This is a genomic window from Streptomyces sp. NPDC006458, from assembly GCF_040612135.1.
Taxonomy (GTDB): Bacteria; Actinomycetota; Actinomycetes; order Streptomycetales; family Streptomycetaceae; genus Streptomyces.
Map to the genome: position 1 here is coordinate 56136 of NZ_JBEXPR010000028.1, position 55350 is coordinate 111485.

The window sequence follows — 55350 nt, forward strand, 5'->3', positions numbered from 1 at the left end:
TGGTGCACGGCTTCGTGGAGAAGCCCGGCGAGAGCGAGCTGGACACGCTCTTCCCCTGGACCACGGGGGACGCCGAGGCCACGCTGCCCACCAACGCGGGGATGTATCTGATCGACTGCGGGCGGCTCAGGCTCGTCGCCAGGGAACCGGACCTGTTCCGGCGTACCCACCAACGCCTGGACTGGGGCAGCGATCTGCTGCCCTGGCTGGCCGGCCACGGCCACCCGGTGGCCGTGCACACCATCGGCCGGCTGGGCGACCTGGGGAACGTACCGGACTACCTGGACACCGTACGACTCGTGCTCAACGGCGCGTACGAGCAGATGAACCGGCTGATGGACAGCCCCGACGACGTCGAGGGGCGGCGCTGGATCCACGAGACCAGCCTGCGCACCAAGGACGACGTCACCGGCACCACCCTGGCCCAGAAGCTCGACGAGGGCTCGGTGGTGATCGGCCCCGGGGTGAGGATCGGCCAGGACGTGGAGATCGGAAGAGGAGTGCGCCTGGAGAACGCGGACGTCGGCGACGGGGCCGAGATCCGCGAGGGCAGCACCCTCGTCCGCTCCGCGGTGGGCGAGTCCGCGGTCGTCGGCCGCTACGCCCACATCGTCGACAGCTACATCGGCCCCATGGCCGAAGTGCGCTCCGAGCGCACCCGGCCCGTCCGTCTCGAACGCCACTCGGCCATCGGCGACGGCGCCGTGCTCTCACCGGGATCGCGGCTGTGCGGGGTGACCGTCTACCCGCGCCTGAGGGTGCCCGCGCTCACCGGTCTTCCCGCAAGCACCGATCTCAGGAGCGCCGAGGACATCCTGCGCTGGATCTGAGTCACGGATCCGAGAACCGGTTCCCCCGGTCCGGATCCCGCACCCGGACAAGACGGCTTTCGACCAAGGAGGCGACCCATGCACGACCGCATCGCCGTCGTGGGTGGTGCCGGCCGGCTCGGCACCCGCATCACACGCCGGCTCATGGAACAGGGCTACCGGGTACGCGTGGTCAGCCGCGAACCCCACCGCGGGCGACTGCCGCTCGGAGTCGAACTGCACCGCGGGGACGTGCGCTACGCGGACACACTGGCCTCGGCGCTGCGGGGATGCGCCGGTGTCGTGTTCACCGTGGAGCCCGGCACCGCGAACTCCGGTCCCGACAGCCCGGAGACGACCATGTACGACGGCGTGCGCAATGTGCTCGCCGCCGCCACCGGCGAGGGCGAGAGCCCGCACATGGTGCTGATCAGCCAGATCTTCGTCACCCGCCGGGAACACCCGATGAACGCCTACGGGCAGTTGCTCGACTGGCGGCTGCGCGGCGAGGACGCCGTACGCGCCTGTGGACTGCCCTATACGGTCATACGCCCGAGCTGGCTGACCGACGACACCTTCGCCGGGGCCCGGGTCCGCCTGGAACAGGGCGACCGCGGGGACGGCTGGGTGTCCCGGGACGCCGTGGCCGAGGCCGCGGTGAACGCGCTGGTCACCACGGAGGCCCGGGGAATGACCTTCGAGCTCTACAACGAGCCGGGCGAGGCCCCGGTCGACTGGGCGCCGCTGTTCCGCCGGCTCACCCACGACCGCGTGCCGAGCTGGACGGACCACTCCGGCTGACGGACCGGACCCGCCGGGACTCCACACCCCCCTGGGATCCCGCGGGTTTCCCAGGACCAGGGGCCGGACGAGCGCCCCTCGCGGCGCCCGGGCAGCCGCCCGGCCCCTGGTCCGAGCCCGGACCGTGTGCCCGTTCATCCGGCGCATTCCTCACAAGTGACGGACGTCCGCATATCGAAGAGCGGAATCCAACTGACCGACCTTTTTAAATAGTCGGTCGCTCAGCTCTTTTTCCGGAACGCGACGAGACGCACATCCAGACTTGCGAAGAAGGCCTTGCCATGCCTGCCACAGATCTACTCACACCTCCCGGAGAGGCGTACGAGAAGGTTTTCGAGGACGTTCTCGACCGCGCGCTCCACTCGATTCCACGCAGGGACCAGCGCTACTGGGGCGAGCTTTACGCACGTTCTCTTCTGACCGTGCGGGGCAAGAAGACGATCCGGGCGCTGGCCAACGGCGGCGGGAACGCCGTCGAGCAGAGCCTGTATCAGTTCATCACCAAGTCCCCCTGGACCTGTGGGCCGGTGCGCCGCGAAGTCGCCCGGATGCTGTCCGACCATCTCAACCCCCGCGCCTGGGTGGTGCAGCCGCTGGTCATCACCAAGATCGGGCAGCACTCGGTCGGCGTGGAGCGCCAGTGGGTGCCGCACCTGGGCCGGCTCGTCAACTGCCAGCAGGCGGTGGGCGTCTGGATGGTCTCCGAGCGCGGCAGCGCCCCGGTGGACTGGCGGCTCGCCCTGCCGGAGTGCTGGACCGACCATCCCGAGCAGCGGCGGCGCGCCTCCATCCCGGACCATGTCGGCGCCGCGCCGCCGCACCAGTGCGCGCTCGACTCCATCGAGCGGATGACCCGGGAGTGGCGGCTGCCGGACCGGCCGGTGGTGATGGACCTGACCGAGACGGACCCGTATCCCGTGTGCGCCGAACTCAACGCCAGGCGCGTGCCGTTCGTGGTGCGGATCAACCCCCGCTCACGGTGGATGAGCATGGAGACGCGCCGCCGGCCGGGCGACACCCAGCCCGGCGGGGCCCGCGCGGCGGTCGTCACGCTGGCCCACAACTGCATGCCGGTGGAGTGGTACGACGCGGCCTCCGACACCGTCCGCGCCACGTTCGTGGGCGCCAGCCCGGTGCTGGTGCGACGCCGGACCGAGCCCTCCACCCTGGTCGAGCGCCAGGAACTGGTGCTGATGGGCGCCTGGAACTCGCGCGACCGCACGACACCGGGCGAGTTCTGGCTCACCAATCTCCCCCGGGCCCAGTTCGGTACGGTCTACCGCACCGCGATGCTCGCCAAGAGCGTCGAGCGCGACATGGTCGAGGTCTCCGAGCCGCTCGGCGCCCGGGACTTCGCGGGCCGCTCCTTCCGGGGCTGGCACCACCACATGACGATGGTGTCGGTGGCGCACGCCGTGACGGCCCTGACGCGTGCGCTGTACGAACACGAGTCAGCGGGCCTGTCGCGTATCGCGGTTCCGGCCGCCTGAGGCGTTCACCGGTCGGCCAGGCGGTACAGCAGCGTCCGTTCGCCGGCGTCCAGGCACAGGGCGCCGGCGAGGGCGTCCAGCACCTCGGGCGAGGCGGTCAGGACGCGGCCCTGCTCCAGGCGGGCGTAGTAGTCGACGCTGATGCCGGTGAGCAGGGCCAGCTCCTCGCGGCGCAGCCCCGCGACGCGGCGCCGGGCGAGGCTCGGCTCCATCCCGACGTCGGCCGGACGCACGGCCGCTCTGTGTTGGCGAAGAAAGTCCCCTAACTCAGACATTGATCTCACCCCTTATCAGTGTCAGATATCTTATGATGGTAAAGGGTACGTCAACCGAACCGACTGAGAGGGGACCGCTGTGCGCACCGACCTGCTCGGCCGCACCGGCATCACGGTCAGCCGCCTGGCTCTGGGCACGATGATGCTGGGAGCCTGGGGGAACCGGGACCGTGAGGAGGCCGTCCGGCTCGTCCACACCGCTCTGGACGCGGGCATCAACCTGGTCGACACCGCCGACATGTATTCGGCCGGAGAGTCCGAGGCCATCCTCGGCGAGGCCCTCAAGGGCCGCCGGGACGAGGTGGTCCTCGCCACCAAGGTGCACTTCCCGATGGGGCAGGACCCCAACCGGCGCGGGAACTCCCGGCGTTGGATCCGCCAGGCCGTCGAGGAGAGCCTGCGCCGGCTCGACACCGACCGGATCGACCTCTACCAGATCCACCGCCCGGACCCGGCCACCGACCTCGACGAGACCCTCGGTGTGCTGTCCGACCTCGTGCGCGAGGGCAAGGTCCTGGCCATCGGCTCCTCCGACTTCCCGGCCGAGCACATGGTGGAGGCCCGCTGGACCGCCGAGCGCCGCGGCCATGTCCCCTTCCACACCGAGCAGCCGCCGTACTCGATCCTCATGCGGGGCGTGGAACGCTCGGTGCTGCCCACCGCGCAGCGTTACGGCATCGGCGTGCTGACCTGGAGCCCGCTGGCCAGCGGCTGGCTCACCGGCCGCTGGCGCCGGGGTGCGGAACCGGAGCTGAACGACTTCCGCCGCAACCTCATCCCGCACAAGTTCGACCCGTCGCTGCCGGGCAACGCCCGCAAGCACGACGTAGTCGAGGGGCTGACCGGCATCGCCGCCGAGGCCGGGCTCTCACTCACCCACCTGGCACTGGCCTTCGTGCTCAGCCACCCGGGGGTGACCAGCGCCATCATCGGACCGCGCACACCCGGGCAGCTCACCGACCTGCTCGCCGCGGCCGACGTCACGCTGGACGACGCGACCCTGGACCGGATCGACGCCCTCGTACCGCCGGGCACCGACCTCAATCCGGCCGACGCGGACTGGACACCACCCCATCTCGCCGACGCGTCGCTGCGCCGGCGAGCGCGGGGCTGAGCACTCCGCAGGACGCACACGGGGGCTTGGCCGCCGCCCGCCGGGCAGCAGGCATGCCGTTTACGGAGAGCAACAGCTCCCGTATACGGATAAGACATATGCAGGTAGCCTTACGCCATGGGGTCGACAGTGGATGAGCGCATGGGACACCGCATCAAGCGAGTCGAGCAGGAGCTGACCGCGGCGAAGCACGCGGCCCTCCGTCCTTTCAAGATCAACCTGCCGCAGTACACGGTCATGCTCGCCCTGTCACAGGAGCCCGGTCTGTCCGGCGCGGCCCTCGCGCGCCGCTGCATGGTCACACCGCAGACCATGTCCTCGGTCCTGTCCACGCTGGAGGGCCGGGGACTGGTGGAGCGCAAGCCGCACCCGATCCACAGTCACATCCTGGAGGCCCGGCTCACCCGCTCGGGCCTGTCACTGATCCGCCGCGCCGACGAGGCGGCCATGCAGGTGGAGACCCTGCTGTCCGGCTGCTTCACCGAGGTCGAGGCCAAGGAGTTCCTCGGCCGTCTCGACAAGTGCTCGCAGGCGTTGGCCGCTTTCAGGCCCGAGACGGTCAAGTAGCGCCCCACCGCTCCCCGTTCCGAGCCACCCCCCCTCGTACGACCGGATGTGCGCTCCCTGGGAGCCATCCATAAGATATCTTAGGGTTATCTGATCTCGATGGAGCATCAGAGATAGCAGCACTCTGCCCTGTGCACCCGGAGGAAGAGGTCCCATGTACACGATCGCCGTGTCCTTCACCGTCCCGCCCGAGCGTCGCCAGGACTTCATCGACTCGGCGCTGGAGGACGGCCGCCGCTCGACGGCCGACGAGCCGGGCACCCTGGCCTTCGACCTGATCGCGGACCCGGAGAACCCCGACCGCTTCTACCTGTACGAGGCGTACGCGGACGAGGCGGCCTTCCAGACGCACTGCGACGGCGAGCACTTCGCCACGTTCTTCAAGGCGATCAGCGAGTACGCCGACGGTCCCACCTGGCTGATGCGCGGCAGCCGCGTGGAGCAGCCGCCGGCCGCCGCCTGAGTCACCCCGCGCACACTCGCCGGAGGCGGGCACCCGACCCGGGTGCCCGCCTCTCGGTGTGCCGCGGACCGCTCACATCCACAGCAGCATCGCCGAACCCACCACCAGCCCGGGAACGGTGGTGATGACCGTGGTGAGCGCGGCGGCCCGGCCGTCCTGGGAGATCAGCGGCAGCAGCGCGTCCCCGTCCTGGCTGACGGCGTTGGCCATCAGCGTGGGCAGCGGCGCGACCCCGGACAGATACAGCGACGTGAACGCGATCTGCACGGCACAGCCCGGGATCAGACCCACCAGCGCGCCGGCCAGCACCCCGGGCAGGCCCTGCATCGGCAGCTGGCTGCCGTCGAAGCCGGTGGTCGTCTGGATGACGCTCCACAGCACATAGACCAGCGACACCCAGACCACGATCGTGGCGCACTCCCCCGCGCCCTCCCGCAGCGCCTGCGCGGTCCGGCGACCGGCCAGCACGTCCCGGTGGTGCGGTTTGCCGCGCTCGGCGAAGGCCAGGGCCGCGCAGGTCGCGGTGCCGAGGACACCGAGGGCCACATAGGGGTCGACGCCGCCCAGGAGCCGGGTCAGGGTGCCCGCCCGCACCATCTGGAAGGCGACCGGCACGGCGACGAGCGAGGCCAGCGCGGCGATCACCCACAGCGCGGGCACGAGCAGCCGTACGACCGGCTTCGGGGGCGCGTCGGGAACGTCCTTCGCCGGCGCCGGGTCCAGGACGTCCGCGGCGGGACGGCTCTTCACCGGTGCCGCGACCGAGGTGCCGCCGGCGCCCTCTCCCGCCCCGGTCACGGCGCCCGCCGCGGCCACGGTCACGGTGGCCGCGTGGACGCCCACGGACGCGCCGACGGCCGCCGGGACGCGTGCCGCCTCGCGGCGGCGGGCGCGGACCGCCGAGCCGAGCCGCTCGGGCGTGATGTGCAGGGCGTCGATGGCGTAGCCGCACGCCAGGCCGGTCAGGAACAGCAGGATGTGCACCTTCAGGGCCGTCACCGGCTCACCGGCCATGATCACCCAGGACGAGTCACCCATGGTGGCCGTGATCCCGGCGATGACCGTGCCGAAGCTGACGGTGCGCCGGGTGTACAGCGGCGTGAGCATCAGCGCCCCCGCGCAGCCCGGTGAGACGCCGAGCAGCGCGCCGACCAGGGGTCCGGCCTTGCGACGTGACTCCAGGGCCACCACGAGCCGGTCCCCGTAGCGGCTGCGGAGCACCGAGAACACCCCGACCAGCATCGCCACGAAGACCCCGACTTGCATGAATCCGTCCGCCAGCGGCACGAGTACGACGTCCATCCGCGTTTGACCCCCAGACATCGAGAATTTGCAAGAAGACTTACAGCCATCAGAGATCTTATGCTTACATGGGATCGTACCCCTCAACCCCCCACCAGCACAGCGTCACCGAAGAATCCCGACCCGTGAGAAGGAGACCCCCAGCGTGTGCGGAACCTGGGTAATGAAGGCCGTGTTCGGAGACAAGTACACGGAGGAGGACGACAAGATCCTGGCCCACAAGGCGGGCAACCCCGAGGAGAGCGTCCAGTCGGCCGGGGAGGTCCGCCGTGAGGCGGCCGCCTCCGGCACGAGCCGGCGCCGGATGCTCGGGCTGAGCGGCGCCCTGGGCGCCACCGTGGCCGGCATGGGCCTGCTGGACGCCACCCCCGCCGCGGCCGCCTCCACCAAGGTGGACACCCACAAGCTGCTCGGCCGCGGCCGGACGCTCGTCGACATGAGCCACACCTGGGGATCGGACTTCCCCGGCTTCACGCCGTTCGTCGCGCCCGCCACGTTCGACCAGGTGGCCACCCTCGACAAGGAGGGCTACAACACGTTCATGATCACCATGGACGAGCACAGCGGCACGCACATGGACTGCCCGAAGCACTTCGACAACGGTGCCTGGTCCAGCGATGAGATCCCGGCCGAGAACCTCATCGCGCCGCTCGTGGTCATCCGCATCGCCGAGCGCGCCGCGAAGGACCCCGACGCCCTGGTCACCTACCGCGACCTCGCCAAGTGGGAGAGCCGGCACGGCCGTATCCCCGACGGCGCGCTCGTCGCCATGGACAGCGGCTGGGCCGACCGCATCAACGACCCCGAGCGCATCTACAACCGCGACGCCGAGAACATCCCGCACTTCCCCGGCTTCGGCTGGGACGCGTCCGAGTTCCTGGAGTCCCGCCGCAACGTCGTCGGGATCTCGGTCGACAGCCCGAGCATGGACTCCGGTGAGAACAACTTCAAGGGCGCGCACACCCACAAGATCCTGCTGCCCACGAACCACTACGGCATCGAGTGGGCCGCCAACACCGGCCGGCTGCCCGAGGCGGGCGCCGTCGCGGTCGTCGGCCTGATGAAGCACCGCGGCGGGTTCGCCGGCCCGGTGCGGATGTTCGGCATCTACTGATCCGCGCGCCCACGCGAAGGGGCGGGGAACGCCGGCCGGCGTTCCCCGCCCCTTCCTCTTGCCCACGTCGCCCGATCCGCCTGGCTTCTCGCGCCCACCCGGCCCCAGAAAGAGCCGCGGCTCACCGCTCCGGCGGCTGGGGTTCGAGGCCGAGCAGCCGCAGCCGCAGCGAGCGCTCGGCGGCGCGGCGCAGATTGGCCCGCCGCCGCGCCGCCACGAACCGGCGGATCATCTCGTCGAGTTCCGGGTCCTCGGGGGCCTGCGGGTGCCGACGGGCGGAGGGGGCGTCCACCGCCGGTGGCGCCGCCTCCGCCCGTCCGCCCGTGGTCACGAGCCGACCGCCGCCAGCGCGGGCTCGGCGTAGCGACTGTAGGCCGTGGGCGCCCAGCGGGCCAGGACCGCGCCGACCGTCATGCCACCGCCGAAACCGGCCATCAGCACGGTGTCGCCGTCGGCGAACTCGCCCCGGCGGTGGGCGATGTCGAGGGTGACGGGCACCGAGGCGGAGCCGGTGTTGCCGTAACTCGACAGGGTCAGGTGCATCTTGGCCTCGGGCAGGCCGAGATCCGGCCAGACCTCGCCCAGCATCACGCCGTTGGCCTGGTGCGGGACGAAGTGCTTGACGTCCTCGTGGCGTACGCCGGCCCGCTGGAGCAGTTCGTCCAGGGCCTTGGGCAGGTTCTCCTGGACGAAGGAGCGCACGCCGCGGCCGTCCATCCGGAAGTACTGCGCCCCGGTCTCCAGCGCGGCCTCGGTGATCGGCATCCGGCTGCCGCCGGCGGGCACGCTGATCAGCCGGTACTGGTCGCCGCGGGTCAGCAGGCTGGTCTCCTGAATGCCGCAGCCCTCGGGGACCGCGCCCAGCAGGACCGCGCCGGCCCCGTCGCCGAACAGGATGGCCGTCTTGCGGTCGGAGTAGTCGAGGATGCGGGAGTAGATGTCCGCGCCGATGACCAGGGCGTAGCGCCCCTCGCCGCCCGCGTGCAGCAGCCGCTCGGCGACCGTGGTGGCGTAGACGAAGCCGCTGCACACGGCGTTGATGTCGAACGCGGCCGCGTTGTCCGCGCCGATCAGGTGCTGCACGATGCTCGCGGTCGCAGGCTGCGGGTGGTCCGGCGTCGAGGTGGCGAGCACGATGTAGGCGATGTCCTGCGGGCCGACCCCGGCCTGCTCCAGCGCGGCCTGGGCGGCGCGCGCGGCGAGGTCGGAGGTGGCGTCCTGGTCGTCCGCGCGGCGTCGTTCGCGTATGCCGGTCTTCCGGACGATCCACTCGTCCGTGACGCCCGCGCCCCGGGCGATCTCCTCGTTGGTCAGGACCGTGCTGGGCAGATATGAGCCGGTGGCCAGAATTCCGATACGGGTCATGTACGTGCCTCCACTTCCTGGGCGGACCGCACAGTGCGGCACGCCGGTCCTTGCGGATGGGCCGTCGGCCGCCGCCTCGGCGCGGCGGCCCCGCTGCGGGTGCGCGGCGGTCCGTTCAATGCGACCGTCCGCCGGTCAGCAGGCGGCCCCAGCCGTGCTGCCGGCCGTGGCCGACCAGTTCCTCGTCGTCGCCGACCACGACCGGGTGGCCGACGGCCTCCAGCATGGGGATGTCGCTGCCGTGGTCGCCGTAGGCGAAGCTGCCGGTCAGGTCGAAGCCGCGGACGGCCGAAGAGACGCGCACCGCGCGGCCCTTGGTGGCACCGATCATGGGGACGAGCACCTCACCGGTCAGCTCGCCGCGCCGGACCACCGGGCGGGTGCCGAGTGCCTGGTCGGCGCGGATGTCGGCGGCGATCGGGTCCAGACAGGCGAAGAACGAGCCGGAGAGCAGCACCAGCGGCAGACCGGCCTTGCGGTGCCGGGTCAGTTCCTGCTCGACCTCGGTGACGAACAGGCCGTTCGGGGTCCTCTCCCAGGCGTCGGCGAACCAGCGCCGGCCGGCCGCGGCCAGCCTCTCGGCGCCCTCGCCGCGGTAGAGGCGGTAGTAGCGGCGGTTGATCTCGTTGCGCGGCGCGCCCCGCAGGGCCTGTGCGCGCAGCTCGCCGGTCAGCCGGTCGTAGGTGCCGGCGGGCTCACCGCGTTCCGCCAGGTAGAACTCCAGGAACTTGAACATGCTCTTGACCCTGATCAGGGTCTCGTCGACGTCCGAGAACACGGCCGTAGTCATCGGCCTTCCCCCTTCCGAACCGGGCGGCGTCGCCCGGTCACACCGATATCCGGGCCAGGACCAGCGAGTACGTGCACAGCGCCTCGCCCTTCTGGGTGGCCTCCACCCGGACCGGCAGCCGCTGCGGCAGCGCCCAGGTGTCCTCCGCGGGCAGCGGGCCGCCCAGGGTGTAGCTGTCGCCGCGCGGGGTGTTGCCGAGGAACGGGTCGACCCAGGCGGTGAGCACGGTGTCGTCCTCCAGCTCGCCGAACCGGGAGAAGACCACGTCCATCTCGGTGACCAGCGTCTTGGAGGTGGACATGCCCTCGACGTCGAGCGCGGCGAACAGGGCGAGCTGCCGGGCGCCCTCGGTGATCACCATGCCGGGCAGGTGGTCCTGCGGGTGGTCGAACATCGAGGCGTGCGCGGCGGGGATGCGCAGCAACGCGTGCGCCGAGCCGTCGGCGACGGCGGCGTCCACCAGCACGACGTTCTCCGGGTTGTGCCGGCCCACCAGGTGCGGCGGGACCGGGTGGCCGGGGCTGCTGACCGGGTACGTCGACGAGGACGGCAGCGCGAGACCGTGGCGGTTGTTCAGCCGGAGCGTCAGATAGCCGGTCGGTGTCTTGAAGCGCAGCCCGATCGCGGCCTGTCCGATGACCACGTCGTGGCTGTCCACCAGGTCGATCTCGTAGTCGAGGCCGGTGGTGCGGCCGTCGCGCTCGCGGCGGTCGACGATCCGGATGCGCATCGCCAGCGCGAAGGGCGCCTCGCCGACCAGGAAGATCTGCGGGCGGTGCAGCCTCAGGCGCAGCTGGGTGAGGATGAACTTGCTGTCCGCCGGGACGCCGTAGAACCGGTGGGCTCCGGCCAGGGCGGCCTGCCGGCAGGACTCCAGGACCAGCAGCGGGTCGTAGGCGCTGGGCCGCAGCAGGTGGTCGCCGTAGTAGGCGTGCGACCTGGGCAGCTGGGCCGCCGCCGCGTAGTGGTCCTCGTCGATCTTCTGCAGGTCGGTCAGGAACACCTCGCCCAGCGCATCTCGGTGGACGAGCAGCCGATCCACGGTACGTGTGTAGTCCAGTGGCGGTAGCGTCGCGGACTCGACGCCGGGTGCAATGGTCATGGCGTGCCTGGCTTTCTGGTCGCGGTGGTGGTGATTCCTGCTCGTGCTCGTGCGGACGGGGAGCGCCCGGGCGGACGGGGAACGCCCGGAGGGACGATCCGTGCGTCGTCCCTCCGGGCGCACAGGGCTGGGGCTGCCGTGTGGATCTCGTCGGTGTCGCGGGGCCGGGGCCGGTCGAAAGGTGCTGTGCCTTTCATGGCCGACCTGATCCGAACGACAGCCCCTGGGCCCTCGGATCAGGCGGGGTAGACGTCGCCCGGGAGCTTGCGGTCGGCGCCGACGGTGCCGATGTGCCAGTAGGGGTACGGGGCCGTGGTCTCGCTGACCTTGTCGAGGCGGGCGAGCTCGTCCTCGGTCAGCGTCCACTCCATGGCCTTGAGGTTGTCCTCCAGCTGGTGCGGCTTGGTCGCGCCGATCACCGCGGAGGTGATGCCGGGCTTGGCGAGCACCCAGTTGATGGCGACCTGGGCGACGGTGGCGTCGTGCGCCTCGGCGACCTTCGCCATCTCGTCGACGATGTCGTACGCCTGGTCCTCGTCGGTCAGCGGCGCGGACTCGGCCGGGGTGCGCTCGGCGAGGCGGCTGCCCTCGGGGCGGCCCTCGCCGCGGCGGTACTTGCCGGTGAGGAATCCGCCGGCGAGCGGCGACCAGGCGGTGATGCCGACGTTCTGGTCGACGGAGAGCGGCACGATCTCCCGCTCCAGGTCGCGGCAGCCGATGTTGTAGTAGCCCTGGTAGCAGACGAAGCGGTTGAGGTTGCGGCGGTCGGAGACCGCGAGGGCCTTCATCAGCTGCCAGCCGGCGAAGTTGGAGACGCCGATGTAGCGGACCTTGCCCGACTTCACCAGGTCGTCCAGGACCCGCAGGGTCTCGTCGAGCGAGGTGCGCGGGTCGAAGCCGTGCAGGTGGTACAGGTCGATGTAGTCCGTGTTGAGGCGGCGCAGGCTGCCCTCGACCGCCGCGTACAGGTGGTGGCGGGTGGAGCCGATGTCGTTGGGGTCGTCGGTGATCCTCCAGCGGCCCTTGGTGCCGATGACGACCCGGTCGCGGACCTTCTGCAGGGTGCGGCCGAAGAACTCCTCGCCCATGCCGTTCTTGTAGACGTCGGCGGTGTCGAAGAAGTTGATGCCGGAGTCGAGGGCCTGGTCCATCATCCGCAGCACGTTGCTGTCCTCGACCGTGCCGAACTCGGACCAGTTGCGGTCCGCGGCGCCGAGGAAGGAGGCCCCGCCGCCGAAGGTCATCGCTCCGAAGCAGAGCTCGGAGACGGACAGGCCGGTGTCGCCCAGGTAGCGGTAACGCATGTTCTCCTGCTTTCGGGTTGGTGTGAGATGAGGAGGTGCCAGGGGGAGTTGCGCCGTGGACGCCGGGAGCCGGCGGGGCCGGGAGGCCCGAGGTGGAGCGCCCGGACCGGGGGAATGCCCGGGCGCTCCGGCTGGTGACGGCACCGGTCCGTGGGCCTGTGGGGCGCTTGCGCGCGCTGCCCGGTGGTGCCGTGGGCCGGCTTCCCGGCGCGCGGGGGCGGGCGGCCGCCGCACCGGCCGCCCGCCTGGTCGGTCAGCCCGCGGCTTCCGCGAGTTCCTTGTCCTTGACGACGTAGAACGTGACGACCGCGCCGAGGGCCGCGAGGACCGCGAGGAAGACGAACGCCACGTGCAGGCTCGCCGCGAGGCTCTCCGCGACGGCGTCCAGGGCGTTGGTGCGCTGCCCGGCGGGGATGCCGGCCAGGGCCTCCTGGACACGGCCCTGAGTGGCCTCGCCGGCCAGGCGCGGGGCCTGGTCGGCGAACTCCGGTGCCCGGTCGGCGAGTTCGCTTCGGGTGAAGGAGGCGAGGAAGCCGCCCGCGGCGGCCACGGCCACGGTCTCGCCCGCGATGCGCATGGTGTTGAAGATGCCCGAGGCCATGCCGGCCCGCTCCACGGGCACCACGCTGACGGCCGCGTTGTCCATCGCGCCGAAGGCCGATCCGACGCCGAGCCCGAAGATCAGCAGGGGCGCGACGGTCACGGCCCAGGACTGGCCGGGCGACAGGACGATCATCCAGATCGAGCCGATGGCGATCAGCGCCGAGCTCACCGACAGCAGGATGCGCGGGGAGACCCGGTCGGCCACCAGCTTGCCGATCAGCAGTGGCAGCACGAAGATCGGCGCCATCAGCGGCAGGAGGAGCAGACCGGCCTCGGTGGTGGAGTAGCCGCCGACCCCGTCGAAGTACGGCGGGAGGAAGTTCAGCATCACCACGAAGCCGAAGGTGATGGTGAACGGCTGGCACACCACCACCACGAAGGTGGGGTTGCGGAACAGCGAGAGGTCGAACATGGGCCGTTCGACGCGCTGTTCGACGATCACGAAGGCCGTCATGAACAGCAGGAAGCCGGCCAGCGAGCCGAGGGTCGCCGGGTGGGCCCAGCCGCGCTCGCCGCCCTCGACGAAGCCGAGCGCGAGCAGGAACAGGCTGCTGCTGAAGGTGAACAGGCCGGGCCAGTCCACCCGGTGGGCGTTGGGGTCCCTGGACTCCCGGATGCGCGGCATCAGCAGCAGCGCGACGGCGCCGACGACGACGTTCAGCCAGAACACCGCGCGCCAGCCGGCCAGTCCGGTCAGCGCGCCGCCCAGGATGGGCCCGAGCGCCAGACCGGCGCCGAAGGACGTGCCGAGGACGCCGAACGCCTGGGTGCGCCGGCGTCCGGTGAAGGAGGCGGCCAGGATGGCCGCGCCGCTGGTAAGCACGCCCGCGGCGCCGATGCCCTGCAGGGCGCGCGCGATGTCCAGCACCAGGATGTCGGTGGACAGCGCGGCGACGGCCGACATCAGGCTGAACACGACGGTGCCGATCGCCAGGATGCGGCGTCGGCCGAACCGGTCCGCGAGCGTGCCGGCGGCCAGCATGCACGCGGCGAAGGTGACGCCGTAGGCGTTCTGTACCCACTGGCCGCCCGCGACGTTGGAGTCGAGGTCGACGGTCAGGTCGGGCATGGCCACGGCTGGTGCGGTGATGGCCAGGGGCAACAGGACGCTGGCCAGCGCGACCGCGATCATCACGACGAGGGAGCCGGATCCCTCCTCGGGCGGTAAGGACTCCGCCTGCCGGAGCTCGGTCTGGGTGGTCATGACCCCTCTTTCCTCTGCTTCTCTCGCCTGCCGGGCTGCTTGACGTTGCGCCGCATGACCTAGAGCATAAGATTCCAGAGCACAGTAAGATATCTGATGGTCATCGTCAAGCAGACACCTGGAGGATCCGTGGCGAGCACCGAACGACCTGCGCAGACGCCCCCGGCCCCGTCCGCAGAGTCCTTCGACGTCCTGATCGTGGGCGCCGGGCCGACCGGCATGGTGGCCGCCTGTGAACTGCTGCGACGCGGCATACGCGTACGCATCGTGGACCGTGCGCCACAGCCCTCGCCGTTCCCCAAGGCGCTGCTGGTCTGGCCGCGCAGCATCGACCTCTTCGAGGACCTGGGTGTGCTGCCCGAACTGCGCGCCGCGGGCCTTCCGATCAACGCGTTCAGCTATTTCTCCGACCGGCGCAGGCTCGCGACCTTCGACTTTCCACAGCATCTGACCCCGCTGTGCCTGCCGCAGAACGAGACCGAGCGCATTCTGCGCGACCGCCTCGCCCAGCTCGGCGGCAAGGTGGAACGCGGTGTGCGGCTGCTCACCTTCGACTCCATGGACTTCTCCGGCCGCGTCGAGGCCTCCGACGGCGTCACAGCCGTGCTGGAGCACGCCGACGGCCGGCTGGAGCGCTGCCGGGCGCCGTTCGTCATCGGCACCGACGGGGCGGGCAGCGCGGTGCGCGCCCAGCTCGGCAGCGGCTTCACCGGGAGCACCTACGAGAGCGCCTTCGCCCTCGTCGACGCCCGCATCGAGGGCTTCCTGCCGCCCGACCAGGCGCTGTACTACCAGTCGCCGGCCGGGGCCCTGGTCGTGGTCGCCCTCCCGGACGGCGTCTTCCGGTTCTTCTCCAGCATGGCGCCCGGCGAGAAGGTGACCGTGGAGAAGATGCAGCGGATCGTGGACGAGCGCGGCCCGCGCGGGGTGAAGCTCGTCGACCCGGTGTGGGAGTCGGAGTTCCGGGTGCACGCCCGGCACGCCACGCAGTTCCAGCTCGGCCGGGTGTTCATCGCCGGGGACGCGGCGCACGTGCACAGCCCGGCCGGCGGGCAGGGCCTGAACACCGGTATGCAGGACGCCCACAACCTCGCCTGGAAGCTGGCCGCGGTCATCCAGGGCAAGGCCCCGTCGAGCCTGCTCGACACCTACGGCCCCGAGCGGTCGGCCGTCGCGCAGCGGGTGGTGCGCGACACCGACATCCAGACCCGCGGCTGGCTGGTGAAGGGGGCGATGGCCGTCCGCGCCCGCGACGCGGCCTTCCGGGTCGCCGAACGCAGCCGGCTGTTCCGGCTCTACGCCCCCGTGATGGCCGGGCGCAGGCTCTCCTACCCCGCTGTCCGCGACACCCAGCTGCCGGGCGGCCTGCCGGGCTGCAAGGTGCGCGGCCGGCTGCCCGGGGGCCTCACCGTCGGCATGGTCTTCCCGCGCGCCCTGGCCGCCCCGAACGGCATCGCCGGGCCGGGCCCGCGTCCGGCGAGCTGGACCGTGGTGACCGTGTGCCGCGGCGAGGCCGCCTCCTGGCGCGAGCAGGTGCGGGCCCTGTCCGCGCCCTGGCAGGAGGTCCGGGTGGTCGAGCTGGCCGGCGGCGCGACCCGCCCGGAGACCGGCTGCGGCACCCAGGGCTACTACCTGATCCGCCCCGACGGGCACATCGCCGCCCACGGCCACGAGGGCGAACTGGACCGTCTGCGCACCGAGTTGACCGAATGGCTGGGCGCCCGCAGCTACCCGGCCTGACCCCCGCGGCACACGAAGGGCGGCCCGGCATCAGCCGGACCGCCCTTCTCGCCGCCCACCCGCCCACCCGCCCACCCGACACGCAGCCGCGGGGCGGGGGGCGGCCGGGTGCCGGGTGCCGGGTGCGGAGTGGGGAGTGCGAGTGCCGGGTGCGGAGTGCGAGTGCCGGGTGCGGAGTGCCGGGTGCGGGTGGCACGTGGCTGATCGCGCAGTTCCCCGCGCCCCCAAGAAGCCCGCCGCAAGCCCCCAAGGGCGCGAGGAACAGCGCGCACAACACCCCAAAGAGGCGCGGGCTCCGGTGAACCCGCGGCTGCCGCCGCGTGGGCGCGAACGGCCACCCCACACCCGCACCCCGGCGACAAGCCGGCACCCACGACCGAAGAAGCACCGCACCGCGCGAGGAACAGCGCGCACAACACCCCAAAGGGCGCGGGCTCCGGTGAACCCGCGGCTGCCGCCGCGTGGGCGCGAACGGCCACCCCACACCCGCAGCCGCACCCGCACCCCGGCGACGAGGCCGCACCCGGGGCCGTGCGAACGCCCGTGCCCGGGGTGCCGGCATGCGTGACCGTCATGCCGGGCCCCGGGCACGGAAAAGGGGCGCGGGCGACCCTCGTCACGCCCGCGCCCCGACCGGTCAAGCCGTCACCACGGCCAACTCCGTCTGCTTGCCCAGAGACAGCTCACCGGTCGTCAACAGGTCGAGCAGCTGCGCCAGTTCACGGTCCGCCGGGGTCGCCACGCGGAGCACGAAGTGACGCAGCCCGGCCTCCTGCGGCCCGCCGAAGAAGCGGAAGAACCCGATGTCGGCCCCGTGCGCGGCGAAGCTCTCGTACAGGAAGGCCGTGCCGCCATCGGCGACCAGCCCGTGGCCCGCGGCGATCTGGTCGCCGTAGGCGGCCTCGTAGACCACGTCGTAGCCGGAGTCGATGCCCTCGAAGCCGGCGAAGACCTGGGTGGCGCCCAGCGCGCTGACCTCGTCGGCGCGGGAGCCGTCCTGCACCAGCGCGCTGACCTCGGCGCCCAGCGCGGCGGCCAGTTCGACCAGGAGTCGGCCGATGCCCTGGTCGGCGCCGGTGACCAGCACCCGGCGGTCGCTCAGCGTGCCCGCGCTGCGCACCAGCCGCAGGGCGGTCAGCACGGCCACCCGCAGCTCGGCGGCCTGCTCGAAGCTGACGTAGTCGGGCAGGACGACGGCGTAGTCGGACGGCACGGACATGGTGGAGGTCCACTCCAGGCCGGTGGCGACGCCCACGACCCGGTCGCCCGGCATCGGGCTGAACCCCTCGGGGGCCGCCTTGACCACCACACCGGCCACGTCCCAGCCGGGGAACCAGCCCTCGGGCAGCGGCTCCGCCCTGATGATCTCGTCGAGTTCGGGTGCCACCGCGCGCACCGCGACCAGGATCTCGTCGTCGGCCTGCGGCACCGCCTCCTGACGGTCGCCGGACTGCGAAGTGTGCTGTTCGGACATGGCAGTTCCTCTCGTAACCAAGGTTGGATCCACGGGTGTTCGCGGGCGGCTCCTGCGTCGGTCCTCCACGGCGCGGGACTCAGAACTCGTCGGAGACGAGGTCGGAGGTGCTGTTCAGTTCGTCCACGACCACCACGTCGAACAGTTCGGGCTGGTCCGCGAGACCCGCGGCGAGCGCGAGATGGCCGCGCAGCACCTGGAACCTGATCCACTCGCTGGTGTGGTGGTCGTCGGGCACTCCGGGCACCAGCCGGACCCTGAGCTGGATGCGCTGCTCGCCGTTGACTGCGACCTGGGCCGCGGCCACCTCCTCGGTGGAGATGGCCAGTTCGGCGATCTCGCGGGCGGAGAAGGTACGGCCGTGGAAACGGAAGTAGGGCGCGGTGGTGCCGAGCACCCGGATCGCGGGGGTGCGCAGCGCGCAGGTACAGGCCGTGAACTCGCCCCGGTCCCTGGTCTCGTAGCGGATCAGGGGCGGGGTCTTGCCCGTGTCGAGCGTCGTCACCAGCAGGTTGCCGTCCACGATCTCGACGTACTGGTGCGGCAGCGGATGGTAGATGTCGGGCAGACAGTGCGGGCCGCGCTGCCCCACCACCCAGGCGCCCGGCGCGCCGTACAGCCGCCAGACCTCGGTGTAGGGGAAGCACTCCGCGATCACGGCGTCGGAGGTCGTGTCGTGCGTGGTGCCGCCGAGCAGCAGGGTGCGCAGCCACGGCAGCGGGCGGCCGGAGGACGTGCTGCCGATCAGCCGGGCCAGGGTCTCCGGCGGCGCGGCCACGGCGGTGACGCCCTGCCGGCCGAAGAACTCCTGCCAGTCGTCCCAGGCCCCGGCCGGCGGGCGGCCGAAAGCGAAGGTGCTGGCGCCGGACTCGGCGGCGAAGCGGTTGAAGAGATAGTGGTCGGGCCGCAGGGTGCCCGGCGGGTGGAGGTTGAGCAGGACGTCCCGCGGGCCCAGCGGCTGCCAGGTCCAGCGGATCTGCGGAGCGAACAGGTGTTCGGGCGTGAGGGTGAGCCCCGGCTCGGCCAGGGTGCCGCCCTCGGCCCACAGCAGCGCCGGGCCCGCCCCCTCCGGGAGTCTGGTGGTCTCCTCGGTGGCGCGGACCAGCTCGGCCCGGGTCATGACGGGCAGCTCGGACAGGACCGGGGTCCTGCCGGGCTCCTGCCACTTCTCGTACTTGGCGGCGAGGGACGGAATCCGGGCGGCACTCGTGAGCAGCGCGGGCAGGGCCTGAACGAGCCGGTGCTCGCGCTCCTCGTCGCCGGACGCCCCGGGGGCGACCGGACCACCGTCCCGGAGACGCGTCCCGGGACCGTACGCAACCATTCAGAACTCCCCTCTCCGCTCGCTCGCTCCGCTCGGGGCGAGCACCGACGCACGGGCCGGGTGCCGCCGTCGGGACGAGCACCGCCGCGCGCGTCGGCCGCAGCCGCCCGCGCGGCTCACGCGGCCGACAGCACGCGGACCACGGCTTCCGCCGCGGCCGTGGCCGAGGCGGGGTTCTGCCCGGTGACCAGGCGCCCGTCCACCACCACATGGGTGGTGAACGCCTTCGCGCCCTCGTGCTTGGCGCCCAGTTCCTGGAGCGCGTCCTGCAGGGCGAACGGCACCACGTCGGTCAGCTCGACGGCGGCCTCCTCCTCGTTGGTGAACGCCGTCAGCCGCTTGCCCTCGACCAGTGCGGTGCCGTCGGACAGGCGGATGTCGAGCAGGGCGGCCGGGCCGTGGCACAGCGCGGAGACCACGCCGCCGGCCTCGTAGATGTCGGTGGCGAGCCGGGCGAGCGCGGGGGCGACGCCGGTGAAGTCCCACATCGTGCCGTGCCCGCCGGCGTAGTAGACGGCGTCGTAGTCGGCGGCGGACACCTGGTCGGGGCGCGGGGTGTGCGCCAGCTGGGCGCTCATCTCCGCGTCCGCCAGGAACGCCGTGTGGACGGGGTCGTCGGTGTCGTGCCCGATCATCGGCGGTTCGCCGCCGCGCACGGAGACCAGGTCGACCTCGTAGCCGTGGTCGGTGAACACCTTCCAGGGCTGGGCGACCTCGGGCAGGTAGAAGCCGGTGGGGCGGCCGGTGTCGCCCAGTTCGCCGTGGCTCGTCAGTGCGATGAGAATCTTCTTCGTCCGGGGCATTCGGGCTTCCTCCGTCCGGCCGCGGCCGGTGTGCCGTCCGCGCGGTGGCGCTTTCTGACCGTCCAAGACTGCGGTGGACGCGCCCGTTGGACCAAGAAGACCGTCGAGACTTTGTGACGTCCCCCCGCCCGAGAGCGGGGGGTTCCAGCGGTCGCCCACCGGGGTTCCCGCTTCGTCGACGACCGCCCCGTCCGGGAGGACTTCCGTCGAGGTCCTCCATCGTCTCCACAGGCGGCCGGCTGCCGGCCCGGCGGCCGGCCGATCACGACGAGACCGCGCCCGGACCAGGCGTGACGCCGGAGTACTGGTGGCGCATGACACCGGGAAGATCGCTGATCAGCTGAACGGCCGTGTCCACAGGGCGAGTTCAGAAAGTCGGCTTCGGCCGTTGGCTGGGCCCGACCAGGCATTGCTAGCGTCCTGTCGACGGTCGGTCACCTGTCGTATCGACCCACCTCTCGATCTCCCCCCACAGATCCCCTTACTTCGGCGGGCCGCCGCGCGTGGCCCGCTTCCGGCCGGCCGGCGAGAGCGGCGCGCCTGCGCCGGTGACCGCCGTGTACGCGGCCCGAGGCCCGCGCGCTCATGGCACGGCGTCGCACGACGACGCCTCAGGGCGAACTTCTGGAAGGAAGACGTTCCATGGCTTACGACCACATAGTTGTCGGTGCCGGTTCCTCCGGTGCCGTGCTGGCAAGCAGGCTCTCCGAGAACCCGGACCTTCGCGTGCTGCTCCTGGAGGCCGGCCCGGACTGGTCCGACAACGCCGACATCCCCGGCGACCTCACCAACGCGCGCACCGTGTCGGTGGTCGACCACGACTGGAACTACACCGCCGAGGCGGTGCCCGGCCGGTCCCTGACGTACGCACGCGGCAAGGTGGCGGGCGGCTGCTCGGCGGTCAACGGGGCGATCGCGCTGCGCGGTATCCCGGCCGACTACGACGAGTGGGCGGCGTGGGGCAACGACGAATGGTCCTGGCGCAAGCTGCTGCCCTACTTCGTGAAGATCGAGAACGACCAGGACTTCCAGGGCCCGCTGCACGGCAGCTCCGGCCCGACCCCGATCGTGCGCGCGACGCGTGAGGAGCTGGTGCCGTTCCAGGCCGCCTACCTGGACGCGCTGCTGGACCACGGCTTCCCCTATGTCGCCGACCACAACGACCCGGAGGCCAGCGGCGTCGGCCCGATCCCGATGAACCGGGACGGCGACCTGCGTGTCTCCACGGCGATCTCCTACCTCACCGAGGCCCGCCGCCGCCCGAACCTGACCATCACGGCGAACGCCACCGTGCACCGGGTGCTGTTCGAGGGCACCCGCGCCACGGGCGTGGAGATCGAGGTCGACGGCCGCCTGGAGCAGGTGTACGCCGACCATGTCACGCTGAGCGCGGGCGCCCTCAACTCCCCGGCACTGCTGCTGCGTTCGGGCATCGGCCCGGCCGAGGAGCTGCGCCGCCTGGGCATCGAGGTGGTGCTGGACCAGCCGTACGTCGGCGAGAACCTGATCGAGCACCAGCAGATCACGGTCGGCCTGCTGCCCAAGGAGGGCGTCACCGACCCCGACGACCCGGACGTGCAGATCCTGGCCCGGTACACCAACCCGGGCTCGGAGCAGTTCAACAACATGCAGCTGTACTTCGTCAGCCGCTATGTGGCGGTCACGCACCGTCCGATCAGCGTGATGAGCGTGCTGCAGAAGCCCGAGTGCCGGGGCCGGGTGTCCCTGACGGACGCGGACCCGGCGGTCCAGCCGAAGATCGTCCTGAACTCCTACGGCACCGAGTCCGACCGGCGTATCGCGCTGGACGGTGTGCGGCTGTCCTGGGAGATCGCCAACTCCAAGCACATCCAGGAGCTGTCGGCCGGCACCTCGGACAAGCTGACCCAGCGCCAGGTGGACGACGACGCGCTGCTGCTGGAGTACATCCGGGAGAACTCGGCCACGCTGTGGCACCCGGTGGGCACCGCCAAGATGGGCCCGGACAGCGACCCGGCCGCGGTCGTCGACCAGCGTCTGCGGGTCAAGGGCGTGCAGAACCTGAGCGTGGTGGACGCCTCGGTGATGCCGAACCACGTCAGCGGCAACCCCAACCTGACCTGCTACGTCATCGCCGAGCGCGCTGCCGAATGGTTTCTTCAGGGCGCCTGAGCCCTGACGGCCGGCCCGCCCGTACGCCGCCGCCCGGCACACCGCCGGGCGGCCGCCCGCGGACGCCCGGCCGTCCCCCCGGACCCCACCGAGAAGGAGCGAACTCCCATGCCCGGCAAGGGAACCGAACTCGTCCACGCCTACTACGAGCAATTCCTCTCCGCCCCGGGCGACCTCTCGGTCGCCGACGAGATCCTGACCTCGGACGTCGTGTTCGACAACCCGATCTCGCCCGACGGCATCCACGGCGTCGCCGCCTACAAGGAGTTCGCCGAGCGCTGGTACACCGGCTTCCCCGACCGGCTGTTCACGGTCGAGGACACCGTGGAGGAGGGCGACAAGGTGGGCGCCGTCTTCACCATCACCGGCACCCACAAGGGCGAGTTCATGGGCGCCGCGCCCACCGGCAACCCGATCACCGTGCGCGGCATGAACATCTTCCACCTGGCCGGCGGGCGCATCCGGCGGGTCACCGCCTTCTTCGACGCCCGCCAGCTGCACGGTCCCATCGGTCTGGACGGGTGACCCGATGGCCACCGTCAAGGGAAAGATCGGCGTCCTGATCGAGGACCACTTCGACCAGACCGAGTACCGCGCCTTCAACGAGTTCTTCCCCCGGCACGGCTACGAGGTCGAGTACCTGTCCCACCTGTGGGGACAGCCGGAGCTGACCTTCGGCTCCAACCCCGACAACGGCTTCGTCGAGGAGCATGTGACCGTCACCGGCGAGGTCGCCGACGCCGACGTCACCTCCTACGCCGGGATCGTCCTGATCGGCGCCTACGCCATGGACCGGCTGCGCTACCAGCCGGAGATCCCCGGGCCCGGCAGCCGCAACAAGGCCCCGGCCGTGGAGTTCCTGCGGGCCGCGATGGCCGAGGAAGGGCTCAAGATCGGCACCATCTGCCACTCGCTGTGGCTGCTGTGCGCCGACCGGGAGCTGCTCGCCGGCCGCAGGGTGACCTGCGCCCACAACATCGTCTGCGACGTCGAGAACGCCGGCGCCGAGGTCGTCTACACCGGCTCCGGCACCGCCGACCTGGTGATCGACGGCGACCTGATCACCGCCAAGCACCCCGATGTCACCGAACAGTTCATGACCGTCTTCGTCCGGGAGGCCGAGCGGGCCCGCCCGACCGGGGTCTGACCGGACCCGAGCACCAGGGAGAAGATCATGCCGCAGGAACAGCAGATTCGCCGGGCCGTCGAGGGATACGTCGAGGCCTTCAACAAGCAGAACCGTGAGCAGTTCAGTGCGCTGTTCGCCGAGGACGCCGTGCAGCGGGACCCGGTCGGCGGCGAGCCGAACCGCGGCCGGGCCGCCATCACCGGTTTCTACGACGCCGTGTTCCAGGCCATGGACCGGGTCGACTTCCGCATCACCGACCTGGTCGTCACCGCCGACGAGGCCGCGCTGGTGTTCCGCATCACCGCCTTCAAGCGCGACGGCGGCGTGGTGCACGAGGACGGCATCGACACCTTCCGCGTGAACGACGAAGGCCTGATCACCGAGATCAAGGGCTTCCACGATTCCGCGCACACCCGGGTCGTCGAGGGCTGAGCCATGGCCGTCCTGGATCCACCGGAGAAATCCCGGCCGAGCCGGCTGCCGGCCAACGGCGGCGTCACGCGACCCGGCCGCGGCAAACTGCGCTTCCGGGCCGTCGAGGACGCCGGCCGCCGGGTCAGCCCGCTGGAACTCTTCTTCGACCTGGTCTTCGTCGTCGCGGTGGCCCAGCTCGTCGACGTACTGCTGCACTCCCCCAACTGGGAGGGCGCGCTGCGGTACGCGGGCCTGTTCGTGCCGGTCTGGTGGATCTGGGTCTCGTACACCTTCTACGCCGACCGCTTCGACAACGACGACCGGGCGCACCGGCTGATCATGCTCGGCGCGATGCTGTCGGTGCTGTCGCTGGCGGTGTTCATCCCCCGGGCCCTGACCTCGCAGGCCGGGGCCTCGGCGCTGGCCGTGTGCTACGCGGCCAGCCGGACGCTGCTCGGCGTGCTGTACCTGCGCGCGCACTGGCACATACCCAGGGCCCGGCCGCTCACCCGGCGCTACTCGCAGGGGTTCCTCACGGGCGCGGGCCTGTGGGGGATTTCGGCTGTGGTGCCACGGCCGTGGATGTACGTGCTGTGGGCGGTCGGCCTGGCCATCGAGATGCTCACCCCGTTCTTCTCCGGCCGGCTGATCGCCCGGGTGCCGTTCGACGGGGACCACATCCCCGAGCGGTTCGGGCTGTTCACGATCATCGTGCTGGGCGAGGTCGTCGCCCTGAACGCGATCGGGCTGTCCACCAGCGACATGGACCCCGAGGCGGTCGCCACGGTGGTGGGCACGTTCCTGCTGGCGGCCGGGCAGTGGTGGCTGGTCTTCGACCATGTGGACACCTCCGCGCTGCGCCGATGGCGGCTCAGCGGGCGGGGCTATGTGTACGGCCATCTGCTGGTCACCGGCAGCATCGGGGTGACCGGAGTGGGCGGGCTGCTGGCCGCCGAGGCGGCCCTCGGCGAGACGCACGGCACCACCTGGGGCGTGGTGCTGTCGTCCGGGGTGTCGCTGTTCCTGCTGGCCATCGGCACCATCCACTGGCTCGGCACCTGTCCGCACGGCGACCTGCGCTGCTGGAGCCGGCTCGGCATGGGCGCCTCGTGCGCGGTGCTGGCCTGGCTGCACCCCGAGATGCATCCGCTGCTGCTGGAGGCCTTGCTCGTCGTCGCGCTGGTCGGCCAGACGCTCATCGAGTCCAGGGAGAGCCGCAAACACCACGCGCACGAGCCCGACCCCACCCCTTCCCAGTGACCGGCCGCCCGCCAGGGCCTGTCGTTTGGATCAAACCGGCGTCGCGTGGTCCGGCACGCACATCTGCCGGGTTGTCGTCACTCGCCGACGCTCCGCTCCGCCTCGCAGCCGCACGCACCGGACCACGCCCGACCGCGCCGAAAAGGGGCTGTCACTCATAGCCGACCTGCTCCAAACGACAGGCCCTAGGGCCAAGCCACCGTGGAGACAACCGATGTCCAACACCGTGACCTTCTCCTTCTCCGACACCATCGCCGGCCGCGTCACCGCCTTCGACCGCGAGGCCCGCGAGGTCACCGTCGCCACCGCCGACGCGCGCACCTTCACCATCGCCCTGGACGGCGGCCCGAGCGCGGAGCTGCTGCACAACCTGGGCGAGCCCTACCAGGACGCCTCCGGCCACATCGACGACCTGCTCACGCCCGGCCGCTATCTGCTGGCGTACGGCATCTACTACCCGAAGGGCACGGGCCTGCGGTTCGAGGCCAAGCGCCTGGTGTTCGTGGGCCGCGACGGCGACGACCGCCGCTTCGAGGAGACCGGCTGGTGGGTGCGGCAGATCCGGGAGATCGCCGCGTTCTACCGCAGGGCCCAGTTCGGCGACGGGCCCGTCGACTTCGCGCGGTACCGCACCGAGATCCGGCTCAGCGGCGACAAGACCGCCAGCCATGTGCAGGAGACCGACACGATCTCCCGGCTGGTGTACGGCATGGCCTCGGCGTTCCTGCTCACCGGCGACGACGAGTACCTGGAGGTCGCCGAGCGGGGCACCGAGTACCTGCGCGAACATATGCGGTTCGTCGACACCGACGAGAACGTCGTGTACTGGTACCACGGCCTGAAGGTCGACGGGGACACCGAGAAGAAGCTGTTCACCTCGGAGTTCTCCGACGACTACGACGCGCTGCCCGCCTACGAGCAGATCTACGCCCTGGCCGGCCCGGTCCAGACCTACCGGGTCACCGGCGACCCGCGTATCAAGGCCGACGCGGACGCCACGATCCGGCTGTTCGACCGCTTCTACCTGGACCCCGAGAACGGCGGCTACTTCAGCCACATCGACCCGATCCTGCTCTCCCCCGAGCACGAGTCGCTGGGCCCCAACCGTGCCCGCAAGAACTGGAACTCCGTCGGCGACCACGCCCCCGCCTATCTGATCAACCTGTACCTCGCGACGGGCGACAAGGCATACGCCGACATGCTGGAGTACACCTTCGACACCATCGTCGAGCACTTCCCGGACCCGGAGACCAGCCCCTTCGTCCAGGAGCGCTTCCACAAGGACTGGTCGCACGACACCACCCACGGCTGGCAGCAGAACCGCGCGGTCGTCGGCCACAACCTGAAGATCGCCTGGAACCTGATACGCATGCACGCCCTGCGCCCCAAGGACGGCTATCTCCAACTGGCCACCGGCATCGGCGAGACCATGCCCGCGGTGGGCAGCGACCGCCAGCGCGGCGGCTGGTACGACGTGGTGGAGCGGCTGCGGGCCGAGGGCGAGGAGCAGTTCCGCTTCACCTGGCACGACCGCAAGGCCTGGTGGCAGCAGGAGCAGGCGATCCTCGCCTACCTCATCCTGCACGGCTCGACCGGCCGCGAGGACTTCCGCACCGAGGCCCGTGACGCCCAGTCCTTCTACAACGCCTTCTTCCTCGACCACGACGAGGGCGCCGTCTACTTCAACACCCTCGCGAACGGCCTGCCGTACCTGCTGGGCGTGGAGCGGCTCAAGGGCAGCCACTCGATGTCGATGTACCACTCGGCCGAGCTGTGCTACCTCGCCGCCGTCTACAACAACCTGCTGATCAACGGCAACGCGATGGACTTCTGGTTCAAGCCCGACCCCGCCGACCTGCCCGAGCGGCTGCTGCGCGTCGCGCCCGACCTGCTGCCGCCCGGCGCGGTGCGCATCGAGGACGTGGAGATCGACGGCGAGCCGCACAAGGACTTCGACGCCGACGCGCTGACCGTGCGCCTGCCCGAGACCTCGGGACGGGTGAAGGTCAGGGTGCGCCTCACCCCACAGACCCCCACGGAGGTGACGGGATGACCGTCAAGCTCACGTCCCGGATGGAGGGCACCGCCTGCGTGGTCGCCCTGGAGGGCGAGATCAACTCGACCACCTCCGGCGGGCTCCAGGCCCAGCTGCTGCCCTTCATCGGCCACGACTCGCGGGTGCTGCTCGATGTGAGCGGCGTCAGCTACATCTCCAGCGCCGGGCTGCGCACCCTGCTCATCGTGCACCGCAGGGCGCAGCAGCTGTCGGCCGTGGTCACCCTGGTCGGGCTGTCGGAGGAGGTGCGGTTCGTGATGTCCGCGACCGGCTTCCTGGACTTCTTCGAGATCGCCGACGACCTCGGCGCCGCACTGGAACGCGCGGCCCGATGACCGTCCAGGACATGCGAGAGCGCGTCGACAGCTATCCGACGCGCCGGATCTCCGGTTACCGGGTGCGCGCGGGACGTCCCTTCCCGTACGGCGCGCACCCGGTGCCGGGCGGGATCACGTTCTGCGTGTACTCCGACCGCGCCACCGCGATGAGCCTGCTGCTCTTCGAACCGGGCGCCAAGGAGCCGTACGCGGAGCTGCCGTTCCCGCCCGAGTTCCGCATCGGCAGCGTGTACGCCATGACGGTGTTCGGCCTGGACGCCGAGCACCTGGAGTACGGCTTCCGCGCCGACGGCCCCTTCGACCCGGGCGCCGGCGACCGCTTCGACGCGGCCAAGGTGCTCAGCGACCCCTACGCCCGGCTGGTGTCCGGCCGGGACGTGTGGGGCGAGGAGCCGGACTGGTCGGACGTCTACCAGTACCGCGCCCGGATCCCCGACGACGACTTCGACTGGGGCGACGACACCCCGCTGAACATCCCCACCGAGGACCTCATCGTCTACGAGACGCACGTACGCGGCTTCACCCGGCACCCCTCCTCGCAGGTGTCGGCGCCGGGCACCTACGCGGGCCTGCGCGAGAAAATCCCCTACCTGCGTGAACTGGGCGTCAACTGCGTGGAGTTGCTGCCCGTCTTCGAGTTCGACGAGCTGGACAACCCGCGCACCAACCCCGTCACCGGTGAGCGGCTGCACAACTTCTGGGGCTACAACACCGTCTCGTTCTTCGCGCCCAAGGCGGGCTACGCGGCCACCGGACGCTTCGGCATGCAGGCCGACGAGTTCAAGACGCTGGTGAAGGACCTGCACCGGGCGGGCATCGAGGTCGTCCTGGACGTGGTGTTCAACCACACCGCGGAGGGCAACGAGCAGGGCCCGACGATCTCCTTCCGCGGCCTGGACAACGCCACGTACTACATGCTCACCCCGCACGGGGAGTACTACAACTTCTCCGGCACCGGCAACACGGTCAACTGCAACCACCCGGTGGTGCGCGACTTCGTGCTGTCCTGCCTGCGCTACTGGGTGTCCGAGTACCACATCGACGGCTTCCGCTTCGACCTCGCCTCGATCCTGGACCGGGCCCCCGACGGCACCCCGCTGCCCAACCCGCCCCTGCTGGAGCAGCTCGCCGCCGACCCGGTCCTCAGGCACACCAAGCTGATCGCCGAGGCATGGGACGCGGCCGGGCTCTACCAGGTCGGACACTTCCCCAACTACGGCCGCTGGTCGGAGTGGAACGGCAAGTACCGCGACACCGTCCGCAGGTTCGTCAAGGGCGAGCCCGGACTGGTCGGCGAGCTCGCCACCCGGATGGCCGGCTCCCCCGACCTCTACCAGGGCCGCACCTCCTCGGCGTCGGTCAACTTCATCACCGCGCACGACGGGTTCACGCTCTACGACCTGGTGTCGTACAACGACAAGCACAACGACGCCAACGGCGAGAACAACGGCGACGGCGCCAACGACAACAACAGCTGGAACTGCGGCGAGGAGGGCCCGAGCGCCTCCGAGCACGTCCGCGCCCTGCGTCTGCGGCAGATGAAGAACCTGCTGGCCATCCTGCTCACCAGCCAGGGCGTGCCGATGTTCGTGGCCGGCGACGAGGTCGGCCGCACCCAGCTCGGCAACAACAACACCTACTGCCAGGACAACGAACTGTCCTGGTTCGACTGGGGCCTGGTCGAGGCCAACGCCGAACTCCTGGCCTTCACCCAGGCGTTGATCGCCTTCCGGCACGCCCACCCGGTGCTGCGCAGCGCGGCGCACCCGACCGGCGCCGACCGCGTCGGCAGCGGCTACCCGGACATCAGCTGGCACGGTGTGCACGCCTGGTCCCCGGACTGGTCCAGCCACTGCCGGGTGCTGGCGCTGATGCGCTGCGGCCGGCACGCCAAGGACGGCGCCGCTCCCGACGACCACGTCTACGTCGCCGTCAACGCCCACTGGGAGGGCCACGACCTGGAACTGCCGCAGCTGACCGAGGGCCGGCGGTGGCGGTTGTTCGCCGACACCTCCCAGGCAGCCGCGCACCCGCTCGGCGACGAGCCCCTCCTGCAGCACCCCGGCCGCTACCACCTGGGCCCGCACTCGCTGGTGGTCCTCGTCGGCCGCTGACCCGTCCATGAGACCCCTACGCCCCCGCCAGAAGGAGAGTCCCCCGTGTCTTTCGAAGTGAAGCTCAGGGTCAACGAACGCGTCGCCGGCATCGAACTCAGCGGTGAGCTCGACGCGGCGACCGCGGGCCAGTTCCACGACACCGTCGACGAGGCCGCGGCCTCGGGCGCGATCGAGCTGGTGATCCGCGCCGAGAAGCTGTCCTACCTGTCCAGCGCGGGTCTGCGCGCGCTGGTCTTCGCCCGTCAGAAGATGGGCGACGACGTGCGCATCGCCGTCGTCGGGGCGCCGGAGGCCGTCACCCGGACCATCCGCCTGGCCGGGTTCGACCACAGCATCGACCTCGTCGACGTGTGAGGGCGGGCCGATGGCGATCGACCACGGAGCGCCGTCGTCCGCGGCCGGGGTCCCCGCCCAGGCGGCCCGCGGCGTACGCGCCTTGGGCGGTGTCCGCCGCACGGCCGCGGAGTACGCGGTGACCGCGGCCCGCATCAAGGTACGCGCCGAGCTGGAGGAACTCGACCGGGTCGCCACGTTCGTGCGTGACGTCGGCCGCCGCGCCGGGCTGGGCGACAGCGCCCTGTACCGGCTGCGGCTGGCCGCGGACGAGCTGGCGACCAACATCGTCGTGCACGGATACCGGGGCCGCTCGGGCGAGATCGCCGTGGACGCGGCGATCGAGCACGACCGGCTCTGGGTCCGCCTCCAGGACGACGCCCCCGCCTTCGACCCGCATCAGGGCATGCGCGCTCCCGAACTGGGCGCGCCGCTGTCCGAGCGGCGGGTGGGAGGCCTCGGCGTGTACCTCGCCGTGACGGCGGTGGACGAGTTCCGGTACGAGCTGGTCGCCGGACGCAACGTGAGCACGCTGGTGATGCTGCTCGCCGACCGGGGCGGTGACGGACGTCCGCCCGGTCCGCGGGGCGGCCCAGTCGACGAGCCGACAGCGGAGTAGACGAGGCGGAGATGGTGCAGACGAAGGTGCTGGTTCTGGGCGAGCAGCGCACTGTGCCCCCGGACCTGCACGACGCCCTGGAACGGGTGGGGGCCGAGGTGCACGTGCGCAGCCCCGGCGAGGTGTTGTCCGCCTCGCCGGGGCGGCTGCCCGAGGTGACGGTGGTCCTCGCCCACGCGGAACTGACCCCGCACACCGTACGGGCGGTGACGCGCAGACTGGACGACGAGGGACAGCAGCCGGCGGTGGTGGCCTACGCGGAGCAGGACCTGCATCTGCTCGACAGCCATGTGCACGCCGGAGCCGACTACCTCGTCCCGCCGTTCCACACCCATCTGGTGCGCGCGCGCCTGCGCGACTGCCACCAGAAGGTGCAGTTCAGCCGGACGATGGAGGACGTGGCCGCGCACGCGGAACTGCTCTCCTACGAGCGGGAACTGGAGATCGGCCGGGAGATCCAGATGGGTTTCCTGCCCGACGACCTGCCCAGCCCCGACGACTGGGAGATCCATGTGCGCTTCCGGCCGGCCCGCACGGTCGCCGGTGACTTCTACGACGTCTTCGAGATCGTCAACCGGCGCCGGCTGGCCCTGGTCGTGGCCGACGTGTGCGACAAGGGGGTCGGCGCGGCGCTGTTCATGGCTCTGATCCGCTCACTGCTGCGGCACACCGCCGAGCAGAGCGGCCTGCAGTCGCTGATCGCGGCCGAGCTGATGGGAGAGGAGACGACCTGGGCCGAGCACAGCCGGGCCATCCCGGTGGTCGGGGCGACGCCCCTGCTGAACGCGGTCGTGGGCACGAACAACTACCTGACCCGCAACCACATCCGGCAGGGCTACTTCGCCACCATGTTCTTCGGTGTGCTCGACCCGGCCACCGGCAACCTGGTCTACATCAACGGCGGCCACAACCCGCCGGTGCTGCTCAGCGAGAGCGGGGCGAAACCGGTGCTGCTCCAGCCGACCGGACCGGCCGTCGGAGTCATCCCGGACGTCGACTTCTCCCTCGGCTACGCCCACATCAGCCCCGGCGACACCCTGTTCATCTACACCGACGGGGTCACCGAGGCCCGTTCGGCGTCCGGCACGTTCTTCGGCGAGGACGAGATGATCCGGCAGCTGACCGAGGCCACACTGCGCGGCGAGGCGCTGCTGGACCACATGGACGGCGCGCTCAGCGAGTTCGTCGGCTCGGCCGAGCAGTCCGACGACATCACGATGATGGCCGTCCACTGGCGCACGCCGGGGGCGCGGAGCGAGTGAGGAGGCGACGTGCGGCGGATCCGCTCGGGGCTCGTCGGCCAGGGCCTGGCCACGCGCCGCCGACATGATCCGGAAAACAGGCCCTAGAGCTGACAGGTGGGGAGCGATGTCGCAGATCATCACCGTGCACTCCTATCGAGGGGGCACCGGCAAGTCGAGCACGGCCGCCAACCTGGCGCTGCTGCTGGCCGCGTCCGGCCGCCGGGTGGCGCTGGTGGACACGGACATCCACACACCCGCCCTGGACGTGATCTTCGACGGGTCGGTGGAACAGGTGCGCCGCCGCTCGCTGACCGACTACCTCATCGGCCGCTGCGAGATCGAGGACGCGGTCTACCCGGCCGACGGCGACTGGGGCCACGACGGGTTCTTCCTCGTCCCGGCCCGCAGCCGCACCGCCGCGGCCGCGGAGATCCTCGGCCGCGGCTACGACGTGGGCCTGCTGCGCGAGGGCTTCGACCGGCTGATCGACTCCCTCGCCCTGGACGTGCTGCTGCTGGACACCCACGCCGGGTTCAACAACGAGACCGTCACGGCGATGGCCAGCTCCGACGACCTGGTCGTGGTGACCCGCGCCGACCGGCTGGACCTGGCGGGCGCCCGCGAGACGGTCGCCCTCGCCGAACGCCTCGGCGGGGTCGGCCTGACCGTGGCGGTGAACATGGCCCCGGGCGGAGTGGTCCAGGAGCGGCTGCACGCGGAGGTCGAGCGCGTCTATGACACCCCTGTCTCGGCCGTCCTGCCGTACGCCCCGGAGATGGCCCTGCTGGCCGGCGAGCGCCTCTTCTGCACGGCGTACCCGCACCACCCGCTCGTCGCCGGCTACCGCCGCATCATCGCCGAGGTCAGCAACGGCACGACGGGGCTCCGCCGGTGAGCCGAGTTCCGCGCGGTTCGTCCGTCGGCCGTCGTTGGGCTGCCGGCCGTAGGGGGCTGGTCGCGGCCCCGCGGCGGAGCAGCATGTCGACACTGCCCCGCGCCCCTTCCGGGCGTCCAGTCCGGCCCGTTTTCAGCGACCGCACCCCCGGTGCGAGGAGGCTCATGATGCAGGAGAAGCGCGTCGCACGGACATTCGCGCCCAGCGTGGGGCGGATTCCCGTGGTGGATGTACGGCCCCGGGTCGACGGGGGACGCAGGCCCGCGCGGGCCGTGCCGGGCGAGGCGTTCGCGGTGTCGGCGACCGTGTTCCGCGAGGGCCATGACGCGGTCGCCGCCAACGTCGTGCTCACCTCCCCCGACGGCACCGAGGGCGAGTGGACGGCGATGCGGCTGCTGGCTCCCGGCACCGACCGGTACGCGGCCTGCGTCAGCGCCGACCGGGAGGGCGACTGGACGTTCCGCGTGGAGGCATGGTCCGACCCGGTCGCCACCTGGCGGCACGCCGCCGACCTCAAGGTGCCCGCCGGTCTGGACGTGCCGCTGATGCTGGAGGAAGGCGCGCTGCTGCTGGAGCGGGCCGCCGACGCCTTCGCGCCGCGCGAGGGCGCCCCGCTGCTCGCCGCGGTACGGCGGCTGCGCGACACCGCGCGGCCCCCGGAGGACCGTCTCGCCGCCGCCTCCGACCCGGTGGTGCTCGCCCTGCTGTCCGCCCGCCCGCTGCGCGAACTGGTCACCCGCTCCGAGGAGCTGCCGCTGCGCGTGGACCGCGAACGGGCCCTGTACGGCGCCTGGTACGAGATGTTCCCGCGCTCCGAGGGCGCGATCGTCCCCGGCAGCCCGTACGCCGACGGACTGCTGCGCGCCCCCCGCTCGGGCACCCTGCGCACCGCCGCGAAACGGCTGGAGGCCGTCGCGGACATGGGCTTCGACGTGGTCTATCTGCCGCCCGTGCACCCCATCGGCGGCACCCACCGCAAGGGCCCCGGCAACACCCTCACCGCCGGCCCGCACGACCCCGGCTCGCCCTGGGCGATCGGCTCCCCGGCCGGCGGGCACGACACGGTCCACCCCGACCTCGGCACCCTCGACGACTTCGACCGCTTCGTGGCCCGCGCGGGCGAACTGGGCCTGGAGGTGGCCCTGGACTTCGCGCTCCAGTGTTCCCCCGACCACCCCTGGGTCACCGAGCACCCCGAGTGGTTCCGGCACCGCCCCGACGGCTCCGTCGCGTACGCCGAGAACCCGCCGAAGAAGTACCAGGACATCTACCCGGTCGACTTCGACACCGACCCCGACGGCCTGCACGAGGAGTGCCTGCGCGTCCTGCGCCACTGGATGGCCCACGGGGTGCGCATCTTCCGCGTGGACAACCCGCACACCAAGCCGGTCGCCTTCTGGGAGCGGCTGATCGCGGCCGTCCACGACACCGACCCCGATGTGCTCTTCCTCGCCGAGGCGTTCACCCGCCCGGCGATGCTGCACACCCTGGCGCGCGTCGGATTCCACCAGTCGTACACCTACTTCACCTGGCGCAACTCCAAGGACGAGGTGGAGTCCTATCTGTCGGAGCTGGCCGGGCTCGGCGGCGAGGAGGCGGCCGCCTACCTGCGGCCCAACCTGTTCGTGAACACCCCCGACATACTGCACGCCTACCTCCAGTACGGCGGCCGGCCCGCCTTCGCCGTCCGCGCGGTGCTCGCCGCGATGGCCGGCCCGAGCTGGGGCATGTACGCGGGCTACGAACTGTTCGAGAACGTGGCCGCCGGGCCGGGCAGCGAGGAGTACCTGGACTCGGAGAAGTACGAGTACCGCCCGCGCGACTGGGAGGGCCGCGAGGCCGCCGGCGACTCGCTCGCCCCGCTGATCCGCACCCTCAACGGGCTGCGCCGCACCCACCCCGCCCTGCACCAGCTGCGCAATCTGCATCTGCACCGCACCGACAACGACGCGGTGATGTGCTTCTCCAAGCGGGACGACACCGACTGGGTGCTGGTCGTGCTCACCCTCGACCCGCACACCGCACGCGAGGCGACCGTCTTCCTCGACCTGCCCGCGCTCGGCCTGGAGCGCTCGGACTCCTTCGAGGTGTACGACGAGCTGTCCGGCCAGAGCTACCACTGGGGCCGCGACAACTACGTGCGCCTCGACCCCCAGACGCAAGTGGCCCATATCTTCACGGACGGGAACCCGCAGACGTGACCACCGCATCGCATGCCCGGGCCCTGCCCGCCACCGACCTCAAGCGCCTCGTCACCGGCGAGATCAGCGACCCGCACGCCCTGCTCGGCCCCCACCCGGGCCCGGACGGGGTGACCCTGCGGGTCCTGCGCCCGCTCGCCGACGCCGTCTACATAACCGACCCGTCCGGCTCCCCCCTGCTGGAGCTGGAGCACGAGTCCGAAGGCGTCTTCACCGGCCTGCTGCCCGGTCCCGGCGTCCCCGACTACCGGATCACCGCCGTCTACGGCGACCAGCTCCACCGCTACGACGACCCCTACCGCTTCCTGCCCACCCTCGGCGAGCTCGACCTGCACCTCGTGCACGAGGGCCGGCACGAGGAACTGTGGCGGGTGCTGGGCGCCAACGTCCGCCGCCACGAGTCGGGCTGGGGCCTGGTCACCGGCACGTCCTTCGCGGTGTGGGCGCCGGGCGCCCGCGCGGTCCGCCTGGTGGGCGACTTCAACCACTGGGACGGCCGCGCCCACCCGATGCGCTCCCTCGGCATCAGTGGCGTCTGGGAACTCTTCGTGCCGGACGCCGGCGACGGCTGCCACTACAAGTACGAGATCCTCACCCCCGACGGCCGCTGGATCCAGAAGGCCGACCCGCTCGCCACCCGCGCGGAGACCGCCCCCGGCACGGCGTCCATCGTCCACACCTCCCGCCACGAGTGGGGCGACACGGCCTGGATGGCCCGCCGAGCCTCCTTCTCCGCGCACCGCGAGCCGCTGAGCGTCTACGAACTGCACCTCGGCTCCTGGCGCCCCGGCCTCGGCTACCGCGAACTCGCCCGCGAACTCCCGGCGTACGTCAAGGCGCTGGGCTTCACCCACGTGGAGTTCCTGCCGGTCGCCGAGCACCCCTTCGGCGGCTCCTGGGGCTACCAGATCACCTCCTACTACGCCCCCGCCGCCCGGCTCGGCGGCCCCGACGACTTCCGTCTCCTGGTCGACGCCCTGCACCAGGCCGGGATCGGCGTCATCCTCGACTGGGTGCCCGCCCACTTCCCGCGCGACGACTGGGCCCTGGCCCGCTTCGACGGCACCCCGCTGTACGAGCACGCCGACCCACGCCGCGGCGAACACCCCGACTGGGGCACCTACGTCTTCGACTACGGCCGCAACGAGGTCCGCAACTTCCTCGTCGCCAACGCCCTCTACTGGATAGAGGAGTTCCACATCGACGGCCTGCGGGTGGACGCGGTCGCCTCCATGCTCTACCTCGACTACTCGCGCGGCGACGGCCAGTGGCTGCCCAACGTCTACGGCGGACGTGAGCAGCTGGAGGCCGTGGAGTTCCTCCAGGAGGTCAACGCCACCGTGCCACGCCGCAACCCCGGCGTGATGACCATCGCGGAGGAGTCCACCTCCTGGGACGGCGTGACCCGGCCCACCGACCACGGCGGTCTCGGCTTCTGCCTGAAGTGGAACATGGGCTGGATGCACGACTCCCTGTCGTACATGTCGAAGGACCCCGTGCACCGCCAGTACCACCACCACGACATGACCTTCGCGATGGTCTACGCGTACTCCGAGAACTTCCTGCTGCCCATCTCCCACGACGAGGTCGTGCACGGCAAGGGCTCCCTCCTGACGCGGATGCCCGGCGACCGCTGGCAGCAGCTCGCCAACCTGCGCGCCTACCTCGCCTTCATGTGGGCTTTCCCGGGCAAGCAACTCCTCTTCATGGGGCAGGAGTTCGCCCAGGAGTCGGAGTGGTCCCACGACCTCGGCCCGGACTGGACGCTGCTGGGCCGCGCCCCGCACGCCGGGGTGCGCGACCTGGTCCGCGACCTCAACCGCGGCTACCAGTCCTCACCCGCCCTGTGGCGCCACGACACCGCGCCGGAGGGCTTCAGCTGGATCGACGCGGACGCCGCCCAGGACAACGTGTACTCGTTCGTCCGCCGCGGGGAGCACGACGAGGTCCTCGTCTGCGTCTGCAACTTCCAGCCGAACCCCCGGCCGGGCTTCCGTGTCGCCCTGCCGCACGCCGGCGAGTGGACGGAGACCCTCAACACGGACGCCCCCGGCTACGGCGGCAGCGGCGTCCTCAACCCGGGCCCCCTCCACGCCACCCCCCACCCCCACCAGGGCTTCCCCGCCAGCACGGAAATCACCCTCCCGCCCCTGGGAGTCACCTGGCTACGCCCCCTGTGACGGCTCCCGGCACCACCGTGCCTTGCGCGAGTGGAGATGACGACCTGGCGGAGAGGAGGAGGGCGAGCGGCCCGGCAGGCAGAAGGAACCGGCCTTCGCGGACGGCCTGAACAGCATCGTCGACTGGCCACCACATCAACTTGAAGTCCTGCTCTGTCTCGGTGAGCCGCTGTGGGCCGAGCGTCAGATCGGTGGCTTCCCACAGGTGTACCTTCGCGGGCGAGGCCAGCGTGATGGCGTACGTTCCGAGCGATCGCCAGGTGCGGGCGGTGACTCCGGCCTCCTCTTTGAGCTCCCGGCGTGCGCAGTCGACCGGAGTCTCATCGGCCTCGAAGCGTCCTCCGGGCAGGAACAGGTACTCGCCTCCGTGGCGGGGGAACTGGGCGCTCAGCACGGCCACGTGGCCGTTCGCGTCGCGGGCCAGGATCACGGAGGCGTCGCGCGTCTCTTCGCTCATGCGGCAGGAGCGTAGCCGTCAGCCGTGCACCCAGGCGGCGTACGGCACGTTGAAGACAGTCGGGTGGGCGATGCCGCGTCCGCGGTAGCCGTCGTCGCCGTACGCGTCGCCGTGGTCGGCGCACATGATGACGAGCCATCGGCCGAGCAGGGCCAGCCCGTCGAGGAGCCGGCCGAGATGTTCGTCGGCATAGGCCAGGGCGGCGGCCTGGGAGGCGGCTGTGTCCGTCAAGGAGCGTTAGACACGTCCTCGGCTCAGTAAGCGTCTGCCCAGCTCAGCGGCCTACCGGCCCCTGCAGCACGTCGGCCCCCGCCGGAAGACGGGGGCCGATCACGAGGTCGGGGGTCAGCTCAGGCGGACAGGTGTCCGCCCTTGATCGCACCGACGAACGACGACCAGCGGTCTGCCGGGAAGACGAGTACCGGACCGCTGGGGATCTTGCTGTCACGTACAGGGACGATGTCAGAAGCGATGGCAATCTTCGGCGACCACTCGACACAACTGCCGCCCCCGTTGCCGCTATACGTAGACTTGACCCACTCCGCGCTAGAGAGGTCGGGTATCGGACTCATCGGGTAGTGCCTCCATTACGGACCGGATGAAAGTCGCAGTGTCGTTTGGCGACAGAGCGCAAGCTCTCAGAAGATCGTAAGCCCGCTGACGTGCCGAGACGGTTGCTCGGTCCTCCAGTAACGTCCCGGTCGAAATGCTCTCTTCGTAGGCCACCTGTGCCCCGTGGTCGAGGGTCATCAACGTCAGCGTGCCCCCTACCAAGGCATGTCCCCCGTGACTGAACGGGAGAACCTGCACAACGCTCGTCGGAGTCAGCGTCAGATCGACCAGGCGCGCCAACTGTGCTCGCATCACGGAGGGACCGCCGAACGACCGTCGCAGCGCTGCCTCATCAAGGATCAGCGCCAGATCGGGCGGTGGGGTGGCCTGCAACAGAGCTTGTCTACTCATGCGCGCGGTCACCAGTTCCTCAACGGCGTTGGGCAGCGCTCTGGGATCGAATGCTACGAACAGAGCACGGGCATATTCCTCGGTCTGGACAAGCCCCGGCACAATCTGACCGGCGTACTCCTGAATGAGGCAGGCTTGAGCCTCAAGTTCCATCCTGCGTCGGAATTGATCGGGGTGGATTTCACGTCGAGCTAGCCCGTACAACTCTGCAAAGATCCCGTCCGTCCCAAAGGCTGCGTCCAGCATGGCTGGAAGTTCAGGCGGGGGCATGGCCTCGGCCGTCTCGATACGGGATACGTGGCTCTTGCTGATGTTGATCACACCGGACAGGGCTTCAAGGCTCATGCCCGCCCGTTCCCTGTAGGAACGCATTTTCGCCCCGAACAGGTGCCGGGCGGACCGGTCTGGTGTCAGCTCGCGCGGTCGTGCACCCATCTGCGCCTCACATTTCCCCAACTCCCGCTCGGGAGATGAACCACCCCTGAGAGTACGCCTGATGAGCAACCCTCAGAACAGACGAGACCCCCGCGACGCTGTGAACGTCCGGGGGCGTGGCCCACGCTTCCAAGGAGCGCAGACTCATGCACTGTATCGCCCGTTTACTCGAACTGCTGGTGTGGTTCTTCAGACCTTCGCGTGGTCGTCATCGTGCGGTCGCGCCTCCTCCGGTGCCCGTGCGGTTGGACGCGCCGACGCCACGCCTGCGCCGGGTTGTGGTGCCTTGTGTGCCGTTGCTGCGGGGTGAGGACACTGAGCTTGTCCGGCCGTATCTGGTGGCGTTCGAGGAGCAGCGGCGGAAGGCGCGGTTGCGGGGCGCGCGGGGGCTGGTCGTCGACGGAGTCAGCGCCGGGGGGCTGCGGGTGCCCGGGGCGGGTGCGGGTGCGGGGGTGGTCCGGTGAGCGGGACGACTGGGGCGGGGCGTATGCGGCTGCTGCCGTTCGGCGGTCCGGACGGCAAGCGCGCGTATCTGTCGTCGGACGGTCCGGACAGCTTCCTGAACAGGTTCGCGGATCTGCTGGAGGCGCGGCAGCTGGACATGGGGGCGCGCATGCTCGTCTTCGCGCGGGAGGCGCTGGAGCGCCCCGGGCTGGATGAGCGCGAGCTGAGGTGGCTGTCGGAGCGGCTGTGCGAGGCGCTGACGGATGCGCTGCGGGTGGCGGAGAGCCGCGAACGTGAGCAGGGGTCCGGCGCGTGCGGCGCGCCGCAGGACGGCGGGGACGCGTCGCAGGACGGCGGGGATGCCGGATGAGCGGGGGCCGGATGACGCTGCGCGTCTACCAAATCTCTGCGGGCGGGGAGGTCACGCCCGGGCGTGCGGAAACCGTGGTGGACGGACGGGGCGGCCCGGTGCCGGTGCGGTCCGTGTTCCCGCCGTGCCGCTGTCCGCGCTGCCGCGCGGACCTGCCGGGCAGGCGTGCGGACGGCGGGGGTTGGTGATGCGCGCCTTCTGCCGCCGTGTACGGCGTCACGCGGGGGCTGTGTCGGTCGTGGTGTGCGTGTGGGTGGCGCTGCCCCTGCTGGCCGTGGCCGTGGTGACCCGCCTGCCGTGAGACCGGCCGTCCGTCCCGCCGCTGCGCCTCCCCCGGGGTGAGGCGGGGTGGACGGCTTCCAGGGCCCCCGGGGGCGGTGGACGGGGTCCCCGGCATCCCCGTTGCTGCCCCCGTGCGGGCCCGTCGGCCCCCGGAGCGTCATCCGTGTGACGCTCCGGGGGCCGTTCTGTTGCCCGGGGCTGTCACCGGTGCGGACGCTCAGGGCTTGGCGCCATGCCCTCGGCGGTGGAGCCCAGTTGCCGCCCTGTGCGGCGGGTGGCAGTGCGAGCAACTCGGAGTCGGTGACGGCGGCCCGCTCGGGCCCGATGTGGTCGGCGGACACCTGCGGGGACCGTGGGGGCGCCTGGAGGCGCTGGACGAGTGCCATTACCTGACTCGCTTCCGTGGTGTGGGCGGGGGCACGGTGTAGGCGTGCTGGCCGGGGTCGTACTCGGCCTTGTCGAGGTCGAGCCAGTCAGGCAGCAGCTCACCCGGCACGAACACCACTTCCCCGCCGTGCGCGGGGGGATGTATGCGCCGGCAGTGCGGCCGGCGGATGGCGCCGGCCCCGTGTGCGCGTTCCTGCGCCCGTATGTCCGCTGCCGCCTCGCGCCGTTCGAGCGCGGTCGGTTCCTGTCCGGGCATCATGAGGCGGCCTTGAGGTAGCGGTACACGGCGAACGCGCGGGGCCGGGCGAGCTGCACGTCCCCGCGCCAGTGCGCCACGATGCCGACCTGTCCGTTCTCCGCGTACCGCTCGGTCAGCGTCTGAATGGTCAGGTCGAGCCGCTGGCCGATGAGGGGTTGGGTGAAGTCTCCGGCGAACAGGTCCGCCATGGTGGTGCCGGTGCCGGGGGTCATGGCTGCGAGGTAATCGCGCGGTCACTGTCTGCGGGTACGGTTGATGGCAGGTGGGACCGTGAACACCGTGAACGCCATGGAACTGTCGGGAGTGATGACATGGCCACGAGGAACCGCACGCCCAACCCTGACCTGGACAGGCTGCTTGAGCAGGCACGATGGACTCGCACGCAGTTGGCGCAGCAAGTCAACCGGCTCGGCCCCCAGGCTGGACTGCACCTGACGTACGACCGGACGGCCGTGGCGCACTGGATCGCTGGTACGCCGCCGAAACCCGAGGTCAGGCCCCTGATTCTTGAAGCCCTCTCCGCTCGGTTAGGCCGGCCCGTCACCCATGCGGAAGCTGGGCTTCAGCCCGCGCGGTCCGGTGGAGCCCCTGAACCGGTCGACACTGTCGAGGAGTTGATCGACCTAGGAAGGGCGGATATGGACCCATCCCGTCGCGCAGTCCTGGCCGCGACCCTGTTCTCCGCCGCGCTCTCCGTGCCCGTGTTCCAGTCGGCCGCCCGGGCCGCGGACGGCCCGGTCAGCCCGGGCAAGGCCACAACCCGGATCGGCGCCTCGCAAGTCGCCTCCGTACGCTCGATGACGGACCGGATCGCGGACATCCTCGACGAGTTCGGCGCCGGCCACGCGCGCCCCATGGCTGCGGCCTTCCTCGTCAACACAGTCGGACCGTGGCTGCGGGCACAGGCGTCCGAACCGGTGAAGCGGGACATGCTCGCAGCGGCCTCGGACCTGACCTACCTCACGGGCTGGATGGCCATGTACGAGAAGTCCCACGGGCTGGGACAGACGTACTACACCAAAGCACTCAAACTCGCCGACGAGGCGGGTGATCACCTCACCTACTGCCGCACCCTGCGCGGCATGTCACTCCAGGCGTCGAACCTGAGGCACGGGCGAATGGCGCTGGAGCTGGCCGATTCGGCAGCTGAGGCCGCACCGTCGGCCGGCCCCCGCCTGGTGGCGTTCCTGCGCGGACAGCAGGCGCACGCGGCGTCCATGGTGGGGGACCGGCGTCAGGCCCACAACCGGCTGCGCGAGGCCGAGGTGGCACTGTCACAGGCGGACGACCGGCGCGACGCGATCGGCGGCTACGACCAGACCGCCTACCTCTTCCACGTCTCTCACGTGCTCATGGAGGAAGGCGACCTGCCAGGCAGCATCGCCGCCATGAAGCAGTCCATCCGCGTGCAGCCCGCCCAGGAGCGCCAGGGACGCGTCCACGCTTACGCGGTCCTCGCGCAGCGCCAACTGCGGCATGGGCACGTGGAAGCCGCGTGCGACTCGTGGCTGCACTTCCTCGACGAGTACGAGCACGTCTCGTCAGTCCGCGGTGACGACCACTTCACCACGATGCGCACGGACCTCGCGCCCTACGCCAAGACGCGCGCAGTGCGGGAGCTCGCAGGCCGGACGCGTGAGGTCGCAGCGGCCAAGGCCTGAGAGGGCATGTGGTCTAGGCGGAAGGCCGATCCGCCTAGGCCGAAAGCCCCCTCAAAGCTCAAGCACAAGCCGCCCCCGCACATGCCCCTGCTCCCCCACCACATGCGCCTGGGAGACCTCGTCGAGCGAGAACACCCGATGCACGTGCCCCCGCAACCGCCGAGCGCCCAGCAGGGCGGACACCCGCTCGAACACCCCCACGTCCGGCCGGACATACGTGAACCCCGCCCGCACCCCACGCGCCTCCGCCGCACCCGCCTGCCCCGCCCCCTCCCCCTTGAGCGAGACGACGACACCCCCGGGCCGCACGACGTCCAGCAACCGGAACCACTCCGCCCCACCCATCGGATCCACCGCGAGATCCACCCCCTTCACCTCACGGACCATGTCGTGGGCGACGACCTCCCGCGCCCCCAGCGACAGCACGAAGTCCCGGTTCCCCGCCGACGCCGTCCCGACGACCTCCGCCCCCGCGTCCGCCGCGAGCTGCACCACGACATGCCCGACCCCACCGGCCGCCCCCGGCACCAGCACCCGCTGCCCGGCCGTGAGCCCCCCGTGCTCGAACAGCGTCTGCCACGCCGTGAGCACGACCATCGGCAGCGCGGCGGCCTCCACGTACTCCAACCCCTCGGGAACAGGGGCGAGTTCGGATTCCGGAGCCACCGCATAACCGGCGTACGCCCCGGCGAGCGCCGGGAAGCGCGGCATGCCGTACACCCGGTCCCCGACGGCGAACCGCCCGGCTCCCGGCCCGGTCGCGGCGACGCTCCCGGCGAGGTCCCAGCCGAGCACGGCGGGGAAGGACTCCACGGCGACCCCGCGCCCGGCGCGGCTGAGCCAGTCGATCGCGTTGACCCCGGCCGCCGCCACCCGCACGAGCACCTCCCCGGGCCCCGGCTCCGGCACGGGCAGCTCGGCGAGGCGCAGACGGTCGGGGGCGCCGAACCCATCGATGACGGCGGCACGCATGGTCATCAGTTCCTCCACGGGTGAAGACGGGGGTGCTAGACCGACACGAGTCCGGGATCGGCGACCTTGACGTCGAGGAGCACCGGCCCGTCGGCGCCGAGGGCGTCGCGCAGGGCCTGCCGCAGCCCCTCGGGCGTACCGACGGTCTCCGCGCGCACCCCGAACCCGCGCGCGATCAACGCCACGTCGAGCCCGCCGAGGTCGTAGCCCGCCGCCCAGGACTCGTGGTCCTGAAGGTAGTACTTCAGGGACAGGTAACCGGAGTTGTCCGGAATGACGAAGGTGACGGGAAGGTTGTGGCGCCCGGCCGTCCACAGGGAGTGGACGGCGTACTGCGCGGCGCCCTCCCCGACCACGACGACCACCCGCCGGTCGAGCCGGGCCAGCGCGTAGCCGACGGCACGGGCGATCGGGACGGTGGCGAGCCCCAGCCGTCCGAGCACGTCCAGGGCGGCCTCACGCACGGTCCGCGGGCCGGGGTCGCTCACGGCTCTCACTCTCCTGGTGGTTACGGGCCTGCGGGGCGCGGAGAACCGCGCGACCAGCAACGACGCTCGGAAAGCCTGGCACGACGGCGACCCCGCGCGATCCCCGTCAGGAGGAGTTCAGCCCGACTCCCTGAGGTCGCCACCGCCCCCGCCACCGCCACTGTCACCGCCGCCGTCACCGCGACCGCCACTGTCACCGCCACCGCCACCGCCGCCGTGACCGTCACCGTCACCGTCACCGCGACCGCCGCCCTCCCCGAGACCCTCGCCCAGCACACGCCCGTACACGGCGTGCACCCGCTCCGCCGCCAGGTCCCACCCGAAGTGCTTCACGGCCCGCAGCCGCCCGGCCGCCCCCATGGCACGGGCCGTCCCCGGCTCGGCCAGCAGCCGGTTCACCGCGGCGGCGAAGTCGGCGGCGAAACGTTTCGGGTCCAGCGGCGTCCCGGTCCCGTCCCGCTCCTGCTCGATCGGCACCAGCACCCCGGTCTCCCCGTCGACGACCACCTCGGGGATGCCCCCGGTGGCCGTCGCCACCACCGCCGTGCCGCAGGCCATCGCCTCCAGGTTGACGATCCCCATCGGCTCGTACAGCGACGGGCACACGAACACGGCCGAGTGCGTGAGGAGTTGCCGCAGCGACACGGGGTCGAGCATCCCGTCGATCCGCACGACACCGCCCCGCTTCCGGCTCAACTCGTCGGCCAGTACGGCGGTCTCGGCCGCGATCTCGGCGGTGTCCGGCTGCCCGCAGCACAGCACCAGCTGCGCCACCGGGTCCATGTCGAAGGCGGCGCGCAGGAGTTGGGGCAGCCCCTTCTGCCGGGTGACGCGCCCGACGAACAGCACGATGGGCCGGTCGGGGTCGATACCGTGCCGCAGGAGGGCGTCGGTGCCGAGGTCGGGCCCGTGCGCGGCGGCGTCGATGCCGTTGTGCACGACGTGCACGCGCTCGGGGTCGACGCCGGGGTAGACGCGCAGGATGTCCTCGCGCATGGCGTGCGAGACGGCGACCACCGCGTCGGCGTGCTCCAGTGCGGCGCGTTCCACCAGGGACGACAGGGCGTATCCCCCGCCGAGCTGTTCGGTCTTCCAGGGCCGCAGCGGCTCCAGGCTGTGCGTGGTGACCACGTGCGGGATGCCGTACAGCGTCTTCGCCAGATGGCCGGCCGCGTTGGCGTACCAGGTGTGGCTGTGCACGAGGCGGGCGCCCGCGCAGCCGGCCGCCATCGCCACGTTGGCGCCGAGGGTGCGCAGCGCGGTGTTCGCCCCGTCGGCGAGGTGGGGCTCGGCGTAGGCGGTCACGCCCGCCTCGTCGCGGGGTGCGCCGAAGCAGTGCACGCGCAGGTCGACCAGGCGCCTGAGGGCCTTGGCGAGTTCGGCGGCGTGGACTCCGGCTCCGCCGTAGATCTCCGGCGGGTACTCCTTGGTGAGCAGATCGACGCGTGTCTTCATCTGACTTCCTGAGGTCGGCGAGCCTGGCAATGCGGTCTCGGCAGCCACGGCCCGGCCCGCGGGGCAGGAGGTCGGCCCGGTGGGGCGGGTCACAGGCTGCCTGAACTGGCCTTGCGGGGGACCGGCGGCGACGCGACGGCGGGGTTGGTGGCACGCCGGCCACCGGCCCCCTCGGCCGCAAGGTAGACGAGATCCGGGTCCGTCCGGCGGGCCCGGGAGCCGCGCGGAGCGGGTCGGGAAGCGGCGGACGCCCGGAGCTCGTTCTCCAGGCCGTCCGCAGGGCCCGCGGCCCGAAGCGCGGCCCGAAGCCGACGGTCTGCTCCGGGGAGCGTTGCGGTCGGCGGCGGGGGCGGCCGGCCGGGCGCGCCGCCGGGGAAGGGCCTCCGCGATCTTCCGGGCGTCGGCCGGCGCCTGCCGCACCCGCGCCTCGGCGTCCGCGTCGGCCCCGGCGAACCCGGCGGCCCCGGCAGCCCCGGCAGCCCCGGCGAACCCGGCAGCCCCGGCGAACCCGGAGCTCCCGTACTAGGCGAGGCTGCGGTAGTCGTGGGCGCGCCTTGGCCGGCCCGTACAACAGGTACGTTCCGACGGCCTGGACCAGCCAGGGGTGCCGGCCCGGTCAACCCCCGGCCGGCACCCCGTGGGTCGGCTGCTGCCGGGGCAGGACACACCCCTCATCGCAGGCACCCCGGGGGTCGGCTCCTGCCGGGCCAGGACACACCCCTCATCGCAGGCACCCCGAGGGCTGGCTGCTGCCGGGGCAGGACACACCCCTCACCGCACCCCCGCCCCCCGCACCGTGAACCCGATCACCGACCCGCCGCCCTCGCGGGCGTATGCGAACGGGGCGCCCCCGTGGGTCAGGGAGATCTCGCGGACGATGGACAGGCCGAGGCCCGAGCCGGGCAGGGCGCGGGCGTCGGCCGCGCGGTAGAAGCGGTCGAAGACGCGGGCGAGGTCGTCGTCGGTGATGCCGGGGCCACGGTCGAGAACCTCGACGCGGACAGGTGAGGCGGGGCCGCCGCTGACGCGGATCTCGATGGCCGAGGCGCCGCCGCGGTCGAACTTGGCGGCGTTCTCGACCAGGTTGGAGACCGCGCGGGTCAACTGCCCGGCGCGGCCCTCGGTGACGGTGGCGCCGCTCGCGGCGACGAGGATCTCGCGGCCGGTGCGGCGGCGGGCGAGGGCCGCGACCTCCTCGACGACGTCGGCGAGGTCCACCCGCTGCGGCGGCTCGCTGTCGGACTGACCGGCGGCGAGGTCCACCAGCTCGTTCACCAGGTCGGTCAGTTCGCGTGCCTCCTCGCCGAGGTCGGCGACCAGTTCCTCGCGGGCCTCGGGGGGCAGTTCGCCCATCCGCTTCAGCAGGGAGATGTTCGTCCGCAGCGAGGTCAGCGGCGTACGCAGTTCGTGGCCCGCGTCCTGGACCAGCCGCCGCTGGTCCTCCTCCGACTGCGCGAGCCGGCCCAGCATGCGGTCGAAGGCCCGCCCGAGGCGTCCGACCTCGTCGCTGCCGGACACCGGCACCTGGATGCCGAGCCGGCGCGTGCGGGCGACGGCCTCCGCGGCGGAGGTGAGGACGACCAGCCGCCGGGTGATCCGCCAGGCCAGCCACCAGCCGAACAGGCCCGCGCCCAGCACGACCGCGCCGACCAGCACGAGCGTGCGCTGCTGGAGCACCCGCAGCAGATCCTCGGTGTCGCTGAACTGCTGCCCGACCTGCACCGCGCCACGGCCGCCGCCGAGCGCCACGGTCGCCACCCGGTAGACGTCGCCGTCGACCTGCACATCCCGGTGCACCACCACCCGCCCGGCCGCCGGCGCACCCGCGACCAGGCGGTCGTCACCGGTCACCGGCAGACCCGGGCTGCCCTCGTCGAAGACCGCCCCGTCCGGCCCGAGCACCTGCACATCCGTGCGGGCCGGCCGGACCAGGTCGTGACCGGGTGCCGAGGTGAAGTCGGCCGGGTTCATCGGAGCGCGCCGCACCTCGGCCCGTACGTCCTGCACGACCTCGTCGAACACCGTCTGCTGGTCCACCCGCACCAGCCGGGCCGCGGCGCTGTAGGACAGGATGCCGACCAGCACGGTGACCCCGGCGGTCACCGCCGCGAAGGACATCGCGAAGGTGGTGCGCAGCGACACCAGCCGCCACAGCCGGCCGCCGCCCACTCAGCCCTCCCGCAGGACGTAACCCACCCCGCGCACCGTGTGGATCAGCTGCGGCGCGCCGGGCTCGTCGAGCTTGCGGCGCAGATAACCGACGTACACGGCGAGGTTCTTGGAGCCGGGCCCGAAGTCGTAGCCCCAGATGCGGTCGTAGACGGTGGCGTGGTCCAGGACCGTCCCGGCGTGCCGGACGAGCAGCTCCAGCAGCTCGAACTCGGTGCGGGTCAGCTCCAGTTCGCGCTCGCCGCGCCAGACCCGGCGGGCCTGCGGGTCCATGCGCACACCCGCCGCCTCCAGCAGGCTCTGGACGGGTGCGGCGGGCTCGGGAGCGGCGGTGGCGGCCTCGGGCGCCGGACTGGTGCGGCGCAGCAGGGCGCGCAGCCGGGCGAAGACCTCCTCCACGTCGAAGGGCTTGACCACGTAGTCGTCCGCCCCCGCGTCCAGGCCCGCGATCCGGTCCGCGGTCTCCACCAGCGCGGTCAGCATCAGGATCGGCGTACGGTCGCCCTCGGCGCGCAGCTCACGGCAGACCTGGAGCCCGTCCTTGCCGGGCATCATCACATCGAGCACGAGCACGTCCGGCGGCATCCGGTGCGCCTCGGCCAGCGCCTCCACACCGTCGGCGACGGCCGTCACCCGGTACCCCTCCAGGGTCAGGGCGCGCTCCAGGGCATGCCGGATCGCACGGTCGTCTTCGGCGAGCAGAAGTGTCGGGGCCACCCGTCCAGTGTGGCAAAGCCATCTGTGCCGGCGAGTGGCCCCGGCCCGCGGACCCCGCGCTTCTTACCGTCCGCTCACCCGGTGGGCCGCAGCTCCGCGAGCCGCTGCTCGAAGGGCACGACGGCGAACTCGTCCTTCGGCGCGGGCCGCCGCGCGCCAAGACCGCTCATCAGCGCGGCCAGTTCACCCGCGGCCCGGTCGATCCGCTCCTGGAGCCCCTCGGCGCCCCAGTCCTCCGAGGCGGCGTACACCCCGGTCGGCACGACCACGGCCCGCAGGTGGGCGAACAGCGGCCGCAGCGCGTGCTCCAGCACCAGCGAGTGCCGGGCGGTGCCGCCGGTCGCGGCGATCAGCACGGGCTTGCCGGTGAGCGCGTCCTTGTCGAGGACGTCGAAGAACGACTTGAACAGTCCGCTGTACGAGGCCGAGAACACGGGCGTGACGACGACCAGGCCGTCCGCCCCGGTCACGGCGTCGAGTGCGGCGGCGAGCGCCCGGCCGGGGAAGCCGTTGGTGAAGTGGTGCGCGATCTCCACGGCGAGCTCGCGCAGCTCCACGACCTCCACATCGACGGGCTCCTGCCGGTCCACCGCGGCGGCCAGCCGGTCGGCGAGCAGCCGGGTCGAGGACGGGACGCTCAGCCCCGCGGAGACGACGACGAGCTTCATGCGACGGCCTCCTTGTCCGACTCGTGTGCCTCGGCGGCCAGCAGCGAGGCGTGGGTGGGCGCGTCCGGCACGTCCGCGGGGCGCCCGGCGGCGAACTCCTTGCGCAGCACCGGCACGACCTCCTCGCCCAGCAGGTCGAGCTGCTCCAGCACGGTCTTCAGCGGCAGCCCGGCGTGGTCCATCAGGAACAGCTGACGCTGGTAGTCACCGGCGTACTCGCGGAAGCCCAGGGTCTTCTCGATCACCTGCTGCGGCGAGCCGACGGTCAGCGGGGTCTGGTCGGTGAAGTCCTCCAGGGAGGGCCCGTGCCCGTAGACCGGCGCGTTGTCGAAGTACGGCCGGAACTCGCGGACCGCGTCCTGGGAGTTCGCGCGCATGAACACCTGCCCGCCGAGCCCGACGATCGCCTGCTCGGGCGTGCCGTGGCCGTAGTGGGCGTACCGGGCGCGGTACAGCTCGATCATCCGCTTGGTGTGGTCGGCCGTCCAGAAGATGTTGTTGTGGAAGAAGCCGTCGCCGTAGTACGCGGCCTGCTCGGCGATCTCCGGCGAGCGGATCGACCCGTGCCAGACGAACGGCGGTACGCCGTCCAGCGGGCGCGGCGTGGACGTGAAGCCCTGAAGGGGCGTGCGGTGCTTGCCCTCCCAGTTCACGACGTCCTCGCGCCACAGCCGGCGCAGCAGCGCGTAGTTCTCGATCGCCAGGTCGATGCCGTCGCGGATGTCCTTGCCGAACCAGGGGTAGACCGGGCCGGTGTTGCCGCGCCCCATCATCAGGTCCACCCGGCCGTCGGCCAGGTGCTGGAGCATCGCGTAGTCCTCGGCGATCTTCACCGGGTCGTTGGTGGTGATCAGGGTGGTGGAGGTGGAGAGGATCAGCTTCTCGGTCCGCGCGGCCACGTAGCCGAGCATCGTCGTCGGCGACGACGGCACGAACGGCCGGTTGTGGTGCTCACCCGTGGCGAAGACGTCGAGACCCACCTCTTCCGCCTTCAGCGCGATGGCGACCATGGCCTTGATCCGCTCCCGCTCGCTCGGCGTACGCCCCGTCGTCGGGTCCGGTGTGACATCGCCGACGGTGAAGATCCCGAACTGCATGGCCACCCTCCAGGTAGTTGACCGTTGAACTATACCGCTGAACGGTCACCCTCGCACGGTTATTCCACGCCCCTCCCCACCCGGACCCGGCACCCCTCACCCGCACCCCAAGGCCCCCACAGGGACGACCCCAGCCCCCCACACCCGGCCCGACGCCACCACCCGACCCCCGAGCCCCGCTCACAACCCGGGACAACATCCGCGAGCAACCGGCCGGCCACCCCCAGGGGCGCGGGGAACTGCGCGACCAGCCCTACACAGCACCCGTGACCAACCAGCCGACCCCACCCCCAGGGCGCGGGGAACTGCGCGACCAGCCACACCCAACCCGCACCCACCGAGAAACCCCCGCCCACCCCCACCCGGACGCCCCCCAAACCCGGCCCTGGCGCCGCACACCCGGCCCCCCGAGCCCCCGCTCACAACCCGCGACAACATCCGCGAGCAACCGGCCGGCCACCCCCAGGGGCGCGGGGAACTGCGCGACCAGCCACACCCAACCCGCACCCACCGCGAACCCCGGCCCCCAAGCCGCCCACCCGCGCCGACCGGCACAGGCGGACGACCCCGCCCCGAGGAACCGCCCGACCGCTCACGGCACCAGGACCAGCCGCCCCCGGACCCCGCCCTCGGCCAGCCGCGCATGCGCCTTGACCACGTCGTCCAGCGCGAACACCTCGGCCACCCGCGTCGACAGCACCCCCTCGTCCAGCAGCTGCGCCAGCTCCGCCAGCCGGGCCCCGTCCGCGCCCACCTCGACGGCGGCCGTACGAACCCCCCGCACCGACGCGGGCTGGGCCTGCGGGATCACCCCCGCGTACGCACCCTCGTCCCGCACCCAGGCCAGCGCCGGCTCACCCAGCACCGCCGTGTCCAGCACCGCGTCGAAGCCGCCGGCCACCCCGTCGGTGACGAAGTCCGACGCGCCCAGCGACCGCACCAGTTCCTCGTCGCCCGCGCGGGCCAGCCCGGTCACGGCGAACCCCTGGTGCGCGGCGAGCTGCACGGCGTAACCGCCGACCGCGCCCGCCGCGCCGGTCACCAGCAGCGACTGCCCCGGGCGCAGCCCCAGCAGATCGAGCGCCTGCGCGGCCGTCAGCGCGTTCAGCGGCAGCGTCGCCGCGTGCACCGCGTCCACCGAACCAGGCGCCTTCGCCACCGCGTCCGCGTCCACGACGACGTACTCCGCGTGCGTCCCCAGCGGCTTCGCCGTGCCGTACACCAGCGCGACGACCTCGTCACCCACGTTCCACGCCGAGGCGACACCGACCGCGTCCACCGTGCCGGCCACGTCCCAGCCGAGCCCGATCCGCGCACCGGCCCCGCCGAAGACACCCGCGCGCACCCCGGCGTCGACCGGGTTCAGCGCGGCCGCCACGACCTTGATCCGCACCTGCCGGGCCCCCGGCTCGGGCGCCGCCGCGTCCACGACCCGCACGGCCTCGGGACCGCCGAACTCCGTCACGACTGCTGCACGCATCTCAACTCTCCCCGGTTGTAGGTCATTCACGGGGCTTCCGACCCCGTGCCAACAACCCTAGGAAGAGTTACTATCTATTGGTAAGTAGTTACCTGAAGGTGCGTACCTCACCCCGAGGAGAGCCATGGCCACCCAGACCGCGGCCCAGCGACGCGAGCAGGCCCGCGCCGAGTACGACGCGTTCATCAAGGCGTGCCCCACCAACCAACTCCTCGACCGCATCAGCGACAAGTGGGTCAGCCTCGTCGTCTCCGCGCTCGCCGCCCGCCCCATGCGTTACAGCGACCTCAGCCGCAAGATCGCCGGAGTGAGCCCCAAGATGCTCACCCAGACCCTGCGCACCCTCGAACGCGACGGCCTCGTCACCCGCACCGTGACCCCGTCCGTCCCGGTCCGCGTCGACTACGAGCTCACCACCCTCGGCAGCAGCCTCGCCCACCTGCTCACCGCGGTGAAGGACTGGGCCGAGACCCACTTCGACGAGGTCCACCGGGCCCGGGAGCGCTACGACACGGACCAGGCGGCCGCCTGAGCCGCGCAGCCGCACGGTGGCCTCGGGCACCTCGTCGGGCCCGTGGTTGAGCGCGGCGAACCGCACCCGCATCCGCCCGTCCGCCATCACCGCGGACCCGTGATACGCCAGGTCCGCCTCCCATGCCCCGCCCCCGGGCACGGCCGCACCGGCCCCCGCGGCCGCCACCACCGCGCCCGCGCCGACGGCCGCCAGCACCGCACCGCACACCACCAGCCTCCGCGCCGCCCTGCGCATGCCACCCACCAGCCCTCCAGACCTCACCGGGCCCTCGGCACGCACCCGGTTCCGCACCGCTATGCATCCCACGCCCCGCCGGACGGCAGGCGCCCTCCATCAGGTGACACCCGCACCGCGTGCCAGGCTGAGCCCATGCTCGTCGCCCGGTCCGCCGCCCTCTTCGTCGTCGCCGCCCTCTTCGAGATCGGAGGGGCCTGGCTGATCTGGCAGGGCCTGCGCGAGCACCGCGGCTGGCTGTGGATCACCGGCGGCATCCTCGCCCTCGGCGCGTACGGCTTCGTCGCCACCTTCCAGCCCGACGCCCACTTCGGCCGCGTCCTCGCCGCGTACGGCGGGATCTTCGTGGCCGGGTCGATCGCATGGGGCGTGGTCGCGGACGGCTACCGCCCCGACCGCTGGGACATCACCGGCACCCTGGTCTGCCTCGCCGGAATGGCCCTGATCATGTGGGCCCCGCGGGGCGGCTGACCGGACGCCGTACACCTGCGGCGGCCACCTATCCTGGCGGGAGCCCGGTCCTACGAACGCCAGCCCGAGGAGCAGTCCCATGGCCACCGCCGTCCCCTCCGCCGCCTCCCGCATCGCCGTGGTCACCGGTGCGAGCAGCGGCATCGGCGCCGCCACCGCCCGGCAGCTCGCCGCGGCCGGCTACCGCGTCGTGCTGACCGCGCGCCGCAAGGACCGCGTCGAGGCCCTCGCCGAGGAGATCACCGCGGCGGGCGGCTCGGCGACGGCGTACCAGCTGGACGTCACGGACCGCACGGCGGTCGACGAGTTCGCGACCGCCTTCAGGACGGTCGGCGTGCTGGTCAACAACGCGGGCGGAGCCCTCGGCGCCGACCCCGTCGCCACCGGCGACCCCGCCGACTGGCGCACGATGTACGAGACGAACGTCATCGGCACGCTCAACATCACCCAGGCCCTGCTGCCCAAGCTGGAGGCGAGCGGCGACGGCACGGTCGTCGTGGTCTCCTCCACCGCGGGCCACGGCACCTACGAGGGCGGCGCGGGCTATGTCGCCGCCAAGCACGGCGAACACGTCCTCGCCGAGACGCTGCGCCTGGAGATCGTCGGCCGCCCGGTCCGGGTGATCGAGGTCGCCCCCGGCATGGTGAAGACCGACGAGTTCGCGCTCACCCGCTTCGGCGGCGACAGGGAGAGGGCGGAGAAGGTCTACGCGGGCGTCGCCGCCCCGCTCACCGCCGACGACGTCGCCGACACGATCACCTGGGCCGTCACCCGCCCCAGCCACGTCAACATCGACCTGCTCGTCGTCCGCCCGCGCGCCCAGGCCTCCAACACCAAGGTCCACCGGGAGCAGGGGTGACCGGCGGGGAGTCCCCCGAGCGACGCCGGGCCCGCCAGGCCCGGGAGAAGCGCGACGAACGCCAGATGTGGATGTGGCTCGCCTACTTCCTCTTCGGCATCCACATCGTGGCGCTCGTCATGATCTACGCCGTCATGCACGCGAAGTATCGGTCCAGCGCATACCGTCCCAAGGGATGGACAGACACATACACTTCACGTCCTTGGCCAACTTCCGTGACCTGGGCGGCTATTTCGACGCGTACGTCACGGACGCCCTCGGCCTGGACGCGCGGTCGCTCCGCGAAACCCTGCGAAAGGGCCTGCTGGAGCCCGCCGATTAGTCCACTTCGAACCGGCCGCGATCGTTCCCGTCTGGCGCACGACGGGACTGGACGCGCGGCTCTCGTGACCGGACCACACACGTGGCGGAGGGTCCGGTCCGCCCGGACCGGACCCTCCGCCACGAGCAGCAGGTCACCCCTTCACACAGATGACCTGCTTCAGCTTCGCCACGACCTCCACCAGGTCCCGCTGCTGGTCGATGACCTGCTCGATCGGCTTGTAGGCGCCCGGGATCTCGTCCACGACGCCGGAGTCCTTACGGCACTCCACGCCCCGCGTCTGCTCCTCCAGGTCCTTCGTCGAGAACCGCCGCTTGGCCGCGTTACGGCTCATGCGGCGACCGGCCCCGTGCGAGGCCGAGTTGAAGGCCTTCTCGTTGCCGAGGCCCTTCACGATGTACGAACCCGTGCCCATCGAGCCGGGGATGATTCCGTACTCCCCGGTTCGGGCACTGATGGCGCCCTTGCGCGTGACGAGCAGGTCCATGCCCTCGTAGCGCTCGCGGCTCACGTAGTTGTGGTGGCAGCTCACCTCGGGCTCGAAGGACACCTTCGCCTTCTTGAACTCCTTGCGGATCACGTCCTTGAGGAGCGCCATCATGAGCGTCCGGTTGTACTTGGCGTACTGCTGCGCCCAGTAGAGATCGTGCTCGTACGCCGCCATCTGCGGAGTGTCGGCCACGAAGACGGCGAGGTCCCGGTCGATCAGGCCCTGGTTCTGCGGCAGCTTCTGCGCCACGCCGATGTGATGCTCGGCCAGTTCCTTGCCGATGTTGCGGGAACCGGAGTGCAGCATGAGCCACACCGAACCGGACACATCAATGCACACTTCGCAAAAGTGATTTCCCGCCCCGAGCGTTCCCATCTGCTTCGTGGCCCGCTCCTCCCGGAACTTCACCGCGTCCGCGACCCCGTCGAACCGCCCCCAGAAGTCCTCCCACCCAGCGGTGGCAAGCCCGTGGAAGCCGCCCGGGTCGACGGGCGAGTCGTGCATCCCCCGCCCCACCGGGATCGCCTGCTCGATCTTCGACCGCAGCCGCGACAGATCCCCGGGAAGGTCGTTCGCCGTGAGGGACGTCTTCACCGCGGACATCCCGCAGCCGATGTCGACGCCGACCGCGGCCGGGCAGACCGCGCCCTGCATGGCGATCACGGACCCGACGGTCGCGCCCTTGCCGAAATGGACGTCCGGCATGACGGCGAGGCCCTTGATCCACGGCAGCGTCGAGACATTGCGCAGCTGCTGCATGGCGACGTCCTCGACCGTCGCGGGGTCGGCCCACATACGGATGGGCACCTTCGCGCCCGGCACCTCGACGTACGACATATCGTCCTCATTCCCCCGGAAAACAAGCAGAAGCCTTAAATCGCAAAACCGGCGCCAGGGTCAACGAAAGGGACAGGGGACCGGCGTTCACGGCAGTGCGTGCGATAGACATTGTCTGCGGGTGACACCCCCGCGCGGCAACCGAATAAGCAGCGCAGACATCTTCGGAGAGGAGCCTGACCGTGCAGCGGAAGGCCTACGTATCCGGCACCGCCGCCCTCCTCGCGGCGCTGCTGGCCGGCTGCACCGGCGGCTCCGAGGGCGGCGCCACCTCGGACGGCTCCAACCCCGAGGACTCCGGCACGACCATCGCGGCCGCCGAGCCCGGCCGCTACCGCACCCTGCCCGAACCCTGCGGCGCGGTCGGTCAGGACACCCTCGACGCGCTCCTGCCCGGCATCCGCGAGATCGCCGACGAACTCCGCCGCGAGCAGGCGTACGAGGGCGAGGCCACGCTGACCTACGACACCGACCGCAAGGTCGGCTGCCGCTGGAAGGTGGAGTCCGCGGCGGCCACGGACCATCTGCTGATCGACTTCGAGCGCGTGGTGTCGTACGACTCCTCGGTCAGCGACGAGACCGAGGCCGAGTCGCTCTTCGCCGCCAAGGTCGCCGCGGCGGACCTGCCCGACCTGCCCGAGCCGACCGCGACGGACGAGGGCACGGCCTCCCCGTCTTCCAGCGGCAGCCCCACCGCGTCCTCCAGCCCCTCCGGCA

At 71.5% G+C, this 55350-nt stretch carries 56 protein-coding genes (2 of these 56 running past the window's edge); 30 read left to right on the forward strand and 26 right to left on the reverse strand.

All coding sequences use genetic code 11. The features are described 5' to 3' along the window. The 3 genes from ABZZ79_RS31110 to ABZZ79_RS31120 all read left to right on the forward strand — a co-directional run. On the forward strand, positions 1 to 830 hold the 3' portion of the coding sequence (locus ABZZ79_RS31110; protein WP_356694431.1) for an NDP-sugar synthase. The gene continues 511 nt to the left of window position 1, outside the view; 830 of the gene's 1341 nt are visible here — the last part of the coding sequence; its start codon lies off the left edge, out of view; the stop codon is at positions 828 to 830. A gap of 78 nt (positions 831 to 908) precedes the next feature. After that, positions 909 to 1610 (forward strand): SDR family oxidoreductase, encoded by a 702-nt coding sequence (locus ABZZ79_RS31115; RefSeq protein ID WP_356694433.1) that lies wholly within the window; start codon positions 909 to 911, stop codon positions 1608 to 1610. A 281-nt stretch (positions 1611 to 1891) separates the two neighbouring features. Next, the gene (locus tag ABZZ79_RS31120; RefSeq protein WP_356694435.1) at positions 1892 to 3100 is read left to right on the forward strand and encodes a transposase; all 1209 of its coding nucleotides are present in this window, start codon (positions 1892 to 1894) and stop codon (positions 3098 to 3100) included. A gap of 5 nt (positions 3101 to 3105) precedes the next feature. Here ABZZ79_RS31120 and ABZZ79_RS31125 read toward each other — a convergent pair whose 3' ends face one another. Continuing rightward, complete coding sequence (locus ABZZ79_RS31125) at positions 3106 to 3375, reverse strand: helix-turn-helix transcriptional regulator (RefSeq protein ID WP_356694437.1); 270 nt, start codon at positions 3373 to 3375, stop codon at positions 3106 to 3108. Positions 3376 to 3454: 79 nt separating this feature from the next. On the opposite strand from ABZZ79_RS31125, the gene ABZZ79_RS31130 reads away from it, so the two are divergent. The 3 genes from ABZZ79_RS31130 (at position 3455) to ABZZ79_RS31140 (ending at position 5519) form a co-directional block, all read left to right on the forward strand. Further along, positions 3455 to 4489, forward strand: coding sequence for an aldo/keto reductase (locus ABZZ79_RS31130; protein ID WP_356694439.1), 1035 nt, complete (start codon positions 3455 to 3457; stop codon positions 4487 to 4489). Between the two features lie 117 nt (positions 4490 to 4606). Further along, positions 4607 to 5056, forward strand: coding sequence for a MarR family transcriptional regulator (locus ABZZ79_RS31135; protein ID WP_356694441.1), 450 nt, complete (start codon positions 4607 to 4609; stop codon positions 5054 to 5056). A 154-nt stretch (positions 5057 to 5210) separates the two neighbouring features. Then, on the forward strand, positions 5211 to 5519 hold the full coding sequence (locus tag ABZZ79_RS31140; protein WP_356694443.1) for a putative quinol monooxygenase: 309 nt from the start codon (positions 5211 to 5213) through the stop codon (positions 5517 to 5519). Positions 5520 to 5591: 72 nt separating this feature from the next. On the opposite strand, the gene ABZZ79_RS31145 is transcribed toward ABZZ79_RS31140, so the two are convergent. Next, positions 5592 to 6821: a putative manganese transporter gene (locus ABZZ79_RS31145; RefSeq protein ID WP_356694445.1), complete on the reverse strand. Its 1230-nt coding sequence runs from the start codon at positions 6819 to 6821 to the stop codon at positions 5592 to 5594. Positions 6822 to 6984: 163 nt separating this feature from the next. Between ABZZ79_RS31145 and ABZZ79_RS31150 the strand changes: the two genes are divergently transcribed. Beyond that, positions 6985 to 7935 (forward strand): cyclase family protein, encoded by a 951-nt coding sequence (locus tag ABZZ79_RS31150; RefSeq protein ID WP_356694447.1) that lies wholly within the window; start codon positions 6985 to 6987, stop codon positions 7933 to 7935. Between the two features lie 121 nt (positions 7936 to 8056). Here ABZZ79_RS31150 and ABZZ79_RS31155 read toward each other — a convergent pair whose 3' ends face one another. The 6 genes from ABZZ79_RS31155 to ABZZ79_RS31180 form a co-directional block, all read right to left on the reverse strand. Further along, complete coding sequence (locus tag ABZZ79_RS31155; protein WP_356694449.1) at positions 8057 to 8266, reverse strand: hypothetical protein; 210 nt, start codon at positions 8264 to 8266, stop codon at positions 8057 to 8059. Then, positions 8263 to 9300 (reverse strand): ketoacyl-ACP synthase III, encoded by a 1038-nt coding sequence (locus ABZZ79_RS31160; protein WP_356694451.1) that lies wholly within the window; start codon positions 9298 to 9300, stop codon positions 8263 to 8265. The genes ABZZ79_RS31155 and ABZZ79_RS31160 overlap by 4 nt, the downstream gene beginning before the upstream one ends. A gap of 115 nt (positions 9301 to 9415) precedes the next feature. Then, entirely contained in the window at positions 9416 to 10090 is a 675-nt protein-coding gene (locus ABZZ79_RS31165; RefSeq protein WP_356694453.1) for an HAD-IB family hydrolase, read from the reverse strand. Between the two features lie 37 nt (positions 10091 to 10127). After that, positions 10128 to 11192, reverse strand: coding sequence for a ScbA/BarX family gamma-butyrolactone biosynthesis protein (locus tag ABZZ79_RS31170; protein ID WP_356694455.1), 1065 nt, complete (start codon positions 11190 to 11192; stop codon positions 10128 to 10130). 236 nt (positions 11193 to 11428) lie between these two features. Continuing rightward, positions 11429 to 12496, reverse strand: coding sequence for an aldo/keto reductase (locus ABZZ79_RS31175; protein WP_356694457.1), 1068 nt, complete (start codon positions 12494 to 12496; stop codon positions 11429 to 11431). A gap of 253 nt (positions 12497 to 12749) precedes the next feature. Continuing rightward, positions 12750 to 14303: an MFS transporter gene (locus tag ABZZ79_RS31180; RefSeq protein WP_356694459.1), complete on the reverse strand. Its 1554-nt coding sequence runs from the start codon at positions 14301 to 14303 to the stop codon at positions 12750 to 12752. Positions 14304 to 14432: 129 nt separating this feature from the next. Between ABZZ79_RS31180 and ABZZ79_RS31185 the strand changes: the two genes are divergently transcribed. Continuing rightward, complete coding sequence (locus tag ABZZ79_RS31185) at positions 14433 to 16043, forward strand: FAD-dependent monooxygenase (protein ID WP_356694461.1); 1611 nt, start codon at positions 14433 to 14435, stop codon at positions 16041 to 16043. 637 nt (positions 16044 to 16680) lie between these two features. On the opposite strand, the gene ABZZ79_RS31190 is transcribed toward ABZZ79_RS31185, so the two are convergent. From ABZZ79_RS31190 to ABZZ79_RS31200, 3 genes are all read right to left on the reverse strand, one after another. After that, positions 16681 to 17517: a hypothetical protein gene (locus ABZZ79_RS31190; protein WP_356694463.1), complete on the reverse strand. Its 837-nt coding sequence runs from the start codon at positions 17515 to 17517 to the stop codon at positions 16681 to 16683. Positions 17518 to 17596: 79 nt separating this feature from the next. Then, positions 17597 to 18841 (reverse strand): hypothetical protein, encoded by a 1245-nt coding sequence (locus ABZZ79_RS31195; RefSeq protein ID WP_356694465.1) that lies wholly within the window; start codon positions 18839 to 18841, stop codon positions 17597 to 17599. Positions 18842 to 18957: 116 nt separating this feature from the next. Then, positions 18958 to 19644, reverse strand: a complete 687-nt coding sequence (locus ABZZ79_RS31200) for a type 1 glutamine amidotransferase domain-containing protein (protein ID WP_356694467.1) — start codon at positions 19642 to 19644, stop codon at positions 18958 to 18960. A 642-nt stretch (positions 19645 to 20286) separates the two neighbouring features. On the opposite strand from ABZZ79_RS31200, the gene ABZZ79_RS31205 reads away from it, so the two are divergent. The 14 genes from ABZZ79_RS31205 (at position 20287) to glgB (ending at position 36581) form a co-directional block, all read left to right on the forward strand. After that, complete coding sequence (locus ABZZ79_RS31205) at positions 20287 to 21795, forward strand: GMC oxidoreductase (RefSeq protein WP_356694469.1); 1509 nt, start codon at positions 20287 to 20289, stop codon at positions 21793 to 21795. A gap of 108 nt (positions 21796 to 21903) precedes the next feature. Beyond that, positions 21904 to 22320, forward strand: a complete 417-nt coding sequence (locus tag ABZZ79_RS31210; protein WP_356694471.1) for an ester cyclase — start codon at positions 21904 to 21906, stop codon at positions 22318 to 22320. 4 nt (positions 22321 to 22324) lie between these two features. Then, positions 22325 to 22942, forward strand: a complete 618-nt coding sequence (locus ABZZ79_RS31215; protein WP_356694473.1) for a DJ-1/PfpI family protein — start codon at positions 22325 to 22327, stop codon at positions 22940 to 22942. A gap of 27 nt (positions 22943 to 22969) precedes the next feature. Then, positions 22970 to 23356, forward strand: a complete 387-nt coding sequence (locus ABZZ79_RS31220) for an SgcJ/EcaC family oxidoreductase (RefSeq protein ID WP_356694475.1) — start codon at positions 22970 to 22972, stop codon at positions 23354 to 23356. Between the two features lie 3 nt (positions 23357 to 23359). Beyond that, a complete protein-coding gene (locus ABZZ79_RS31225; RefSeq protein ID WP_356694477.1) occupies positions 23360 to 24598 on the forward strand; it encodes a low temperature requirement protein A in 1239 nt (412 codons plus the stop codon). Positions 24599 to 24812: 214 nt separating this feature from the next. Next, positions 24813 to 26651 carry an AGE family epimerase/isomerase gene (locus ABZZ79_RS31230; RefSeq protein WP_356694479.1) on the forward strand — a complete coding sequence of 613 codons (1839 nt, stop codon included), beginning with the start codon at positions 24813 to 24815 and terminating at the stop codon, positions 26649 to 26651. Continuing rightward, positions 26648 to 26989, forward strand: coding sequence for an STAS domain-containing protein (locus tag ABZZ79_RS31235; RefSeq protein WP_356694481.1), 342 nt, complete (start codon positions 26648 to 26650; stop codon positions 26987 to 26989). The genes ABZZ79_RS31230 and ABZZ79_RS31235 overlap by 4 nt, the downstream gene beginning before the upstream one ends. Next, complete coding sequence (glgX, locus tag ABZZ79_RS31240; RefSeq protein WP_356694483.1) at positions 26986 to 29106, forward strand: glycogen debranching protein GlgX; 2121 nt, start codon at positions 26986 to 26988, stop codon at positions 29104 to 29106. Before ABZZ79_RS31235 ends, glgX begins: the two co-directional genes overlap by 4 nt. Before the next feature lie 45 nt (positions 29107 to 29151). Further along, complete coding sequence (locus ABZZ79_RS31245; protein WP_356694485.1) at positions 29152 to 29463, forward strand: anti-sigma factor antagonist; 312 nt, start codon at positions 29152 to 29154, stop codon at positions 29461 to 29463. A 10-nt stretch (positions 29464 to 29473) separates the two neighbouring features. Then, complete coding sequence (locus tag ABZZ79_RS31250; protein ID WP_356694487.1) at positions 29474 to 30061, forward strand: ATP-binding protein; 588 nt, start codon at positions 29474 to 29476, stop codon at positions 30059 to 30061. A gap of 11 nt (positions 30062 to 30072) precedes the next feature. Beyond that, a complete protein-coding gene (locus tag ABZZ79_RS31255) occupies positions 30073 to 31323 on the forward strand; it encodes a SpoIIE family protein phosphatase (RefSeq protein WP_356694489.1) in 1251 nt (416 codons plus the stop codon). A gap of 106 nt (positions 31324 to 31429) precedes the next feature. Continuing rightward, a complete protein-coding gene (locus tag ABZZ79_RS31260) occupies positions 31430 to 32200 on the forward strand; it encodes a MinD/ParA family protein (RefSeq protein WP_356694491.1) in 771 nt (256 codons plus the stop codon). A gap of 164 nt (positions 32201 to 32364) precedes the next feature. Further along, positions 32365 to 34401: an alpha-1,4-glucan--maltose-1-phosphate maltosyltransferase gene (locus ABZZ79_RS31265; protein WP_356694493.1), complete on the forward strand. Its 2037-nt coding sequence runs from the start codon at positions 32365 to 32367 to the stop codon at positions 34399 to 34401. After that, positions 34398 to 36581 carry a 1,4-alpha-glucan branching protein GlgB gene (glgB, locus tag ABZZ79_RS31270; RefSeq protein WP_356694495.1) on the forward strand — a complete coding sequence of 728 codons (2184 nt, stop codon included), beginning with the start codon at positions 34398 to 34400 and terminating at the stop codon, positions 36579 to 36581. The genes ABZZ79_RS31265 and glgB overlap by 4 nt, the downstream gene beginning before the upstream one ends. On the opposite strand, the gene ABZZ79_RS31275 is transcribed toward glgB, so the two are convergent. From ABZZ79_RS31275 to ABZZ79_RS31290, 4 genes are all read right to left on the reverse strand, one after another. Next, entirely contained in the window at positions 36559 to 37038 is a 480-nt protein-coding gene (locus ABZZ79_RS31275) for an NUDIX hydrolase (RefSeq protein ID WP_356694497.1), read from the reverse strand. The genes glgB and ABZZ79_RS31275 overlap by 23 nt on opposite strands. Before the next feature lie 18 nt (positions 37039 to 37056). Continuing rightward, positions 37057 to 37269: a sulfatase-like hydrolase/transferase gene (locus ABZZ79_RS31280; RefSeq protein WP_356694499.1), complete on the reverse strand. Its 213-nt coding sequence runs from the start codon at positions 37267 to 37269 to the stop codon at positions 37057 to 37059. A gap of 119 nt (positions 37270 to 37388) precedes the next feature. Then, the gene (locus ABZZ79_RS31285) at positions 37389 to 37610 is read right to left on the reverse strand and encodes a DUF397 domain-containing protein (protein ID WP_356694501.1); all 222 of its coding nucleotides are present in this window, start codon (positions 37608 to 37610) and stop codon (positions 37389 to 37391) included. Continuing rightward, positions 37585 to 38436, reverse strand: a complete 852-nt coding sequence (locus ABZZ79_RS31290) for a helix-turn-helix transcriptional regulator (protein ID WP_356694503.1) — start codon at positions 38434 to 38436, stop codon at positions 37585 to 37587. The genes ABZZ79_RS31285 and ABZZ79_RS31290 overlap by 26 nt, the downstream gene beginning before the upstream one ends. A gap of 290 nt (positions 38437 to 38726) precedes the next feature. Here ABZZ79_RS31290 and ABZZ79_RS31295 point away from each other — a divergent pair, with 290 nt between their 5' ends. Together ABZZ79_RS31295 and ABZZ79_RS31300 are read left to right on the forward strand one after the other, a co-directional pair. Beyond that, positions 38727 to 38900: a hypothetical protein gene (locus tag ABZZ79_RS31295; protein WP_356694505.1), complete on the forward strand. Its 174-nt coding sequence runs from the start codon at positions 38727 to 38729 to the stop codon at positions 38898 to 38900. Continuing rightward, entirely contained in the window at positions 38897 to 39250 is a 354-nt protein-coding gene (locus ABZZ79_RS31300) for a hypothetical protein (protein WP_356694507.1), read from the forward strand. The genes ABZZ79_RS31295 and ABZZ79_RS31300 overlap by 4 nt, the downstream gene beginning before the upstream one ends. A gap of 667 nt (positions 39251 to 39917) precedes the next feature. Here ABZZ79_RS31300 and ABZZ79_RS31305 read toward each other — a convergent pair. Then, complete coding sequence (locus ABZZ79_RS31305; protein ID WP_356694509.1) at positions 39918 to 40178, reverse strand: hypothetical protein; 261 nt, start codon at positions 40176 to 40178, stop codon at positions 39918 to 39920. Next, a complete protein-coding gene (locus tag ABZZ79_RS31310; RefSeq protein ID WP_356694511.1) occupies positions 40175 to 40390 on the reverse strand; it encodes a phage major capsid protein in 216 nt (71 codons plus the stop codon). Before ABZZ79_RS31310 ends, ABZZ79_RS31305 begins: the two co-directional genes overlap by 4 nt. A gap of 99 nt (positions 40391 to 40489) precedes the next feature. Here ABZZ79_RS31310 and ABZZ79_RS31315 point away from each other — a divergent pair, with 99 nt between their 5' ends. Next, positions 40490 to 41839, forward strand: a complete 1350-nt coding sequence (locus ABZZ79_RS31315; protein ID WP_356694513.1) for a hypothetical protein — start codon at positions 40490 to 40492, stop codon at positions 41837 to 41839. Positions 41840 to 41890: 51 nt separating this feature from the next. On the opposite strand, the gene ABZZ79_RS31320 is transcribed toward ABZZ79_RS31315, so the two are convergent. The 8 genes from ABZZ79_RS31320 to ABZZ79_RS31355 all read right to left on the reverse strand — a co-directional run bounded on the left by ABZZ79_RS31320 (position 41891) and on the right by ABZZ79_RS31355 (position 50885). After that, positions 41891 to 42817, reverse strand: coding sequence for an NADP-dependent oxidoreductase (locus ABZZ79_RS31320; protein WP_356694515.1), 927 nt, complete (start codon positions 42815 to 42817; stop codon positions 41891 to 41893). A gap of 29 nt (positions 42818 to 42846) precedes the next feature. After that, complete coding sequence (locus ABZZ79_RS31325) at positions 42847 to 43299, reverse strand: thiamine pyrophosphate-dependent enzyme (RefSeq protein ID WP_356694517.1); 453 nt, start codon at positions 43297 to 43299, stop codon at positions 42847 to 42849. Positions 43300 to 43416: 117 nt separating this feature from the next. Continuing rightward, complete coding sequence (gene glgA / locus ABZZ79_RS31330) at positions 43417 to 44754, reverse strand: glycogen synthase (RefSeq protein ID WP_356694519.1); 1338 nt, start codon at positions 44752 to 44754, stop codon at positions 43417 to 43419. Between the two features lie 771 nt (positions 44755 to 45525). Beyond that, positions 45526 to 46872, reverse strand: a complete 1347-nt coding sequence (locus ABZZ79_RS31335) for a HAMP domain-containing sensor histidine kinase (protein ID WP_356694545.1) — start codon at positions 46870 to 46872, stop codon at positions 45526 to 45528. Between the two features lie 51 nt (positions 46873 to 46923). Beyond that, positions 46924 to 47640, reverse strand: coding sequence for a response regulator transcription factor (locus ABZZ79_RS31340; protein ID WP_356694521.1), 717 nt, complete (start codon positions 47638 to 47640; stop codon positions 46924 to 46926). A gap of 74 nt (positions 47641 to 47714) precedes the next feature. Beyond that, positions 47715 to 48308 (reverse strand): FMN reductase, encoded by a 594-nt coding sequence (locus ABZZ79_RS31345; RefSeq protein ID WP_356694523.1) that lies wholly within the window; start codon positions 48306 to 48308, stop codon positions 47715 to 47717. Beyond that, on the reverse strand, positions 48305 to 49405 hold the full coding sequence (locus tag ABZZ79_RS31350; protein WP_356694525.1) for an LLM class flavin-dependent oxidoreductase: 1101 nt from the start codon (positions 49403 to 49405) through the stop codon (positions 48305 to 48307). Before ABZZ79_RS31350 ends, ABZZ79_RS31345 begins: the two co-directional genes overlap by 4 nt. Positions 49406 to 49997: 592 nt before the next feature. Further along, the gene (locus ABZZ79_RS31355; RefSeq protein ID WP_356694527.1) at positions 49998 to 50885 is read right to left on the reverse strand and encodes an NADP-dependent oxidoreductase; all 888 of its coding nucleotides are present in this window, start codon (positions 50883 to 50885) and stop codon (positions 49998 to 50000) included. A gap of 124 nt (positions 50886 to 51009) precedes the next feature. Here ABZZ79_RS31355 and ABZZ79_RS31360 point away from each other — a divergent pair, with 124 nt between their 5' ends. The 4 genes from ABZZ79_RS31360 (at position 51010) to ABZZ79_RS31375 (ending at position 53306) form a co-directional block, all read left to right on the forward strand. Then, positions 51010 to 51417 (forward strand): helix-turn-helix domain-containing protein, encoded by a 408-nt coding sequence (locus tag ABZZ79_RS31360; RefSeq protein WP_356694529.1) that lies wholly within the window; start codon positions 51010 to 51012, stop codon positions 51415 to 51417. Between the two features lie 372 nt (positions 51418 to 51789). Further along, positions 51790 to 52125 (forward strand): YnfA family protein, encoded by a 336-nt coding sequence (locus tag ABZZ79_RS31365; protein ID WP_356694531.1) that lies wholly within the window; start codon positions 51790 to 51792, stop codon positions 52123 to 52125. Between the two features lie 79 nt (positions 52126 to 52204). Continuing rightward, the gene (locus tag ABZZ79_RS31370; protein WP_356694533.1) at positions 52205 to 52984 is read left to right on the forward strand and encodes an SDR family NAD(P)-dependent oxidoreductase; all 780 of its coding nucleotides are present in this window, start codon (positions 52205 to 52207) and stop codon (positions 52982 to 52984) included. 175 nt (positions 52985 to 53159) lie between these two features. After that, positions 53160 to 53306, forward strand: coding sequence for a hypothetical protein (locus ABZZ79_RS31375; protein WP_356694535.1), 147 nt, complete (start codon positions 53160 to 53162; stop codon positions 53304 to 53306). Between the two features lie 133 nt (positions 53307 to 53439). On the opposite strand, the gene ABZZ79_RS31380 is transcribed toward ABZZ79_RS31375, so the two are convergent. After that, entirely contained in the window at positions 53440 to 54633 is a 1194-nt protein-coding gene (locus ABZZ79_RS31380; RefSeq protein ID WP_356694537.1) for an RtcB family protein, read from the reverse strand. Positions 54634 to 54815: 182 nt separating this feature from the next. On the opposite strand from ABZZ79_RS31380, the gene ABZZ79_RS31385 reads away from it, so the two are divergent. Beyond that, positions 54816 to 55350: the 5' portion of a DUF3558 domain-containing protein gene (locus tag ABZZ79_RS31385; RefSeq protein ID WP_356694539.1), read on the forward strand. 302 nt of this gene lie beyond the right edge of the window; 535 of the gene's 837 nt are visible here — the first part of the coding sequence; it begins with the start codon at positions 54816 to 54818; its stop codon lies beyond the right edge, outside the window.

What these genes read in the sequence shown, in the direction of transcription:
- ABZZ79_RS31375 (WP_356694535.1), top strand. Translation starts at nt 53,160, where the DNA reads ATGGACAGACACATACACTTCACGTCCTTGGCCAACTTCCGTGACCTG.
- ABZZ79_RS31220 (WP_356694475.1), top strand. Translation starts at nt 22,970, where the DNA reads ATGCCGCAGGAACAGCAGATTCGCCGGGCCGTCGAGGGATACGTCGAG.
- ABZZ79_RS31260 (WP_356694491.1), top strand. Translation starts at nt 31,430, where the DNA reads ATGTCGCAGATCATCACCGTGCACTCCTATCGAGGGGGCACCGGCAAG.
- ABZZ79_RS31215 (WP_356694473.1), top strand. Translation starts at nt 22,325, where the DNA reads ATGGCCACCGTCAAGGGAAAGATCGGCGTCCTGATCGAGGACCACTTC.
- ABZZ79_RS31250 (WP_356694487.1), top strand. Translation starts at nt 29,474, where the DNA reads ATGGCGATCGACCACGGAGCGCCGTCGTCCGCGGCCGGGGTCCCCGCC.
- ABZZ79_RS31335 (WP_356694545.1), bottom strand. Translation starts at nt 46,872, where the DNA reads ATGTCCTTCGCGGCGGTGACCGCCGGGGTCACCGTGCTGGTCGGCATC.
- ABZZ79_RS31320 (WP_356694515.1), bottom strand. Translation starts at nt 42,817, where the DNA reads ATGACCATGCGTGCCGCCGTCATCGATGGGTTCGGCGCCCCCGACCGT.
- ABZZ79_RS31170 (WP_356694455.1), bottom strand. Translation starts at nt 11,192, where the DNA reads ATGACCATTGCACCCGGCGTCGAGTCCGCGACGCTACCGCCACTGGAC.
- ABZZ79_RS31140 (WP_356694443.1), top strand. Translation starts at nt 5,211, where the DNA reads ATGTACACGATCGCCGTGTCCTTCACCGTCCCGCCCGAGCGTCGCCAG.
- ABZZ79_RS31115 (WP_356694433.1), top strand. Translation starts at nt 909, where the DNA reads ATGCACGACCGCATCGCCGTCGTGGGTGGTGCCGGCCGGCTCGGCACC.
- ABZZ79_RS31225 (WP_356694477.1), top strand. Translation starts at nt 23,360, where the DNA reads ATGGCCGTCCTGGATCCACCGGAGAAATCCCGGCCGAGCCGGCTGCCG.
- ABZZ79_RS31150 (WP_356694447.1), top strand. Translation starts at nt 6,985, where the DNA reads ATGAAGGCCGTGTTCGGAGACAAGTACACGGAGGAGGACGACAAGATC.
- ABZZ79_RS31135 (WP_356694441.1), top strand. Translation starts at nt 4,607, where the DNA reads ATGGGGTCGACAGTGGATGAGCGCATGGGACACCGCATCAAGCGAGTC.
- ABZZ79_RS31255 (WP_356694489.1), top strand. Translation starts at nt 30,073, where the DNA reads ATGGTGCAGACGAAGGTGCTGGTTCTGGGCGAGCAGCGCACTGTGCCC.
- ABZZ79_RS31315 (WP_356694513.1), top strand. Translation starts at nt 40,490, where the DNA reads ATGGCCACGAGGAACCGCACGCCCAACCCTGACCTGGACAGGCTGCTT.
- ABZZ79_RS31210 (WP_356694471.1), top strand. Translation starts at nt 21,904, where the DNA reads ATGCCCGGCAAGGGAACCGAACTCGTCCACGCCTACTACGAGCAATTC.
- ABZZ79_RS31200 (WP_356694467.1), bottom strand. Translation starts at nt 19,644, where the DNA reads ATGCCCCGGACGAAGAAGATTCTCATCGCACTGACGAGCCACGGCGAA.
- ABZZ79_RS31275 (WP_356694497.1), bottom strand. Translation starts at nt 37,038, where the DNA reads ATGAGCGAAGAGACGCGCGACGCCTCCGTGATCCTGGCCCGCGACGCG.
- ABZZ79_RS31120 (WP_356694435.1), top strand. Translation starts at nt 1,892, where the DNA reads ATGCCTGCCACAGATCTACTCACACCTCCCGGAGAGGCGTACGAGAAG.
- ABZZ79_RS31285 (WP_356694501.1), bottom strand. Translation starts at nt 37,610, where the DNA reads ATGAGTCCGATACCCGACCTCTCTAGCGCGGAGTGGGTCAAGTCTACG.
- glgX (WP_356694483.1), top strand. Translation starts at nt 26,986, where the DNA reads ATGACCGTCCAGGACATGCGAGAGCGCGTCGACAGCTATCCGACGCGC.
- ABZZ79_RS31365 (WP_356694531.1), top strand. Translation starts at nt 51,790, where the DNA reads ATGCTCGTCGCCCGGTCCGCCGCCCTCTTCGTCGTCGCCGCCCTCTTC.
- ABZZ79_RS31370 (WP_356694533.1), top strand. Translation starts at nt 52,205, where the DNA reads ATGGCCACCGCCGTCCCCTCCGCCGCCTCCCGCATCGCCGTGGTCACC.
- ABZZ79_RS31190 (WP_356694463.1), bottom strand. Translation starts at nt 17,517, where the DNA reads ATGTCCGAACAGCACACTTCGCAGTCCGGCGACCGTCAGGAGGCGGTG.
- ABZZ79_RS31305 (WP_356694509.1), bottom strand. Translation starts at nt 40,178, where the DNA reads ATGATGCCCGGACAGGAACCGACCGCGCTCGAACGGCGCGAGGCGGCA.
- ABZZ79_RS31160 (WP_356694451.1), bottom strand. Translation starts at nt 9,300, where the DNA reads ATGACCCGTATCGGAATTCTGGCCACCGGCTCATATCTGCCCAGCACG.
- ABZZ79_RS31165 (WP_356694453.1), bottom strand. Translation starts at nt 10,090, where the DNA reads ATGACTACGGCCGTGTTCTCGGACGTCGACGAGACCCTGATCAGGGTC.
- ABZZ79_RS31175 (WP_356694457.1), bottom strand. Translation starts at nt 12,496, where the DNA reads ATGCGTTACCGCTACCTGGGCGACACCGGCCTGTCCGTCTCCGAGCTC.
- glgA (WP_356694519.1), bottom strand. Translation starts at nt 44,754, where the DNA reads ATGAAGACACGCGTCGATCTGCTCACCAAGGAGTACCCGCCGGAGATC.
- ABZZ79_RS31205 (WP_356694469.1), top strand. Translation starts at nt 20,287, where the DNA reads ATGGCTTACGACCACATAGTTGTCGGTGCCGGTTCCTCCGGTGCCGTG.
- ABZZ79_RS31125 (WP_356694437.1), bottom strand. Translation starts at nt 3,375, where the DNA reads ATGTCTGAGTTAGGGGACTTTCTTCGCCAACACAGAGCGGCCGTGCGT.
- ABZZ79_RS31235 (WP_356694481.1), top strand. Translation starts at nt 26,648, where the DNA reads ATGACCGTCAAGCTCACGTCCCGGATGGAGGGCACCGCCTGCGTGGTC.
- ABZZ79_RS31265 (WP_356694493.1), top strand. Translation starts at nt 32,365, where the DNA reads ATGATGCAGGAGAAGCGCGTCGCACGGACATTCGCGCCCAGCGTGGGG.
- ABZZ79_RS31145 (WP_356694445.1), bottom strand. Translation starts at nt 6,821, where the DNA reads ATGGACGTCGTACTCGTGCCGCTGGCGGACGGATTCATGCAAGTCGGG.
- ABZZ79_RS31195 (WP_356694465.1), bottom strand. Translation starts at nt 18,841, where the DNA reads ATGGTTGCGTACGGTCCCGGGACGCGTCTCCGGGACGGTGGTCCGGTC.
- ABZZ79_RS31290 (WP_356694503.1), bottom strand. Translation starts at nt 38,436, where the DNA reads ATGGGTGCACGACCGCGCGAGCTGACACCAGACCGGTCCGCCCGGCAC.
- ABZZ79_RS31350 (WP_356694525.1), bottom strand. Translation starts at nt 49,405, where the DNA reads ATGCAGTTCGGGATCTTCACCGTCGGCGATGTCACACCGGACCCGACG.
- ABZZ79_RS31345 (WP_356694523.1), bottom strand. Translation starts at nt 48,308, where the DNA reads ATGAAGCTCGTCGTCGTCTCCGCGGGGCTGAGCGTCCCGTCCTCGACC.
- ABZZ79_RS31380 (WP_356694537.1), bottom strand. Translation starts at nt 54,633, where the DNA reads ATGTCGTACGTCGAGGTGCCGGGCGCGAAGGTGCCCATCCGTATGTGG.
- ABZZ79_RS31180 (WP_356694459.1), bottom strand. Translation starts at nt 14,303, where the DNA reads ATGACCACCCAGACCGAGCTCCGGCAGGCGGAGTCCTTACCGCCCGAG.
- ABZZ79_RS31360 (WP_356694529.1), top strand. Translation starts at nt 51,010, where the DNA reads ATGGCCACCCAGACCGCGGCCCAGCGACGCGAGCAGGCCCGCGCCGAG.
- ABZZ79_RS31310 (WP_356694511.1), bottom strand. Translation starts at nt 40,390, where the DNA reads ATGACCCCCGGCACCGGCACCACCATGGCGGACCTGTTCGCCGGAGAC.
- ABZZ79_RS31355 (WP_356694527.1), bottom strand. Translation starts at nt 50,885, where the DNA reads ATGCGTGCAGCAGTCGTGACGGAGTTCGGCGGTCCCGAGGCCGTGCGG.
- ABZZ79_RS31230 (WP_356694479.1), top strand. Translation starts at nt 24,813, where the DNA reads ATGTCCAACACCGTGACCTTCTCCTTCTCCGACACCATCGCCGGCCGC.